Annotated in this window: 47 protein-coding genes and 2 tRNA genes (1 of these 49 cut by a window edge); 20 read left to right on the top strand and 29 right to left on the bottom strand. The window is 71.1% G+C overall.

Going from position 1 to position 57,016, the window contains the following annotated elements:
* The 4 genes from ACZ6D7_RS02935 to ACZ6D7_RS02920 form a co-directional block, all read right to left on the bottom strand.
* Positions 1–650 carry the 5' portion of a helix-turn-helix domain-containing protein gene (locus ACZ6D7_RS02935; RefSeq protein ID WP_469482713.1) on the bottom strand. It extends 199 nt beyond the left edge of the window, so 650 of the gene's 849 nt are visible here — the first part of the coding sequence; the start codon lies at positions 648–650; the stop codon falls past the left edge of the window.
* Positions 647–1,387, bottom strand: coding sequence for a DUF6879 family protein (locus ACZ6D7_RS02930; protein ID WP_469482711.1), 741 nt, complete (start codon positions 1,385–1,387; stop codon positions 647–649). The genes ACZ6D7_RS02935 and ACZ6D7_RS02930 overlap by 4 nt, the downstream gene beginning before the upstream one ends.
* Positions 1,388–1,665: 278 nt before the next feature.
* Positions 1,666–1,845, bottom strand: coding sequence for a DUF397 domain-containing protein (locus ACZ6D7_RS02925; protein ID WP_469483008.1), 180 nt, complete (start codon positions 1,843–1,845; stop codon positions 1,666–1,668).
* A gap of 32 nt (positions 1,846–1,877) precedes the next feature.
* Positions 1,878–2,726, bottom strand: a complete 849-nt coding sequence (locus ACZ6D7_RS02920) for a helix-turn-helix domain-containing protein (protein ID WP_469482709.1) — start codon at positions 2,724–2,726, stop codon at positions 1,878–1,880.
* 215 nt (positions 2,727–2,941) lie between these two features.
* Between ACZ6D7_RS02920 and ACZ6D7_RS02915 the strand changes: the two genes are divergently transcribed.
* Positions 2,942–3,622, top strand: a complete 681-nt coding sequence (locus tag ACZ6D7_RS02915; RefSeq protein ID WP_469482707.1) for an ATP-binding protein — start codon at positions 2,942–2,944, stop codon at positions 3,620–3,622.
* Between the two features lie 117 nt (positions 3,623–3,739).
* On the opposite strand, the gene drmB is transcribed toward ACZ6D7_RS02915, so the two are convergent.
* From drmB to ACZ6D7_RS02890, 5 genes are all read right to left on the bottom strand, one after another.
* A complete protein-coding gene (gene drmB / locus ACZ6D7_RS02910; RefSeq protein ID WP_469482705.1) occupies positions 3,740–5,614 on the bottom strand; it encodes a DrmB family protein in 1,875 nt (624 codons plus the stop codon).
* Entirely contained in the window at positions 5,611–8,862 is a 3,252-nt protein-coding gene (locus tag ACZ6D7_RS02905; protein WP_469482703.1) for a helicase-related protein, read from the bottom strand. Before ACZ6D7_RS02905 ends, drmB begins: the two co-directional genes overlap by 4 nt.
* Positions 8,859–10,763 carry a UvrD-helicase domain-containing protein gene (locus ACZ6D7_RS02900; protein ID WP_469482701.1) on the bottom strand — a complete coding sequence of 635 codons (1,905 nt, stop codon included), beginning with the start codon at positions 10,761–10,763 and terminating at the stop codon, positions 8,859–8,861. Before ACZ6D7_RS02900 ends, ACZ6D7_RS02905 begins: the two co-directional genes overlap by 4 nt.
* On the bottom strand, positions 10,760–15,511 hold the full coding sequence (locus ACZ6D7_RS02895; protein WP_469482698.1) for a DEAD/DEAH box helicase: 4,752 nt from the start codon (positions 15,509–15,511) through the stop codon (positions 10,760–10,762). Before ACZ6D7_RS02895 ends, ACZ6D7_RS02900 begins: the two co-directional genes overlap by 4 nt.
* A gap of 155 nt (positions 15,512–15,666) precedes the next feature.
* On the bottom strand, positions 15,667–15,873 hold the full coding sequence (locus ACZ6D7_RS02890; protein ID WP_469482695.1) for a hypothetical protein: 207 nt from the start codon (positions 15,871–15,873) through the stop codon (positions 15,667–15,669).
* Between the two features lie 428 nt (positions 15,874–16,301).
* Here ACZ6D7_RS02890 and ACZ6D7_RS02885 point away from each other — a divergent pair, with 428 nt between their 5' ends.
* The 3 genes from ACZ6D7_RS02885 to ACZ6D7_RS02875 are packed head-to-tail and all read left to right on the top strand — an operon-like array spanning position 16,302 to position 20,314.
* Positions 16,302–18,440, top strand: a complete 2,139-nt coding sequence (locus ACZ6D7_RS02885; RefSeq protein ID WP_469482693.1) for a helix-turn-helix transcriptional regulator — start codon at positions 16,302–16,304, stop codon at positions 18,438–18,440.
* Between the two features lie 3 nt (positions 18,441–18,443).
* Positions 18,444–19,439 carry a hypothetical protein gene (locus ACZ6D7_RS02880; protein WP_469482691.1) on the top strand — a complete coding sequence of 332 codons (996 nt, stop codon included), beginning with the start codon at positions 18,444–18,446 and terminating at the stop codon, positions 19,437–19,439.
* Entirely contained in the window at positions 19,436–20,314 is an 879-nt protein-coding gene (locus tag ACZ6D7_RS02875; RefSeq protein ID WP_469482689.1) for a DUF6339 family protein, read from the top strand. The genes ACZ6D7_RS02880 and ACZ6D7_RS02875 overlap by 4 nt, the downstream gene beginning before the upstream one ends.
* Before the next feature lie 10 nt (positions 20,315–20,324).
* Here the strand turns inward: ACZ6D7_RS02875 and ACZ6D7_RS02870 are convergent, their stop codons facing one another.
* The 8 genes from ACZ6D7_RS02870 to ACZ6D7_RS02835 form a co-directional block, all read right to left on the bottom strand.
* A complete protein-coding gene (locus ACZ6D7_RS02870; RefSeq protein WP_469482687.1) occupies positions 20,325–21,887 on the bottom strand; it encodes a DNA cytosine methyltransferase in 1,563 nt (520 codons plus the stop codon).
* A gap of 45 nt (positions 21,888–21,932) precedes the next feature.
* Entirely contained in the window at positions 21,933–22,919 is a 987-nt protein-coding gene (locus ACZ6D7_RS02865) for a DNA cytosine methyltransferase (protein ID WP_469482685.1), read from the bottom strand.
* Positions 22,916–23,329: a very short patch repair endonuclease gene (locus ACZ6D7_RS02860; RefSeq protein ID WP_469483006.1), complete on the bottom strand. Its 414-nt coding sequence runs from the start codon at positions 23,327–23,329 to the stop codon at positions 22,916–22,918. The genes ACZ6D7_RS02865 and ACZ6D7_RS02860 overlap by 4 nt, the downstream gene beginning before the upstream one ends.
* A 54-nt stretch (positions 23,330–23,383) precedes the next feature.
* The gene (locus ACZ6D7_RS02855; RefSeq protein WP_469482683.1) at positions 23,384–26,326 is read right to left on the bottom strand and encodes a Z1 domain-containing protein; all 2,943 of its coding nucleotides are present in this window, start codon (positions 26,324–26,326) and stop codon (positions 23,384–23,386) included.
* A 51-nt stretch (positions 26,327–26,377) separates the two neighbouring features.
* Entirely contained in the window at positions 26,378–27,931 is a 1,554-nt protein-coding gene (locus ACZ6D7_RS02850) for an ATP-binding protein (protein WP_469482681.1), read from the bottom strand.
* Positions 27,932–28,160: 229 nt separating this feature from the next.
* Entirely contained in the window at positions 28,161–28,580 is a 420-nt protein-coding gene (locus tag ACZ6D7_RS02845) for a DUF3592 domain-containing protein (RefSeq protein WP_469482679.1), read from the bottom strand.
* A 30-nt stretch (positions 28,581–28,610) separates the two neighbouring features.
* The gene (locus ACZ6D7_RS02840; RefSeq protein ID WP_469482677.1) at positions 28,611–29,630 is read right to left on the bottom strand and encodes a hypothetical protein; all 1,020 of its coding nucleotides are present in this window, start codon (positions 29,628–29,630) and stop codon (positions 28,611–28,613) included.
* Between the two features lie 74 nt (positions 29,631–29,704).
* On the bottom strand, positions 29,705–31,177 hold the full coding sequence (locus tag ACZ6D7_RS02835) for a glycoside hydrolase (RefSeq protein WP_469482675.1): 1,473 nt from the start codon (positions 31,175–31,177) through the stop codon (positions 29,705–29,707).
* Positions 31,178–31,390: 213 nt separating this feature from the next.
* Here ACZ6D7_RS02835 and ACZ6D7_RS02830 point away from each other — a divergent pair, with 213 nt between their 5' ends.
* The gene (locus ACZ6D7_RS02830; protein ID WP_469482673.1) at positions 31,391–32,206 is read left to right on the top strand and encodes a class E sortase; all 816 of its coding nucleotides are present in this window, start codon (positions 31,391–31,393) and stop codon (positions 32,204–32,206) included.
* A 25-nt stretch (positions 32,207–32,231) separates the two neighbouring features.
* Here ACZ6D7_RS02830 and ACZ6D7_RS02825 read toward each other — a convergent pair whose 3' ends face one another.
* Both ACZ6D7_RS02825 and ACZ6D7_RS02820 read right to left on the bottom strand, forming a co-directional pair.
* Complete coding sequence (locus tag ACZ6D7_RS02825; RefSeq protein ID WP_469482672.1) at positions 32,232–33,032, bottom strand: DUF817 domain-containing protein; 801 nt, start codon at positions 33,030–33,032, stop codon at positions 32,232–32,234.
* Positions 33,033–33,360: 328 nt separating this feature from the next.
* Positions 33,361–34,752: an MFS transporter gene (locus tag ACZ6D7_RS02820; protein ID WP_469482670.1), complete on the bottom strand. Its 1,392-nt coding sequence runs from the start codon at positions 34,750–34,752 to the stop codon at positions 33,361–33,363.
* A 70-nt stretch (positions 34,753–34,822) separates the two neighbouring features.
* Between ACZ6D7_RS02820 and ACZ6D7_RS02815 the strand changes: the two genes are divergently transcribed.
* The 4 genes from ACZ6D7_RS02815 to ACZ6D7_RS02800 all read left to right on the top strand — a co-directional run bounded on the left by ACZ6D7_RS02815 (position 34,823) and on the right by ACZ6D7_RS02800 (position 37,600).
* Positions 34,823–35,350 carry a winged helix-turn-helix transcriptional regulator gene (locus ACZ6D7_RS02815; protein ID WP_469482668.1) on the top strand — a complete coding sequence of 176 codons (528 nt, stop codon included), beginning with the start codon at positions 34,823–34,825 and terminating at the stop codon, positions 35,348–35,350.
* Positions 35,351–35,453: 103 nt separating this feature from the next.
* Complete coding sequence (locus tag ACZ6D7_RS02810; RefSeq protein WP_469482666.1) at positions 35,454–35,801, top strand: DUF6412 domain-containing protein; 348 nt, start codon at positions 35,454–35,456, stop codon at positions 35,799–35,801.
* 107 nt (positions 35,802–35,908) lie between these two features.
* A complete protein-coding gene (locus ACZ6D7_RS02805; protein ID WP_469482664.1) occupies positions 35,909–36,613 on the top strand; it encodes a YidC/Oxa1 family membrane protein insertase in 705 nt (234 codons plus the stop codon).
* A gap of 129 nt (positions 36,614–36,742) precedes the next feature.
* The gene (locus tag ACZ6D7_RS02800; RefSeq protein ID WP_469482662.1) at positions 36,743–37,600 is read left to right on the top strand and encodes a fumarylacetoacetate hydrolase family protein; all 858 of its coding nucleotides are present in this window, start codon (positions 36,743–36,745) and stop codon (positions 37,598–37,600) included.
* 483 nt (positions 37,601–38,083) lie between these two features.
* Here ACZ6D7_RS02800 and ACZ6D7_RS02795 read toward each other — a convergent pair whose 3' ends face one another.
* A complete protein-coding gene (locus ACZ6D7_RS02795) occupies positions 38,084–38,593 on the bottom strand; it encodes a heme-degrading domain-containing protein (protein WP_469482660.1) in 510 nt (169 codons plus the stop codon).
* Entirely contained in the window at positions 38,593–39,663 is a 1,071-nt protein-coding gene (locus ACZ6D7_RS02790) for a Gfo/Idh/MocA family protein (RefSeq protein WP_469482658.1), read from the bottom strand. The genes ACZ6D7_RS02795 and ACZ6D7_RS02790 overlap by 1 nt, the downstream gene beginning before the upstream one ends.
* Positions 39,664–39,721: 58 nt before the next feature.
* Here ACZ6D7_RS02790 and ACZ6D7_RS02785 point away from each other — a divergent pair, with 58 nt between their 5' ends.
* The 5 genes from ACZ6D7_RS02785 to ACZ6D7_RS02765 all read left to right on the top strand — a co-directional run bounded on the left by ACZ6D7_RS02785 (position 39,722) and on the right by ACZ6D7_RS02765 (position 44,451).
* Complete coding sequence (locus ACZ6D7_RS02785; RefSeq protein WP_469482657.1) at positions 39,722–40,828, top strand: ROK family transcriptional regulator; 1,107 nt, start codon at positions 39,722–39,724, stop codon at positions 40,826–40,828.
* Between the two features lie 278 nt (positions 40,829–41,106).
* Positions 41,107–42,132: a hypothetical protein gene (locus ACZ6D7_RS02780; RefSeq protein ID WP_469482655.1), complete on the top strand. Its 1,026-nt coding sequence runs from the start codon at positions 41,107–41,109 to the stop codon at positions 42,130–42,132.
* Between the two features lie 118 nt (positions 42,133–42,250).
* Positions 42,251–43,030: an HAD-IIA family hydrolase gene (locus ACZ6D7_RS02775; RefSeq protein ID WP_469482653.1), complete on the top strand. Its 780-nt coding sequence runs from the start codon at positions 42,251–42,253 to the stop codon at positions 43,028–43,030.
* Positions 43,031–43,197: 167 nt separating this feature from the next.
* Complete coding sequence (locus ACZ6D7_RS02770; RefSeq protein WP_469482651.1) at positions 43,198–43,785, top strand: hypothetical protein; 588 nt, start codon at positions 43,198–43,200, stop codon at positions 43,783–43,785.
* 3 nt (positions 43,786–43,788) lie between these two features.
* Positions 43,789–44,451 (top strand): class F sortase, encoded by a 663-nt coding sequence (locus tag ACZ6D7_RS02765; RefSeq protein ID WP_469482649.1) that lies wholly within the window; start codon positions 43,789–43,791, stop codon positions 44,449–44,451.
* A gap of 278 nt (positions 44,452–44,729) precedes the next feature.
* Here the strand turns inward: ACZ6D7_RS02765 and ACZ6D7_RS02760 are convergent.
* Positions 44,730–44,803: transfer RNA gene (locus ACZ6D7_RS02760), tRNA-Lys, on the bottom strand.
* Between the two features lie 185 nt (positions 44,804–44,988).
* On the opposite strand from ACZ6D7_RS02760, the gene ACZ6D7_RS02755 reads away from it, so the two are divergent.
* The 5 genes from ACZ6D7_RS02755 to ACZ6D7_RS02735 all read left to right on the top strand — a co-directional run bounded on the left by ACZ6D7_RS02755 (position 44,989) and on the right by ACZ6D7_RS02735 (position 51,202).
* Positions 44,989–46,437, top strand: coding sequence for a peptidoglycan-binding protein (locus tag ACZ6D7_RS02755; RefSeq protein ID WP_469482647.1), 1,449 nt, complete (start codon positions 44,989–44,991; stop codon positions 46,435–46,437).
* A 602-nt stretch (positions 46,438–47,039) separates the two neighbouring features.
* Complete coding sequence (locus ACZ6D7_RS02750; RefSeq protein WP_469483004.1) at positions 47,040–48,089, top strand: SPFH domain-containing protein; 1,050 nt, start codon at positions 47,040–47,042, stop codon at positions 48,087–48,089.
* 146 nt (positions 48,090–48,235) lie between these two features.
* A complete protein-coding gene (locus tag ACZ6D7_RS02745) occupies positions 48,236–48,841 on the top strand; it encodes a lytic polysaccharide monooxygenase auxiliary activity family 9 protein (RefSeq protein ID WP_469482645.1) in 606 nt (201 codons plus the stop codon).
* Positions 48,842–49,027: 186 nt separating this feature from the next.
* A complete protein-coding gene (locus ACZ6D7_RS02740) occupies positions 49,028–49,495 on the top strand; it encodes a DUF3592 domain-containing protein (RefSeq protein ID WP_469482643.1) in 468 nt (155 codons plus the stop codon).
* A gap of 63 nt (positions 49,496–49,558) precedes the next feature.
* Complete coding sequence (locus tag ACZ6D7_RS02735; protein WP_469482641.1) at positions 49,559–51,202, top strand: AMP-binding protein; 1,644 nt, start codon at positions 49,559–49,561, stop codon at positions 51,200–51,202.
* Here ACZ6D7_RS02735 and ACZ6D7_RS02730 read toward each other — a convergent pair.
* The 7 genes from ACZ6D7_RS02730 to ACZ6D7_RS02700 form a co-directional block, all read right to left on the bottom strand.
* Positions 51,168–51,241 (bottom strand) — tRNA-Lys (locus tag ACZ6D7_RS02730). The two genes, ACZ6D7_RS02735 and ACZ6D7_RS02730, sit on opposite strands and share 35 nt — an antisense overlap.
* A gap of 89 nt (positions 51,242–51,330) precedes the next feature.
* Positions 51,331–52,083 (bottom strand): IclR family transcriptional regulator, encoded by a 753-nt coding sequence (locus ACZ6D7_RS02725; protein WP_469482639.1) that lies wholly within the window; start codon positions 52,081–52,083, stop codon positions 51,331–51,333.
* A gap of 295 nt (positions 52,084–52,378) precedes the next feature.
* Positions 52,379–53,110 carry an ectoine/hydroxyectoine ABC transporter ATP-binding protein EhuA gene (gene ehuA, locus ACZ6D7_RS02720; protein WP_469482637.1) on the bottom strand — a complete coding sequence of 244 codons (732 nt, stop codon included), beginning with the start codon at positions 53,108–53,110 and terminating at the stop codon, positions 52,379–52,381.
* Entirely contained in the window at positions 53,100–53,750 is a 651-nt protein-coding gene (gene ehuD / locus ACZ6D7_RS02715) for an ectoine/hydroxyectoine ABC transporter permease subunit EhuD (RefSeq protein WP_469482635.1), read from the bottom strand. Before ehuD ends, ehuA begins: the two co-directional genes overlap by 11 nt.
* Complete coding sequence (gene ehuC, locus ACZ6D7_RS02710; protein ID WP_469482633.1) at positions 53,747–54,391, bottom strand: ectoine/hydroxyectoine ABC transporter permease subunit EhuC; 645 nt, start codon at positions 54,389–54,391, stop codon at positions 53,747–53,749. Before ehuC ends, ehuD begins: the two co-directional genes overlap by 4 nt.
* Positions 54,388–55,302, bottom strand: a complete 915-nt coding sequence (ehuB, locus tag ACZ6D7_RS02705) for an ectoine/hydroxyectoine ABC transporter substrate-binding protein EhuB (protein ID WP_469482631.1) — start codon at positions 55,300–55,302, stop codon at positions 54,388–54,390. The genes ehuC and ehuB overlap by 4 nt, the downstream gene beginning before the upstream one ends.
* Positions 55,303–55,369: 67 nt before the next feature.
* Positions 55,370–56,320 carry a D-2-hydroxyacid dehydrogenase gene (locus ACZ6D7_RS02700; protein WP_469482628.1) on the bottom strand — a complete coding sequence of 317 codons (951 nt, stop codon included), beginning with the start codon at positions 56,318–56,320 and terminating at the stop codon, positions 55,370–55,372.
* A 162-nt stretch (positions 56,321–56,482) separates the two neighbouring features.
* Here ACZ6D7_RS02700 and ACZ6D7_RS02695 point away from each other — a divergent pair.
* On the top strand, positions 56,483–57,016 hold a 534-nt coding region (locus ACZ6D7_RS02695; protein WP_469482627.1), incomplete at its 3' end, for an aspartate racemase/maleate isomerase family protein.

The raw sequence follows: 57,016 nt of genomic DNA, 5'->3' as shown, positions 1-57,016 counted from the left end.
CGACGCAACTGTGCGCCGAACGGCAGGATGCCCAGCTCGATCCGGTGTCGGCCCACCAGGTTGTACAGCCGGTCCAGTTGCTCGGCCATCACGTCCGCGGGACACGACCGGTGGTACAGAGCGGCCTCGCACACCAGGAACCGGAACGTCTTCTCGGGGTCGTACAACGCCTCTTGGCGACGCATCCGGGCCTCGACGGCGTCCTCGGTGGTCGGCGTGATACCCCGGAACTCCGCGTTGGCGTCGAAGATGACGCGGGCGTACTCCGGCGTCTGGAACAGCCCCGGAACGCGCGACACTTCGAGCCCGCGGATCGCCTTCGTCGCCTCGGTCTGGCGTACGGCGATTTCCTGGCGGCCTCGGTGTCCCCCGGCCAACTGCCGCCGCCAGGAGCGGTGCCGTTGCTTCATCTCCAGCCCGGCCCGCAGCCCTTGAAGCTCGGCCTCGACATCCGGCCGCCCGCAGGCCCGCGCCCACGCGGTCAGGTCGCCCGCGGTCGGAGTCTGCTTGCCGTTCTGCAGCCGGGAGACTTTCGACGGCTGGCAGCCGAGCTTCGCGGCAAGACCCCTGCCCTCCAGACCGGCCTCGGTGCGCAGCTCGCGCAACCGCGCGCCGAGGGCTTCTCTGGCGGTCTGGTAGTCCGTACTCACACGGTGGAACGTACCCGCCTGGCGAAGTCTTCGGTACGGACCGCATCGTGCCAGGCGGCGTCCCGGGCCTGGCAGGCGGCGAGGACTTCGGCCGGGTCCTCGGTCACGTACACACCGAGGGTCGTGTCCTCGTCGTCGAAAGCGAAGCGGGCGAGGATCTTCGAGTCGAAGAGCCAGAAGTCGTAGTCCGGCAGCCGCAGTTCCCGGGCCTGGGCGCGGGTCAGATTACGGATGTCCTCGCCTGCCGCGACGTTGCTGGACGCACTCGCCAGGAGGAACTCCTGCCCCTGCGTGATCGGCTCGTCCACCAGCCGCACACGCTCGAACCGCTTCCCCTGCGCCGTCTGCGCCCGGACGTTCTCCCGCCAGGAGTTGTCCGGGTCGCGAGCGATGTCCTCGCCCGCGAGGAACCGGGCCCACTTGGGGCTGTTGCGGTCGGAGGCGTATCCCCGGCGCGTCTCCAGGCGCCAGGCGGTGTGCTTGAAGTCGTGGAAGAGGCCGGAGACGGCGGCGAACGACTGGAGCTGTGGTGCGTCGCTCCTCGGCGCGAAGCGGGTCAGCAGACTGCGTGGCACGCGGACGAAGGTCTCGGACTCCTTGACATCCCGCAGCTGGACGAGATGCCCCGGGTCGGTCTCCCGCTCCCCCTGGACGAGAATCTCGTCCGTGCCCTCGATCTCGTACAGGGTGGGGCAGTCTCCGTCGTCGCTGGTCGTGCCGATGAACCTGAGCGTCATGCTCACCCTCCGTCTGCGGTCGTCGGAGATCCAGGATGCGTGTCCGGACCCGGGTGCGGCCGAGGATTGCAACGGATTGCGCATCTGGTGCGCCCGCCCGGGATTGCGCGCAAGTAGTCGGGGGAAGGGCGCTTCGAGGTCATACCGACTCGGCGAGGACGTTCTCCAGAGCAGGGACTGAGATTCTGGCCATCGACGACGTGTGAACACCGAACCTGCCGCGGTGACTCGGGCACCCGGATGGAGTGGTGACGACGGAGTGAGTCTGATCCGCTTCGTCACTCTGCGGAGGCGGAATGCTTCACGCAGCGTATGAAAGAGAGCCAGGTCTCGTTTCCGAACGCCACCACAGGTCCTCCCGACGTCTTCGAGTCTCGCACCAGGGCGCCGTCATCGGTCAGCGCGCACTGGACGCATTCCCCTCCCGCACCATTGCTGTACGACGACGTGAACCACACCGGACGGCCGTCCTCGCTGGGCGCTGCAATGCTCACGTTGCGTATTCCTTCAGGGCCGTTTCGATCAACTGGGCCGAACGTCGAGGACTCAGGGCCGCGGCCCGCAGACCGTCGAACGCCCGGGTGTACTCCCGTACATGATGCTCGCCTTCCAGGTAGACGGCATCGGTGATGCCGTCCCGATAGACGAGATCGGGATCCTCCGGGGCGGGAAAGCCCAACATGGTGAATGAGCCCGTGGCGGGATAGGTGCCCGAGTCGAAGGGGAGGACCTGCAGGGTCACGGTCGGCAACCGGGCGGTGTCCAGGATGCGTTCGAGCTGCTCGCGCATCAGCGCGCGGTTCCCGATGACGTTGCGCAGAGCGCCTTCGTTCACGATGAACCAGGCTTCGGGGGCGTCGGGGCGGCTCAGCATCGCCTGCCGCTCCATGCGCACGCGTACGGCCCTTTCGATGTCCGCGGCGGACAAGTGCGCACCGGTCGTGTGGAGCTCGGAGGCGTACTCGGGGGTCTGCATGAGGCCGGGCACCAGTTCGCACTGGTACTGGCGGAAGGTGGACACGTCCTGTTCCAGGCCGATGTAGATGTTGAACCACTCCGGAACTCCGGCACCGTGGACCTGCCACCATCCCCGCACCTTGGCCTGCCGGGCCAGCGACTTGAGGAACTCGCGCAGTTCGTCGCTGGTGTCGTAGAACCGGCACAGGGCGTCGATGTCCGAGGGCTGCACCCGGCCGCTGCCCGTCTCCATGCGATTGACCTTCGAGCCGCTCCAGTCGAGTGCCTCGCCGACCTGGGCACACGTGAACCTGCTCTGCTCGCGGAGCTTCTTCAGCTCGATCGAGAGCCGGCGCCGGCGTGCCGTCGGTGATCCGGCCATATCAACCCCGTTTCGAATAGCGGACGTTCAGTCTCGCGCCAAGGGGTGTGCTTGCCAATCACTCGGACGTGGGAATCTCGCTGTGCACATTGCACGAAGGGATTTGTCGGCTGCACTCTGACGGAACGCAACTCATCGTGATATCTCGTGACGCACAGTGGCTCACGGGGGTGTCGACGGCGACGAGAGGGGATTCCGTGGGTCGAGAGGCGTGCATGGCGCGCAGGGCGTGGGACCTTCCGTTCACGGCCGAGCCGACGGAGGTTGCTGCCCTGCGTCGAGCCATGCGGCTGCACCTGGGCATCTGGGGCCTGCACGAAGTCGCCGACGAAGCCCAACTCTGCGTCAGCGAGTTGGCGTCCAACGTCATCAGGCACGTAGGCCCCGGGACCCCGGCCACACTCGCGGTCTCGATGAACGGACTGTCTCTGCGCATCGAAGTCCACGACCCCGACACGCGCGCACTGCCCACTCTCCTCGACGCGAACGCCGACTCCGAGGCCGGGCGGGGCATGGCCCTCGTCGATGCGGTCGCTGTCCGGTGGGGCGTCCAACTCCGCCTCGACCGGAAGGTCACCTGGTGTGAGCTGGCAACGAGTCTCACGTCGCCGAACGGCCATGTGGAGGGCCCCGGCGTGCGGCGGGCCGAGGCGTTGTTGGAGTTCTACGCGGGTGCGAAACCGTCCCTCCGGCCCGGCCCGGGACAACTGGGGAGGACCGTGGCCGAGGAGTCGGTGATCACGGTCATCACGGACTTCCTTCACTGGCTTCGTGCGCATGGCTGCGACGTGGGCGAGGCCCTGGATCGTGCTCGGACCCGCTACGACGCCGAACTGGACAGCCACGGCCGACGGCTTGCCTCACAGGACGAGCCCCTGAGGGAGGAAGCCCGCTGAGGCGTCCTCGTGCGTGGTGAGCAGGAGTGCATCGTGCAGGCCACCCGGCACCCTGCCGTGGGAGGGGGTACCAGGTGGCCTGCATCAGTGCGACAAGCCACTGCTGCCGGCCGGATGTCAGTCGGCCAATATGTCCGCGAAGAAGCCCAGGTGAGGATCTTCCGGGGTGCCGACGAGCAGCGCGCGGTCCAACAGGATGTTGTTGTGCTCGCAACTCGTCTCGGGGAGCATCACGCAGGCGTGGCAGGCGGCGAGGTTCGTCCCGCCGGCGCCGGACACACCGGTCTCCATGCAGAGCGGATCGGAGGAGCACCACTCGGCACGGCGCACGGCCGAACGGACCGTGAGGTCCAGGAGTTCCGGTTCACCCTGGGCGACGAGACCGCCGAGGCTGCCCGCCGAATCACTCGTCGCCGTGTAGATCAGCACCCCGGCCATGTCGTCGGCGGCGTAAAGACGCTCACGCAGGGCCGCGGCAGGGTACCCGGCGTCCAGGCTCCATTCGTCGATGAGGACGTGCGCCAGTGTGTGCAGCAGCACCATGCGGGGGGTGGCGGGGGAGGGGACGGCCTGGCGTCCCTCGCCCGCCCTCTCCTGCAGCACGCGCTGGTGGGCGGCGCACATGCGCTCGGCCCGGGCCGCCACAGCCACGGACTTCTCCCAGGTGTCGAGCCGGTCCTCGTCCAGGCGGAGGAACACCCCTTCGCCGTGGACCTCCATGGCCGGGAGCCACAGCAGAGGACGCTCGGGGTCACCTTCGGAGAGCGGCATCTCCCGCGACTCGGTGGAGGAGTCGGGGTCGGCGAGCCGGGTGAAAGCCTTCAGGGCACGCACCTCCCGCAGCTTCTTGACCAGCATCGGGCCGGTGATGCCGAGCGGGTCGAGCACCCCCGTGTCGCCCGACGGGGTCTCGCAGATGAACTGCTCGTCGCGGGTGTGCTCGCTCTCGTCGTTGCCCGAGCGCAGACGCTCGTACTCCTTGTTGCGCAGGGCGCGATAGCGGTGGTCGAAGGTGGATCCCGTCTCGCCGTCGGGGTCCTCCTCGCGCTCGGCGTCGAGCAGCGCCATCACCTCGTCCAGCGGGACAGGGCACTTCCCCTTGAAGACACCCTTGAGGTAGATCTCGACGTGCTCGCGCCTCTCGTACTCGCGGAGCGCGTCCCAGTGCTCCGCGAGCGGATCCGCGCGACCGTTGCTCCACGGCGGGATGGAGAGCGCCGACTTGAGCACCGGCTGCCATACGGCGGACGAACCACGCTGCAGTGTGCGCAGGAGGAGTCCGCAGTCCTCGGTGGGGGCGGACGTGCCCAGCCACGGCCGGGTGCCTCGACACGTGAGCCCGAGATCCTTCAGCGCGTTCCTGCGGAACGAGCCCTCCATCGAGACCTCGGGGGCCTTTCCACAGGTGCAGGAGACGACGATCGAACGCAGCGAGGAGGTGCGCCCCGACGAACGCATCCTGAGCTTTCCGCCGCACTGCCCGACGGCGGTGGTCCCGCGCTCGGAGGAGCGGTGCACCCACTGCCAGTACGGGAACTCGCCGAGATGCCCCGCCTCGCAGGCGACGACGAAACGGGAGGGGACGAGGTCGACCTCGCACGTGCCGCAGACGCTTCGTCCTTCCGGCGGGTTGAAGTCGCGGTGCCGCTGGAGTTCGGTGCACTCCGGGCAGGAGTGCATCAAGGGGAACCGCCGGACCCGCAGACCGTCCTTGCTGTCGTCGTCGGATGCGGGAGGCAGCCGGAAGTAGCGGACGCCGAGCAGGCGGGCCAGACGCCGTTCATGGATCCGCGGGGCCTCGTCCGCTCTCCAGCTGTCCTCGGCGTGGTCGAGGCCGGACACGACGAAGGACTCGTGGTCGACGGCGATGAGTGACCCGACGCCGTACGTGGTGATGGCCTGGGCGCGGCGGACCGCACCCCGGCGGGGCAGGTTGTGGGCGGGCGTGCCGCCCTTGGTCGTGCGGCGCCGGCGGGCGGGGGGCGGGGTCATCGGGTTCCCTCCATGAACAGGGCGGACTCGGCGTCGACGTCGCGCAGGCTCCACAACGTGGAGTACGCCTCGGTGTCCTCGGACTCGTCGTCGAACGACTTGAGGAGCGAGGGGGCACGATTGCCCCGTCGGGGTTCGAAGAGCAGGCCGCTGTGGAGTTCGGCCTCCTGATACCACCAGTCGACGAACTCGTCGAAGGCGCGGGACACGGCGCCGGTCTCCTCCGGGGTGACCACGCGGACGCGACGCAGCAGGATCTCCTTGACCTCGTCCCGGAGAACGTCCTCGTACGACGCGACTTTGCCGGCGCCGTCGTTGGGGCGAGCAGCGGGGATCATGATGCGGGCCAGGGCCACGATCACCGCGTGGAGGCCGCGATCGCGGGCGCGGGCGGAGAACGGCGTGACGGAGGTGGACTCGACTTCACGGTAGAGGGCCGAATGGAAGTGCTGGAAGCTCTCGTAGTGCGAACGGTCGCGGGAGCGAGCGGAGTTGAGCATGACCGCCACCAGGCCCGGGTGGGCGCGACCCACGCGACTGGTGGCCTGGATGTACTCGGCCGTGGTCTGCGGCTGACCCATCACGGCCATGAGACCCAGCCGGTCCACGTCCACGCCCACCGCGATCATGTTGGTGGCCAGCAGCACGTCCACGGCGTCCTCGTCGGGGTGCTTCTTCTCGATGCCCTTGAGGCGGGTCGGGATCTCGCTGGCGTCGACCCGGCTCGTCAGCTCCGAGTAGTTGGCGACCGAGCGGACCGTCGTCTGCTCACGATCGGCGAGCAGTTCCAGGTAGGCCACCACGTCGTCGTGCACCTGGAGTTCGGCCGCCGAGAGCAGCCGAAGGCTGTTGAAGTAGCCGACCAGGCTCCAGTAGGCGTCGCGCACCTCGTCCACGGTGTCCGCGTTCTTGGCCCGGTGCAGCAGCGTGGCGTACGTGCGGATCAGCAGCGTGGACTGGCTGGTCCCGGGGGCCAGCAGGCCGACATAGCGGCGGCTCGCCTTCTCCGCGCGGGGCGTCTCCACGGCGAACCAGGAGTCGCGGGCGTCCAGGCCGGCGGGCGGGAACTGGCGCACCCGGCGGGCGAAGAGATGGCGGCCCTGCTCGGCGGCGCGGCGGATGGTCGCTGTGGAGGCGATCACCTTGGGTCGGTCGGCGAGCGCGTCCACGGCGGTCTCGTAAAGGCCGGTCAGAGTGCCCAACGGTCCCGAGATCAGGTGGAGTTCGTCCTGGACGATCAACTCCGGTGGCGGGGTGCCGTCATGCGGGTCGTCGAGGTTGAACAGGGATGCGGTCGCCGGGCGCCACGGCATCGAGGCGAACTTGTCGACGGTGGCGATCACCAGCGTCGGCCGAGCGTCGTACACCGCCTCGTCGATCAGGTGGACGGGCAGACCCTCGGCGAAGTCGCAGTCCGCGCCGGGGCACCGGACGTACATGCGCTTGGCCTCCTCGTCGGCGTCGTAGTCACGTGCGTCGAGGCGGGTTCCGCACCAGGGGCAGGCGTGCAGCTGGACGGGGTTCTCGGTGGCGAGGCGCTTGTCGAGGTTCTTGCGCAGCTCGTCCAGCTTCTCGCCCGCCTCGGCCAATGTGTTGGGGGTGGCCGAACGTCCCACCCACATGCCGACGGAGAACTCCTCGTCGCCCAGCTCGGGCGTCCGGCGCCGTAGCTGCTCCATGGCACAGAGCAGGATCGCGGCGCGCTCGAACTGCTGGAGCGTGAGCAGCCGCAGCGTGTAGCGCATGAGAACGGTGACACCGCCGCCGTCCGCGCCCTTGCGGATGCGCCGCAGGAACGACGTGAGGGCGATCAGCCCGAGATAGGCCTCCGTCTTGCCACCGCCGGTGGGGAACCACAGCAGGTCGGAGAGCTTCCGGTCCTCGTGGTCGGGGTCGTCGATGCCGGCCAGGCAGAGCAGCACGAACGCGATCTGGAAGGGGCGCCAGCGACCGGAGGTCGGGTCCGGGGAGCCGACGCGTCCGCCCTTGACCCAAGCGCTGCGGGCGCGCTGCTCGGCCATGGCGTGGTTGGCGAGGCGGAACGCCCGCATCAGGTCGGGCTTGGCCCGCAGCAGGTCGATGCCCGCACGGATGCGTCCCAGCGCCTCGCGGCAGGCTTTCACCTGGTCCCGCGCGGACCTCTCGTGGTGTCCGCCGGTCAGAGCTTCCGCCTCGGCCGTCTTGCGCTCGATCCACCGCTCGTAGCCCGTGGCGAGATCCTCCAGAGCGGCCAGGACGTCGGTGTCGGACTTCTCCGCCAGGCCCAGCATGGACAGCGCCGAGCTGTCGATCTCCGGGTTGGAGTCGGTGAGCAGCACCTCCACGGACGGCACGAACTGGCTGCGCACCTCGATGACGGCGGCGGTCTCGGTCTCGGTCACGCCGATCGGCGACGGCGTCCAGTCCCACTCCGCCGAGCAGCCGTGTCCCACGGCGAAGGTCGGGGCGTGACGGTGCAGCAGCCGACTCGTGGCGATCTCCGGGTCGTGGGCGGCGGCCGGGGCGGGACGCTCGACGAACGCGGTGGAGCCGTCGGCAGCCCGTACCGTGAGCCCGCACTGGAACAAGGAGAAGGCGTCCTGGAGGTCCCACTTGCCGACCCTCTCCGAGTTGATCAGCGTCACCGTGATCGTGACCGTTCGGGTGGCCGGGTCGGGGCGCCGGACGATCACATGCAGGACGACCCCGGTGTGCAGCTCCCTCTTGGTACTGCCGGGCGTGGTGACGTCGATCGGGTGGTCCTGAAGGTCCAGTTCCACACGCCGCCAGTGTTCCTGCTGGTCGGAGGTGGTGCGGGCCTCGGCGCGGCGAGGCTCGACCGGATGTCCGTCCGCGTCGGTGGGCCGATAGACGGCCGCACGCGCCGAGACCACGACCGTGTCGCTTATGGTCGGGGCGACCGCGAAGGTCAGACCCATCGAGGAGGGTCGGCGGTCACCCGCCCTGCCGATGTCCTGCACGGTGCCGGACCCCTCGACGTCTTCGCGGGCGAGCAGCGGCGCGTCGTCCAGGCCGTCCTGCTCGGCGGCCTCCTCCTTCTTCCGTTCCTCGGCACCCTCGTCCGCCGGGCGCGGGTACAGCACGCCGGTCAGGTAGCGATCGATCGGCGCGTCCTGGGTGAGCACTTCGTCCCGGTCGTCCGGCTCCGCGTCCTCGGTGGGGCCGAGGAGCTCGCGGCGGAGTCCCACCAGGAGTTCCTCGTCCCGTACCCGGTAGTGCTCGGAGTGTCGGCCCGCCACCTGCGTCATGCGCCCTGCTCCTCGTCGTTGTCGGCTCGTCGGAACCATCCGACGCCGGTGATCCTCGGGGTGATCCACACGCCCCGGTCCCCGAGGCCGGCGTTGGCCCCGGCGGCGGTGCTGCCCGTCACCGTCTGCAGGATGTCGACCCGCGGCCCGTGGATCTCGTCCGGCCACCAGGGGTCCCACGTCCTGTTCACCTTCTGCACCTGGAACAGCTCCTCGCGGAACCGTCGCGACGCCTCCCCGATCTCCCGCCCGTCGTGCAGCAGGGCGTACGGCGGGCTCTGCGTCTCACCCATGGGCAGGTCGTGGCGCTTGCGCAGCACCACGGACTCTCCGGGACCCACCCGTTCCAGGAGGTACGCCTGAGTGGCCGCGGCGTCGCCGTCGTGGCCCGGAGGATCGTCCTGGCACACGTCAGCCGCCTCGACGACGACGCCGTACCGGTCGTAGGACCGCCACCCTCCGATGTAGCGACGGCCGTCGCCGCGCTTTCCCGCCCGCCTGAACTGCGGCAGTTCGGGCGGCGCCATGTGGTACAGGTCCTGGCGGGCACGCGTCATCGCCACGTACAGGGCGCGCGCCTCGGCGGGGAGGTCCAGCTCGTCCTTGTGGCGCTTGTGGAGTTCCGCGACGGTCGGCGGGGTCAGAACGATCACCCGGTCGAACTCCAGGCCCTTGGCCCGGTGGACGGTCGAGACGACGATCCGGGCGGTCTCCGGGTCGGCCGCCTCGTCGGGGAACCTGCCTTCGGCGACCGCGCGGCGCAGTCGGTCCAGGTCGAGCACGCCCCGCCCGGACCCACGGGCCACCCGCCGCAGGGTGGTCCACAGAGCTGCCGGGTCGGGCTCGTACGGCAGGGCGATCTCCCCGAGCAGGGAGCGGAACCGGTCCTCGGCGAGACCGGTGGCCTCCGTGCGGCGCAGCAACTCGGCCACCCAGTACGGCACCGGACGGTCTTCGAGCGGACGTCTCAGCCGGTGTTCGACGCCGTGCGCGTGCAGCAGTTCGGAGACCACGAGAGCCTCCCTGTTGTCGCGGGTGAGGACGGCGCAGGTGTCGGAGAGGTCCCGCAGGCCGTTCAGGGTGAACTCGTCGGTGAGGTCGCCCATGCCGTTCGCCGGGGCCAGAAGGAGGTCGCGCAGTTCGTCGTAGAGCGATCCCGCCTCGTCCGGGTCGGTGAGCTGTTGGAGGCGGGGGCCGTGCGCCAGCGCGATCCGGGCCTCCGTGGTGGTGGCCCGGAAGTTCTCGGTGAGGTGCAGCTCCACCAGTTCGTCGGGGTACGAGAAACGCAGCCAGTCGAAGAACCTGCCGGTCTCGTCGGCGCGTTCGCCCGGGTCCGCGATCTGGAAGCCGTAGACGGACTGGGCCGCGTCCCCGACGACGGTGAAGCCGCAACTGTCCTGGTACCGGTCGAGCAGCGTCTCCACCAGCTCGCGGCGCGTGCCCAGCAGGTCCTGCACCTCGTCGATCACGACGTGGGCGGGTGGGACGGCGTCGCCGATCTCCAGCGCGCCCTTCTCGACGGCGTCGGTCGCGGCGGCGATCCGTTCGTCGAAGCCGGTCGCCGTCCAGTCGCCGTCAGGATGCGCCCGGTGGAGCACGGCGTACGCCCAGGCGTCGAAGGTCTGGGCGCGCACCCGCCGGGCGCGGTCGCCGTGCCGGGCGATCCGCTCACGCAGCTCGCGGGCGGCGGCTCGGGAGAAGGTGAGCACCAGGATCTCGGCGGCCTCCAACGCCTCCTCCGGGTCCTCGTGACCGCACAGCGCGTCGAGCCGGCGGACCAGGGTGTGCGTCTTCCCCGCCCCGGCTCCCGCCGTGACCAGGACACGCGCGTCCCAGGGCTGATCGACCACGGCCCGCTGCTCGTCGGTGAGCGGGGGGCTGTCCAGGTAGACGTCGGTCACTTGCGGCTCCAGAGATGTTCGAACTGGGTGAACGCGAGCTTGGTGTCGAAGTTGGCGATGTTGTCGCTGACGTTGAGGATCAGGCAGGAGTCCTTGCCGCCGTTCTTCTTGCCGCGCAGGCCCCGGCCGATCATCTGCTGGTAGACGTTGGTGCTGTAGACCGGGCGGGCGACCACCACGACACGGGTGGCGGGAGCGTCGAACCCCTGGGTCAGCACCCCGTAGTTGGTGAGGACACGGATGCGTCCCGCGCGGAAGTCCTCGATGCGTCGGCGTCGGTCCTGCGTGCTGGTCGTCGAGTCCACGGCGGCGGCGGACACTCCCCGGTCGTTCAGCAGGGCGGCCAGGTAGTTGGCGTGGTCCACGGAGGTGGCGAAGAGCAGGGTCGGCCAGTCCCCGGGGAGGCCGGCCACCTCGTCGACGATCCGACGGCTGCGCGCGTGGTCCTCCGCGAGGCGCTGCTCGGCGGAGCGGGAGAGCATGGCCATGCGCTCGGCCTGTGCTTTCTCGTCGCGGGTCAGCTCGATGCTGCCGCCCTCGAGGGTGCGGTGCTCCACCTGCGCGAGCATCCCCCATTCCTGGAGGTCCCGGTACGGATCGCCGGACGGGAAGACACCCTCGTCGAGGCGCCGCCGGCCGAAGCGGCCGGCCAGCCGCTTGGTCTCCTCCTCGTTGGTGTTGCGGTACGGGGTGGCGGTCAGACCGAGCAGATGACGACGGGTCTCGTACTGGGTGAGCCCCAACTTTCCCAGGATGTCGGTGTATCGCGGGGAGATCGCCGTGTGGGCCTCGTCCACGATCACCAGAGAGGCCTCCAGCAGCCACTCGTACTGCTCGGCACCCAGGCACCGCTCCAGCTTGGCGTCCGTGGCCACAACCAGATGCGGGTGTCCCTCGACGTCGCCGACCTCGTTGCCGCTCCACAGCCGGCTGATGGTGAGGGGCCGCTCCGCCCCCACCTTGCTCCACACGAACTTCCAGCTCTGCACGGCCTGTTCGCACAGCTCCTCGGTCTGCGCGATCCACAGCAGAGGTCCGTGCAGCTCGCCGACCCGCTTCACCCAGCGGATCACGGCCTCGGCGGTGACGCGCGTCTTGCCGGCGCCGGTGGGCAGGGACAGCATCGCGCGCTGCGGGGCCAGTCGGTCGAGCAACGTGGTGATGTTGCGGACCAGGTCCTCCTGGTACCCGTGGAGCCCGGGGAAGTCCCGCGGACCGTCGATCGTCTCGAAAACGGGCGGCGACGGCGTCCGGGAGCCGGCGAAGGTCACCGGCAGTCCGAGGCTCGACACGAAGGCGATGGCGGCCGACGCTCCTCCGTATCCGACCGGGGCGTGGGGGAACCTGGCCTGGATGTCCCGGGCGTGGTGGTGGAGCACCCTGTCGCCGCGTGCGTTGAAGGCCATCTGCGCGATCCGGTGCCCGGACGGCTCCTCGCCGCCGGTCGCCTCCAGTTCGGCCTCCATCAGCCCCTCGGGGAGACCGGACCGCAGGGCCTCCGCACCGATCAGCAGCTCGATCTTGGTGACCACGTCCTCGGCGTCGCGCACGGCCTTCAGGGCGGCCTTCGTCGCGCTGTCCCGAGCCATCTGCTCCTGACGTTCCAGGACGGCCCTGCAGCCGGTGGGGCCCAGTCCGAGTTCCAGCTCACGGTCGATCAGGCGGAGCATCGGCTCGGGCTCCAGGGGGACGCGGACCTTGACCGTGGTGCCCTGACGCACCGCGTCCAGGGGGCGGGTCTTCGCGGCGTTCGGGGTCCTGGTCACCTCTTCCAGCTCCGTGCACCGCTGCACCACGGCATTCCGGTTGCCGCTGTTCAGCCGCTGGCGCAGTGCGGGGTACAGCTCCACGAGCGGGACCGGGTCGCCGTCCGGGACCTCGCGGGTCTCCCGGGTGATGGCCTCGGCGTAGCGCTTCATGCTCCACTTCTCGACCATCAGGTCGGCGTCCTCGGCGGTCGCCACGAGCAGGGCGGGAAGCTGTTCCGCGCGCAGTGCCCGGTACTCGGTCGCACCGACGGCGACGGTGATCTCGTCGTCGGGTCGGGTGCCCCAGGTGTCGCCGATCCGGCAGCGGGTCAGCGCGTCCTCGGGGAAGTCCGCTCCGAACCGGGTGAGCATCACGTAGGTGTTGCCGACGAAGGCGTCGTCCTCGCTCCGGGTCACCTCCGAGAGGAGAGTCTCCCAGTGCGTTGCCGGGACCTCGTCGACCGTGACGGGCAGGCGCAGCTTGCGCGCCTTCTCGGCGGAGATGTCGGCGACCGGCAGCACGTCGCGGTAGGCGGCGAGCTGGGGGCCGACCGCCTCGCCCAGCGGCTTGAGGCCCTGGGAGGTGGAGACCGTTCCGTACTTCCTGAGCATCCAGCGGATCGGCGACATCACGGCCTGCCGGGTGCTCGACTGCGCGCCGATCTGGCGGGTCCAGTTGTCCACCACGGCGTCGTCCGGCAGCGCTTTCAGGAAGGCCGCTCGGGACTCCTCGGAGAGCGACCGGAAGAGGCGCAGCGGGCCACCGATCGCGGAACCCTCCACCTTCATGCGGTTGAGGGCAGGACGGGGAGCCCTCTGGTCCAGGCTCCGCAGATAGGCCGCGTGGACCGCTTCCCGGTACTCCTCGAACCAGCTCTCGCCCTCCGGGCGAACCGAGGTCGACGGCCGCTCCCGCAGACCGATCTCCCGGAAGAAGGCGAGGTCGTCGGAGTGGAAACCCATGTCGACGGCGATGGCCGGGTCGCGTCCCGCGTCGACCACCGCGCCCGGCAGCATGCAGTCGCGCACCGGGCGGAACTTCCCGTCCGCGGTCCGCACGCGCAGGGTCGCGCCGACGTCCGCCACGTGCTGGAGCACGGTGTGGGTCAGCCGGCGCCCGCCGGCCTGACGGAACAGGTCCCAGAAACGTGCCCATTCGGCGTTCCCGTAGCCGTCGAACCCCTGGTCGAGAACGCTGATGAACCGGCCCTCGACGTCCGCCTCGCGGATGCCGAGCAGGTTGAGGGCCGAGGCGAGTCCCGGGTCCCGGGCGATCTCGCCGACCACGTACACCAGGGACTCCCGCAGCCCGTCCTCGTCGGCCCGGCGGAAGACCTGACCGGGGACGGGGGGGACGAGGCCGTGCTCCTCCGTGAGCACGATCTTCGCCTTGCGGGCCTCTTCGGTGTATGGCGACCGGGCCTCGACCATGTCGGCGAGGATGCGGATCGCGGTCGCGGACGCCTCGGCGGTGCCGCACTCGACGAGGGCCTCCAGCCAGGTGCGCACGTCGGACCGCTTGTGCCCGGCCGCACCGAGGATGTGCTCGACCTTTCCCGAACGCAGCGTGTCCACCTCGGCGTTCGGGTGCAGCCAGTCCGACGGGCGGCCGGGTGTCTCGTGCCACATCCGCAACCAGCCGGCGTGCCGGTCCTTGTCGAGACGCGGCGGGACGCGCAGCTCGGTCGGGACGCGCAGCACGCCCTCCTGGTCGGGGAGAGACGGACGGACGGCGGTCCGCTCCCAGATCTCCCGGGTCAGGAACTCGTCCGCCCAGCTGATCGCCTCCTTCACACGGCCGGGCAGCAGCGGGAGGTACGCGGCGGGGTCCTCGGCGGGGGCCAGGCCTGGCAGGGAGTCGACCACCAGCGAGGCCGAGACCTTCACCATCTCCTCGTTGAACGCGGAGGAGTCGAGCAGGTTCTGACGGTCCTCGTTGGTCTTCCAGGCACCGTTGAGGATGCCGCTCAGGGACATCTCGTACTTGGTGGGGAAGAAGGACCAGAAGCGCCCACGCCCCCGCGACTGGGGACTGACGTGGAGCCCGGTCTTCTCGTCCTTCTCCAGCGCGGGCACCGCCCATGCGAGGCCCAGCGCGAGTCGGTCGTGCAGTTCGCCTGCGTCGGCCCGGGCCGCGGGACCAGGCTCGTGCGTGGTGGAGAACACCCGCCAGCGGGCACTGACGGTCGGCCTTCCCGTCCGCTCCTCCACCACGATGTGCAGGTTCCCGGACTGCTCGGCGGTCAGCACACGACCGACGGCCGGACGGGGCCGACGGTCCTCGAGGACGACCTTCGCCACGTGCGGGGAGAGGAGCTGGAAGCCGAGCGGGAACTCTTCGCGGGTGGATCCGGCAGTCGTCCGCCCGCCGTGCATGTCCAGCGCCAACTTGCCGGCGGCGCCGGGGAGCAGTGGCAGGCGGACGACGGTGGTGGCCCAGTCGAGCAACTCGTCGAGGACGGGGTCCTGGGCGCGCTCGGCGGACGCGTCGAGAGGACGGGCCATCCGCAGCACCGGTGCCTCGAACGGATCGCCCAGGTGTTCCAGGACGCCGGGGACCGACCGGATCTTCTCCAGCGCCCATTCGCGGTCGAATCCGAAGTCACCGGTTCTGCTGAAGAACTGCGGAGTGTCGGTGACGACCAGAACAGATTTCACTCCCACGCCGAATCGGCCGATCTGACCGCCTCGCTTGCGCGACATGCTCATTCGGAGAATGGTTTCCGCACCCATGGGAGTGACGGGGGACCCCTCGTTGGCGCAGTAGAGGTGCGTCTCGGTGAGAACGACGTGAACGCTCCCTCCGGGCTCGTTCGCGATCTCGTCGGCCGCGTTCTGCACGAGTTCGAAGAGCTGGCGGTCGCCGTATCCGCCCTGAGTGATGCGCCGCTCACCGTTGGCATGCTCGGGAATGAGGCCGGGGTCGACCTCGTACGTCTGCAGGACGCGAGAGGACTGTTCGATGACGGTGCGGATGACCGATGATGAGGAATCGGACATTGCTTCTTCACGGCTCCTGCGATAGACGGCATGACGAAACAGGTACGAGAGGGGTCGGGCGTGGAGCGGCCCGAGCTTGTGCGACCTGGGCAGATGTGGTTCGGCGACCCCGTGACCTCGCCGATCGCGCGTCGAGGGACATCGCCCGTCGCGGGTCAGTCGTCGTGGAGGTCGGTGGGTCCAGGACGGTGGTCGAAGAGCTCGTCGAATTCCTCGATCGTCATACCGAACGAGTCGAGAATCTGCTTTCTCTCCGTTTCGGAACAGGCTAAATGGAGCTGTAAGCGAACCGAGTTGATCTCGCGCATCGAATGAGGGGCGCAGTGGTGCGGAGGTTCCGTCTCGTCGGGAGGGGCTTCCATGGATTCGCGTCCTTAGGTACTTTTCGAGGATCCCCGCACCACAAGCACGTTCGGGGGTGTGAAAATGCAACAGGGCACAACTCACCCGTTGTCACACGGGAGTTCCCGAGTGAGGCGGACACTTTCCGCTGCCGTGATCCTAGGGTGCGTCACCCGTTCGGTCTACCCCAATTCCCGCCCGGGTTACCGGAGTTGACCTCTCCGATTTGCGTTGCGGTTTACGTCCGAGAACTTCCCGTCCCCCCTCCCGGCCGCCGCCGAACCGGCAATCTGGAGACAACTCCCGAATCGGGCCGATCGGGCAGGGTGGGCAGGTGTCGGAGAGGTCGATCGGGGCTTGTCAAGAGTCAGTTGACGTCTGTCCTCGCGTCAAATTAGCCTGTCCATGACTGTGGCACAACGACATACGGCAGAGAGTGGGAGGCCCCATGGAGGTCGGTGAGGAGTTCGGGCCCTGGTTGTCCCGTCAGTTGAGGCTGGCGAACAAGACGCAGGCGGAGCTGGCGGAGGAACTGGGGCTGACCCGCGCCGCCGTCTCGGCGTGGATCACCAAGCGCTCTGTCCCGCGCCCCACCGTCATGGGTGAGATCGCCAAGGCGCTCGGAACCGACCTGGGCACCGTGCACACCCGTACCACCGACACGCAGGCCGGCCTGCCGGTCACCTGGTACCACCGGCCCGGGTACCAGGACGGAGGACGCGACGGCGGAAACGCCGCGGCCTTCGCCTTCGACGCCGACGTCCAGGTCCTCGCGCGCGAGACCTGCCAGAACAGCCTCGACGAGCGCCTCGTGGAGAACGGACGACCCGTCCGGGTGCGCTACACCCTCCACGAACTCACCGGCGAGAAGCTGGAGGCGTTCCGCGCCGCCGTCCTCTGGGACGAACTCCTCCCCCACTACTCGGCCGTCTCCGAGTCCGCCGCCGATCAGAAGGTCGGCCGCGTCGTGGACGCAGGCGTGCGCGACATGTTCGAGAAGGGTCGACTGATCCTCCTCCGGATCGACGACTACAACGCCTCCGGCCTCACCGGCGACGACTACGGCGACGGCAAGTTCGCGGCCGTCGTCCGCAGGCAGTTGGAGAGCCTCAAGTCAGGGCGAGGCGCGGGCGGTTCCTACGGACTCGGCAAGGCGACGCTCTGGGCCACCAGCGCGCTGGGCATGGTGCTCATCAACTCCACGCTCTCCGTCCCGCACGAGGGGCGCACCGAGCGCCGCGTCATCGGACGGCTTGAGCTGCCGTGGCGTTCCGTCGGCGGCACCCCGTACGCGGGTCCCGCCTGGCTGGGCCGCCCCGACCCCGAGACGCACAACGCGGAGGTGGTCCGCTCCTGGTGGGCCGACGAGGAGACGGTCGAGCGCCTCCATCTCACCCGCGACAACGACGAGCCGGGCACGTCCTTCCTCATCGTCGGCGCCCACGACGTGGCGAGTCTCGAACAGGGCGGAACGGACGCCGACGACGAGGACGGAGGCGCGGACGCCGGGATCCGGGACATTCGCGTCATGCATCGACGTCTTGTCGAGGCCCTGGGCCGGGACTTCTGGGCGGCCATGACCGGAGGCGGCAGCAGGCTTCCGCTGTTGGAGACCTCGGTGCGCACGTATCGCAACGGTGAGATCGTCGTGGAGGAGGAGACGGTCGACCCCCTGGACACCCAGCCCTCGCGCAGCCGGGCACTGCGCGCGTTCTACGAAGGGACGACCGTGGACCGGCTCACCGAGGCCGGCCAGGTGGCCCTCCGCACCGTTCCGCTACGGCTCCCCCTGTCCGGCGGACGCTCGGGCACCCTCGGCACGCACCAGGGAGTGCTCCTGGTCACAGAGGCCGAGGACAGGGACGGGGTGCCGAACCAGGTCCACTCGCTGCGCGGCAACCGGATGACCATCAAGAAGTCGACCGTCCACGGTCTGCCTCTGGGAGTCACCCAGTTCCAGGCCGTGCTCCTGGTGGGCCACGCAGCGGGGGAGTCGGCTCCCTTCGCAGGGGAGGCCGAGGAGTTTCTGCGGGCCGCCGAGCCCCCCGAGCACGACCGATGGGGCCAGACCGAGGAGTTGACCCTCCGCTGGTCTCACAGCGCCCACAACCGGATCTCCCGACTCACCACTGAGGTCAACTCAGCCGTCAGGGAGCTGGTGGTCCGGCCGAAGCGCCCCGGCGCCGAGGAGAGTGCCAAGCTGCGCAAGAAACTCACCGTCCCGCGCAGGACCGCCGCACCCAAGCGCGGAACCGGGCCGGCCGTGCCGGAACTGGTCGAGCTGGACGCCGAGATCGGCGAGGACAGGGAGTGGCGGATCACCGCGGAGGTGAAACTTCCACGCGCCGACGAACTGCCCGCGATGACCCCTGTGGTCCTCCTCGACGTCCGCTCGGGCGGCAGGCCCAGACTCGACTGGGCCGAACTCGTCGCCGTGGAGGGCTGCGAGGTGGAGGGCGGCGTGCTGCACTTCGAGCAAGGCGCCCGCAAGGCGGTGTTCCGTGGGGCCACCGATCCGACCAGCCATCCGGTCCGCACCGAACTCACGCGACTCGCGCTCGAACTCCGTGCCGGTTCAGGGGAGTGAGGCATGAAGTTCTATCCGTACAAGCGACTCAACCGCCCGGTCGGTCTGAGGGTGACCTCGGTCTCGCTCAGGCTGCCCGACCGCACCCGTGACCACTTGGACACCTCTGCTTTCTCGACGCCGCAGAGGACCGTCGCCTTGGGCGTGGCGCAGCACGAGGACTGGCTGTCCGCCAGGATCGGGCTGTCCGCAACCCTGCCCCCCGGCGCCACCGACCCCGACGCCCCGTGGAGCGATCTACGGGTCCTCGCGGTGCTCACCGACGGCGACACCAACGTCCGCACCACGGTCGAACTCCGCCAGGACGCCCCGGACAGCAAGGAGTGGTCCGGCGCGATCGAGGTGCGCCGCGACGACCACGTCGGCCGTGCCGATCTGGCGGTCCACGCGGTCGCCACCGTGGACGGTGTGCAGGGCCGGGCGATCACCGAGACCGACACCGACTGGACGATCGACACGACCGCCGAGGAACCGCTCGGCGGACTCCGCCTCGACGTGAAGCAGACGAGCTTCACCAAGAGCGCGCGGGAGTGGTTGCGTCCCTACGCCGACGCCCCCTGGGTCGTCGACGCCTCGGGCCGGCTCCCGCTGGTGATGGTCAACACCGACGTCGAGGGGCTCTCCGACCTTCTCGGCGGCGAGACCGGCGGGATGGAGAACAAGGTCCACGAGCTGCTGCTCTCACAGATGGCCACCGACGTGTGGACGGCCGTCTTCCACAGTGCGGTCGGTGATCTGGAGGTCGAGCCCGACGGCTCGCCCGTGTTCCCCACCGACTGGAGGGGGGAGGTGCTGCGGGAGATGCTCCCCGACGTGGTGCCCGGCCTCCGTGCCGAGGACGCGTTGCGCCAGGTTCACCGGCGGCGGACCGGCGACGCGGGATGGGTGGAACTCCAGACCCGCGTCCACTACGCCGCCGTGCGTCGTGCCGGTGCGCGTCAGTCGCTCGCCAACGTCCTGCGCGCGCTTCAGCAGATCAACCGAGAGGACCGGCCGTGATCGAGCAGCCGCACCACCGTCCCGAGCGACTCGGACTGCTCTCCGCCACGGCCGCCGACCCCTTCCTCACCGAGGATCTGCTCCGGGGGATCCAGGGGCATGGGGGCGTGGACCTGGCGAAGGTCGTCGAGCCCCTCCCGGAGGAGGACCCCCGCTGGCGGGCGGAGCCCCTCCGGGAACTGATCGACGACGCATTGCACCAGTTCAAGGAGAACCGGACGGAGGCCGACGCCTGGTTGGCCCCCCGTCTGCACGCGGCTCTCCGCCTGACCCGGAGGGAAGCCGCCGACCGGCGGATCTGGAACCACCTCGCGCTCGGTGTCGCCCCGGACTACGTGGTGTGGCGGCATATCTCCGCGCCTTCGGCGAAGACTCCTGAGCCTCGTGTCGACCCGGCCCGTTTCAAGGGCGCCCCCGACCGGCAGTGCTTCTCACGGCTGTGGTGGGCGGCCGAACTGTTCCGCAACGGCGGGGACTACGCCCCGGTGGTGGTCGCCTGCTCCAATCAGGATCTGATCCACACCGTGATGCGGTCGGACCTGGTCGACCACCGTCCCACGGCCCAGGCGTTGGTCCGTGTCCTCCGGAGCGGCATCGCCACCACCGGCCGCGAGGTCAACGGCCTCATGGCCGCGATCAACACGGCCGGTGCCACCCTGGTCTACGACGCGATGGCCGCCGACGAGTGGCGGGATCCCGAAGATCTGCGCCGCTGGATCGACGAGGCCGAGACGGCTCCCCCCGTGCCCCGCCACGAGTTGCCGACGGGGCCGGAGGAGGAGCCCGTTCCCGAGGAGTCCGTGGAGACGCTCACCAAGTATTTCGCCGACCTCTTCGAGACGGCGCCGGTCCGAGGGCGGGCGCCGCAGGGGTGAGCCGGAGGGGTCACCTGCCGGTGAGTGGGTGACCCTCCAGGTCCTCCCGCCGGCGGATCCTCGCCGGCTCGCTCGGGGGACGCCAGTTCTCGAGCTTCGCCACGGCCTGCTCCAGCCTGGCGTCGGCCTCCTTCTCGCTCAGCTCCGGTTCGAGCACATGCCGGAGCACGTGCAGTGCGAGCCGGGGCGGCACCGCGTTGCCGATCTGCTGGGACCGGTCGCGGCCCCGCCAGGGGTAGGCCACGGGGAAAGTCTGGAGCACCCCGGCCTCGGCGAGTTCGAAACGGCCGAACCGGGGGAGGTCCGTGTCCGTGCCCTTGTGCACGAGCCGATTGCGGGACACCTTCCCGGTCACCGTCGACGACGGGTCGTCGTGGTCACGGCGTCCTCGCGCGCCCGGGTCGCCGCCTGTCCCATAGTTCGAGACGACGGTGAAGGCGGGGCGGTCCGGCAGGTCCAGGTCCGGAACGATCTCCCGCGCGATGTCCCGGGCCTTCTTCAGAGCGGCCTCCATGGACACCCAGGAGTCCTTCGGCCCCTTCCTCCTGCCCACGCTCTTCTCGTCGACCTCCCAGAGCCTGGCGTCCACGCGATCCGCGTCGCTGGAGGCGGCGGGAGCACCGCCCGGCCGGTACCGCTCGTGGGGCTCGTCCAGCTCCGGGATGTCGATCTCGCCGAGCCTGGCCATGAGCACGGCACGCCTGCGGGTCTGCGGGACGCCGAACGCCTCGGTGTGCATCATCTGCGTCCTGGTCCGGTAGCCGAGGGTGTCCAGCACCTTCTCGTACTCCACCCACACCGGCATCACGGCCGGCACCTGTTCCAGCACGACGGCCTCGTAGGGCACGAGCCCCGGGCGTCGGCTCCGTTCGATCACCCACCACAACGGTTGGAGGACGAGCCCCGTCCGTTCGTCGCCCAGTTCCTCCAACCTGACCCGGTGCGCGTCGAGGGACTTCTCCAGGGAGACGAGGCCGTCGAAGAGGCTCTTGAGGTCGGCGTCCCGGCGGGCGAGGCCGAGAGGCGCCTCCAGCGTCTTCAGAGCGATCTCGATCTCCTCGGTCGAGCAGCCGTGCTCGGCGAGGCTCTTCCTGGCCGCCTTGCGGGTGACCGAGCGGACCGCCTCGACCTCACGCTTCAGGGCTTTGACCGTGTCCGCCTCGGTCGCCTTGAGTCGCAGTTCTTCGGAGATCCCGCTCCAGGTACGGTCGACCTCACGCCAAGGCGTCTCCTTCGAGCGCACGGCGTCGTGCAGCCGCGCGATGTACTTCAGCACCTCGTCCAGGGCCCTGCGGCCGGCCCCGTGTCCGGCGACGGTGAACGTCTGGCAGGGCGGCCCGCCCGTCAGCACCTGGGCGTGCGGGAAGTCGGCGGCGCGGTAATCCCTCACGTCACCGGCGAACGTGTCCATCCCCGCCGCCGCACGGGTCTCACAGGCGTTGTCGTCCCATTCGATGCCGGTGACCCGGTGACCGAGGACATCCGCCGCCACATCCAGCCCTCCAGGCCCTGCGAACAGGTCCACGATGCGAAAAACCGCAGGTGAGGAGGGTGGGTGCGTGACGTGGCTCATGGGCGAGAAGTCTAGCCGGCCGGCAGGTGTGCCATCGCCCACCGGCTACTCCCGGCCCGAGGACCGCAGCGCGGTCGCGATCGCCTCGCCGAGTGCCCTGCCGACCGGCGGAGGGGTGGCATGGCCGATCTGTCGATATCGGGCGGTCTTCTGGCCCGTGATCCGCCACTCCGGGGGGAAGGCCTGGACGACGGCGGCCTGGTCCACCGTGAGCTTCGGCATCTGCGCCACGTCGTCCGAGCGGGGCCACGCGTAGTCCGCTCCCGGCACCTCGTCGGCGAACGCGTTCCCGTTGATCCCCATCCGCGCCCAGGCACGCTTCGTGCCGGTGGGGCCGACGTCGGCACCGCCCCGGTTGTCGGAGCCGCCGACGAGGGTCGGCGCCACGGCGCTCGCCTGATCCGCCCAGGCGTCGGCCTCCGGCCAACCCCGTGCCGCCATCGAGCCGCGCAGCGCCTGGCCGACCGAGACGTGCTCGCCCACAGTCGGCTCCGGCGGGGCGAAGGCACCGAACCAGGGCTTCTTGAGCGCCACCAGGACACCCTGTTCGCGGTCCTGTGGCACACCGAAGTCCGCGGCGTTCAGCACGAACCAGCGCAATCGGTAGCCGAGGTGGTCCAGTTCCTCCGCGACGAACCGGCGCACCTCCGCGTAGTCGGGCGAGTCGACGAGCGCCGGGAGATTCTCCAGCAGCAGGGCGCGCGGCTGGACCGCGTGGACCAGATAGATCGTGGCCGTGAGCAGCCGCAGTTCCGGCTCGCTGTCCGACCGTCCCACCGCGGCCGAGGACTTCACCCGGGGCAGGCCCGCCGAGAGCAGATCGACGTCCAGGGTCTCCGGGTGCTCTTCCGGGAGGAAGTCGATCAGGTCCTCGCAGACGACCTTCCAGTCCGGTCGATTGGCCAGAAGCGTCTCGCACGCCTGAGGCTTGTTGTCGAGCAGGAGCACCGGCGAGAAACCCGCGCTCTCCAGCCCCGACGCGAGGCCGCCCGCCCCCGCGCAGACGTCCACGAATCCCAGTCGGTCAGTCATTCGCTCCCCCGTCCGCCCCTTCGGCCGCCCTGCTCTCGTGTCTCCCGGACCACCGCCGCACGTACCGCTGTCGCGACCTCTTCCGCCGGCACGTGCTCCCAGAACCGCAGCACCGTCCACCCCTCCGCGACCAGGTGCTCCGTCGTCTCCCGATCGCGGGCCATGTTCCGGTCCAGCTTCTGCCGCCACCAGTCCGCGTTGGCCTTCGGATGCGTGGCGTGCTGAGGACACCCGTGCCAGAAACAGCCGTCGATGAGGACCGCGATCTTGGCCCGGGTGAAGGCCACGTCGATCCGTCGCCGGGGCATGCCCGGCACGGGATACTCCACGCGATAGCGCAGCCCGGCCGCATGCAGCAGGCGCCGTACGGCCAGCTCGACCCCGGTGTCCTTGCTCGCCTGTCTGCTCATGCGGGCCGAGACGGCGAGAGAGGAAGGCTTCACGCTGTTCACTGTCGTCGAGCCTCACGAACCCATGTCGTCACGGTTGATGATCGCCGCTTCCGCCCTGGTCGAGTCGATCGCGCGGAACCGCACCAGGGGACGGTCGCCCCGTGCCGTCGACGGCGGGGCGACGAAGGCGAAGGCCATGACGAGGTCACGCGGATCGATCGACCCGTCGGACACGATCCGGGGTTCGGATTCCACCACGGGATAGAGCACCAGCGCACCCCGGCGGGGGCGGACGTTCTGCTCGACGGCTGCGTTTCCGGTCAGGTTCGAGGCTCCCGCCAGACGCTTCGCCGCCGCGACGTGCTTGGGGTCTCGGATCGCGCCGAACAGAGGGCCGCGGCGGCGTGTGCGGCGCGCCACGGAGAAGGGGCCGTGCCCCAGTATGCGCGCTTCGTTCCGGCGAGCGGACGTCTGCATCGGAGCGATCACGATCCAGTCATCGATCGTGCCACCATCCCGACCGGCGTCCAGCAGGAACTCCAGGTGGGGTGAGAACTGCGCCGGGACGGACCAGCGCAGGTCGCACAGCACCTGGAGCAGTTCCTCGTGCGACACCGTGCCGACCCGGGCGTCGTACCGTGGGCCGCCGTCCAGACCGAGCGAGACGGGAGCGGAGGACAGTGCTCCGAGGACCGGCGCCCAGCACTCCGTGTTGTGACGCAGGGAGTCGGGGTCATCGGGGTAGGCGGTGGGTTCTTCCCAGACCCCCGGCGACCGCACTTCCACCAGCTCCGCGTTGAACATCTTGTTCCGAGCCGACGGCTTCACCCACGGCAGATGCTGGGCCACCAGCGGCGGGATCTGGGCGGGCGTGACCTGGGGTCGGCCGTCCACCAAGGGGGCGTAGCGGGCCAGCTCGGCGCGGAAGAGTTCCTCGTCGCGGCAGATCGCCTCGAAGGCCTCGTACAGATCGACCGTCTTCGCGGCGCGGCTCCTGCCGAGCTTCTCCTCACGGCCGATGTACAGCCGCACCAGGTCACGGTAGCCGGGTCGGAAGCCGAACCAACGGCCCATCTGCATCAACGTGTCCGCCTGCTGCGTCGTACGGCGGTAGTACGTGATCGTCAGGCCCTCGACGGTGAAACCGCGGGACAGCTTGGTGCCGCCGACCAGGATCTTCCAGACCTTCGGGGTGCGGTCGAAGTCGAGGTCGGGCTGGGAGTAGTCGCGCTCGCTCGCACCGTTGACCACGATGACGGGGGTGCCGCCCTTGTTGATGCGGTGGTGGGCCTCGTAGACGTAGCGCTTGAGCTCGGCGTACGTCGCGGGAGCGGGCAAGGAGTCTTCGGCGTGGGTACGGAAGTCCTTCTCGAAGAGGGACTCCAGGCGTGTGTGGCCCTCGGTGCCCGCGTAGGCGGCGTTGTGCCACATGGTTTCGATGCGCCGCGCGAGCGCGTCGTGTTCGGCCATGCGGACCGATTCGTGCACCAGCATCGTGTGATGCCGGAACGGGTGGGAGGGGACGCCTTCGTCCTCACGGTAGAGCTTCAGCGCGCCCGTGAGGACGAAGGCGTCCAGGGCCTCCTGAAGGCGGTCGTCCGTCGAGTCCTGGATCCCTCGGACATGTCTCCTCTCGGCCTCGCCCTCACCGCCGTCGACGACGTCCAGGTCATGGAAGTCCTGGACTCCCATGTACCCGGCGGGGCGAGGCAGCGAGATCAGGAAGTCGCGGGGGAAGATGTCCGCGTCGTCCCCCGGATCGATGAACACGTTGGCGAACGGGGTGGCCGTGTAGCCGACGTACTGGGCGCGCGGCAGGAGCGTGAGCAGCTGGGAGAGCAGCCCGTTGATGGCGGTGCGCTCGGTCCTGCCCTGCTCCCACTTCTTCGGGTCCAGGGTGTTGACGGAGGCCTGGTCGGACTCGTCGTCGATGATCAGAGCAGGCAGCTCCCCGAGGAGCCCGTGGATCTGCTTGAGGTCTTTGACCAGCTTGGTCAGGACGGACTTGTTCTTCTTGACCACCAGAACGCGGGCGGCCGTGTGGTGCAGGTTCGCCGGGTCGTGCAGGGGGCGGGTGGGCTCGCGCTTCTCGAACTCCAGGGCGCGGATTCCCTGGGCCAGGCTCTTGTAGTCGTTGTCGCGTGTCGTCAGCCGCTCGACGTCGAACGCGCCGAGCGTGGACGGGCGAGCGCCATGGCTGACGAAGTCGGGCCAGTCCCCGTCGTCACCGACATAGTCCACGCCGACGAGCGAGTCCACGTCCGTGACGTCCGCGCCGCGCAGGATGTTCTCCTGCCCGATCAGCTCCATGTCGAGGCGGCGCTGGGTCTGGGCGCGCAGCAGGTTGAGGGTGCCGCCCAGCACGATGACGAGCCGGTAGCCGGCATCGACGGCCTTGGCGGTGACGCCGGTGAAATTGGCCGTCTTGCCGGACTGCACGTAGCCGACGACCAGGCCCTTCGCCTGCCGGGCGGACGGCTGCTCGGGGTCGCTGAGGCGTTCGACGACCGCTCGGCTCGCCTCGTCCAGACTCGCTATCGCCGCGTCCGGCCAGCCCTTGGCCCGGAGCTTGCGCTCGTAGGCCCGCCAGTAGAACGAGCGTGCCGCCGCTCGCTCAGGGGTGTACCAGGGCGAGAACTCTCGCGTGATCACCGTGGGTCCGGGGATCTTCGCCACGGGCACCGCGGCGTCCAGTGCCTTGCGCAGGTCGCTCCCGAGGCGGAGCCGGTCGTAGACGGCCGTCCGCCGTTCGTCGGTGCGGGCTGCGGCGCCGGGTGACCACTGCGGTTCCTCGGCGAAGTCCCAGGCCGTCAGATGACGGCTCCACAGGGCCCGGAGGCCCTCGTCGCCGTCGACCAGACAGGCGTGGAACAGCTCCTCGCCGAGGTCGGCGTCCGGGTGGTCCTCGTCGGCGGCGAGGGCGGCCCAGCGGGCGAAATGCCGGGGGACGCTCCCCATGCCCGCCAGTGCGGAGGTGTGGATCTCGAGAAGCGTGGTGGCAGGGGCGACGCTCATGGGAAGTCCTTGGTAGCGGATCGGAGACGAAGCGGAGCAGCGGCGGTGCCGTCAGTACAGCCCTTGCTCCCGGCGGGCGCGCTGCGCCTCCACCGAGGCCAGGAGGATGGTGTTCCAGTAGTCCACGCGGTCCTGGCGGCCCCGCTCCCAGCGTCCGAGGCCGAAGAAGTCCTCCAGCAGCAGGTACAGCAGGGTCTTTGTGACCGGGGCGTCGTTGGCTCCGCCGCGCCGCCCGTCGCTGAAGTCCTCACGGAAGGCCTTGTTGAGGATCACGGCGTTGTTCTCTCGGTCCAGGCTGAAGAACCTGTCCGAGGGCACCGTCCCCCATCTGAACGTGATGGGCTCCTCGCCGGGCTTCTCGGGCAGCTCCTCCTTGACGACCCGCTTCACCTTCGGGTCCATGCCCTTTCCGGGGGGAGTGACGGGCTTGCGCACGATCTCGGTGCGCTTGGCTCCGTCCCTGTACGCGGTCTGGGCGTCGTCCAGGTAGCTGCGGAAGGTGTGCCCCCCGCTGTCCACGGCCTTCTCGACGCCGAGCGTGAAGGCGGGAGTCACCGTGATGGTCTCCTTCTTCACGTCGAGGCTGAGAACGCTGTTCTCGTGGGAAGGGAGGTCGACGGCGACCCGGGCCAGAACCAGGTGGCCTTCCGGGTTCCGCAGGCCGTTCCAGCCTCCGGCCTGCACGAGACGGTCGTTGCGGTAGAAGTAGAAGCCCTGCCGGTCGGTGAGCGCGCCGATCTGGCGGAAGCCGGCCTGCTTGGACTTGGCGGGCCAGATGTGAGCGGTCAGGCTCACCTCCCCCAGGCCTTCCACAGGTGCCGTGTACTGCCGGGGATAGCCCGCCTTGCCCGGCACCTTGTACCCGAACGGATCCAGGGCCTCCACCGCGATGTGGTCGACCTCCTCGCCGAAGCCCCGTTCGCCACTGCTCACGTCCCACACGGCGATGTCCAGCTGGAGACCCCGCTGGAGGAACCGGTGGAGGTAGAGCCCGAGATGGGTTTCGAGCCGGTAGATCGCCTTGGAGAGGAACTGGTCGCTCTGGCCGCGCGCGACCGTCTCGAAGGCGCGTACGCCGTCCCAGCGGATGATGGTGCCGTGCCATTCGATGACACCGTCGTAGCGGTCGACGAGGTCCTGCGCGTAGCGGTGGTTGACGGTGTCACAGCGGAAGCTGTCCTCGATGCCTTCGGCTGTGAGACGCCGCCCTGCGGCACGGCTGCGCTTCGTTCGGCTGACCACGGTGAGCGAGGAGGCATGCGACAGGGAGGCCGCTTTCAGACCCGTGCCGTACATGCCGAGAGCGTCGGTGCCGTAGTCGCGTCGGCGCCCCACGGTCATCGCCGCGTCCAGGCCTTCTTCGTCCATGCCCTTGCCGTTGTCGATGATCAGCAGGGTGAGGATCCGGTCGGCATCACGCAGGAAGTGCACGACGATCTTGTCGGCGCCGGCGTCGATGGAGTTGTCGATGAGGTCGGCGACAGCGACCTCGAAGCCGTATCCCTGATTGGTCAGTGCCCTGCCGTAGCCGGCATCCGGCGGGAGATGCGTGCTGCCGGTCGTGGGGACGTCGTACTGCCAATCGGCGCCGGACTCGTAGGGCATGCTTCCTCAAATGCACAGGTCAGGGGCAGCTTGATAAGTAGCAGCCCCTTACACACAACAGACGGAGAATGTGACGGTACTGCAAAGGTTGGACATAGAGGGAGACGGATGCCGAACGGGGGCGGTAAGTCCCTTATCTGACAACGGCTTTGGCCAAGGATGTTCCTCTCATGTCCCTTTTTGTCTTCATCCGTGCGCGGGCCGGTCCGGTGCTCGCACCGCCCTGCGCTCACACCAGGCCCCACACCCCCAACCCCACCCCGAACAAGCACAGGGCCACCCCGCACACCAGATAGGTGTAGGGGCTGAACGACGCCTGGGTCCGCACGACGACCACGCGCCGGGGGTCGTCGGGGTCGTAGCGGACGATCACCTCGTGGCCGGCCCGCAGGACGTGCCGGTCCGCGTTGAGGGGGGTCCGGCGGTAGGTCTGGTCGTGCGGGCCCGCCCGGTAGCGGACCTGGGCCGGGTGTACCGTGTCCCCCTCGCGGCGTGGGCCCCGGGCCACCTCGCCCCGCGTGCGCGTCCCGCGGACGCCGAGCCGGCGCAGGCCCTCGCGGCCCCGAAGGGCGCCCCGGATGACCCGCGCGCCGTAGGCCGCCCAGCCCACGGCGAAGATCAGGGCGAACGTCAGCCAGGGCTGGGTCACTGTGACCCACCCGGCGTGATGTGGCCGACGCTACGCCTCCGTGGTCCCGTGGCACCCCTCATAAGCAACCCCCGACCCACACCAACAACCGACCCCCCTCTGCGGCGGCCAAGCCACCGCCCGCCCCCGGGCCGCCAGTGTCGTCGCGTACTGCGGCAGCAGGTTCGTGTCGTCCGGGGACGCGGCCTCCGAGGCGGCGAAGGCCTCGTAGGACGGGACCGTGCCCGTCACGATGCCGAGGTTCGCGGTGCCGGAGGCGGCGAGCTCGCGCAGGGACGCCTCTATCGTCGCCAGGTGCTCCTCGTGGGAGGGGTATTCAGCGCCCAGCGAGGGATACGCGGCGACCAGTTCCGTCAGTTCCCCCGCCGGCCAGTGCAGGACCGCCACCGGGAAGGGGCGGGAGAGGGCCTCGCGGTAGGTGCCCAGTTCGGCGCGGAGGCGGGAGATCTCCGCCGCCAGCTCCGCCGGGTTGTCCGAGCCGAGGGACCACACGCGCTTCGGGTCGTGGAGTTCGTCCAGGGACACCGGGGAGGAGTGGAGGGCGTCCGCCACCACGTCCCATTCGTCGTGGACCGCGCCCAGCATCCGCCGTACCCGGTGGCGGCCGAAGAGGAGCGGGTGCGTGGCGTAGGGGGGCTCCGGGGCGTCCGTCAGGAGCAGCCGTACCCCCTCCGTGAACGTCTTCTCCGCCTGCTCCAGCTCGTCGTGGGACTCCAGTGCCTCCGCGACGATCACCCAGGGGGCCGGGTCGCGCGGGGCGGCCGCGCGGATGCCGTCGATGATCGCGCGGGCCTCGGCCTCGTGGCCGTACTCCCAGAGGTTCGAGGCCTTCAGGGCGCGGACCAGGTGGGGGGTGTCCAGGCTCTCCGCGGAGGACAGGAGGCGGTCGTAGAGCGCGGTCGCGCCGGCGCGGTCGCCGGCCAGTTCCCGGTGGGCCGCGGCCTGCAGCAGCAGGGCTTCCGCGTCCTCCGGATACAGGCCGGCGGTCCGCTCCAGGCGTGCCGCCTCGGCGGTGTGGTCGACGTTTTCGGCAGGCGTGTCGGGGCGCATGGACGACACCGTACTGCCCGTCGGTGACAAAGGAGAGATACGTGCAGGCCAGGGCCGACGGGAGGGCGAAGGCCCTACACCGTCACCCCGTCCACCTGGATCGTCTGCACCGACTTCGCCGCGAACGGCACGCTCACCGTCTTGCCGCTCAGGACGGTGTCCGAGTACGCCTTGTACTGGTCGCCGCCCGTGGTGACCGTGTTCCAGCGCGGGACGAGGCCGTTCGTGCCGCCCGTCACCGTCGTGAAGCCGGACAGGTCGAAGGTCAGGGTCTGGGCCGAGGGCGACGTGTTCGCGGCCACGATCACCAGCCGCTTCGCCGTCCGGTCGAGCGCCGCCACCGCGTGGCTCACGCCCGTGTCCAGAATCGTCATCCCGGGGCGGATGTGGCGGCTGAACTGCGCCATGACGTAGTACTTCGTCTGCACCGCGCCCGCCTGGAGCGTGCTCGCGTCGTACGCGATCATCGCCCAGGCCGCCGTCGGGTCCATGACCTGCCAGTAGACCCAGGCCGTGGGGTGCAGCCAGCGGAAGTCGTAGAGCAGGTTGCTTGCCATGGTCATGCCGGTGCCGTCGTTGTCGCCCGTCTCCGAGTTCCACAGCTTCTTTCCGGACGTCGTCACCACGTCCGTGTAGAGCAGGTCGCGGCGGCCGCCCGAGCCCTGGTAGCCGTGGACGTTGACCTGGTTCACGTACCCCTTCGTGGTGGAGGAGAAGGAGTTCCAGGTCGTACGGGCGAGGTCGTAGCTCGTCTCGTCCGACGCCGAGATCCGCGTCGACGTCAGGCCCCGCTTGTCCAGCTCGCTGCGCATGTACGGCAGGACGGCCGACTGGACCGCCGCGTCCATGTGGCAGCCCTCCTGGGTGCCCGTCGCCGTCCACCAGGACGACGAGGGCTCGTTGAAGGGGTCGACCGTCGCGAAGTTCACGCCCCAGTTGTTCTTGGCGTAGAGCGCGACGGCGGCCAGATGGGACGCGTGCTGGCGGTAGTTCCAGGACTGGAGGTTGTTGCCGCCGCCGGAGGCGCCGGAGGGGTTGTGGTTCAGGCACATCCACCACATGGGGGAGTTGGCGAACAGTTCGGTGGTCGCGCCCCTCGCCACCGCCTTCAGCAGCATCGCGCGCTGGGTCGCGTCCGCCGTCCACTTCCATGCCGAGGACGTGGGGTCCTCGTTGTTCCAGTCCTGCCAGTAGCCCTCGATCTGCTTGTACGCGGGGATGTTCGGGGAGGCGACCATGCTCTCGCCGCCCACGGTGTTCCAGCTGCATCCGCCGAGGTTGTAGCGGGCGATGTTCAGGCCGAGGCCGGGGAGTGTCGTGCCGTTGTACGTCACCGAGTTCGTCGTGAAGAAGATGTCGGCGAAGTCGTTGCGGGTGCCGAAGACGTTGGCCCACCAGGCGAGCGAGGTGCCCCAGCCCTCCCAGGTGCCGTACGTCGTGGAGGGGCTGACGGCGATCGTCGCGTCCGCGCGGGCGGTGCCCGTCGCGAGTGCGGTTCCGAAGAGCGCGCCGCCGGTTGCGGCCAGCAGTGTCCTGCGTCGGATCATGACTACTCCGCTCCGAGTCGTGGCCGGTCCCGTTCGGCCGAAACGAAGCATCGGGCGTGGCGCGTGGGGTTGTCGAGGGTTCTGACAGCCCTTTCTCAAACCTATGAACGAAGCCGGTGGCGGGGTTCGAGGGGGCGAACACCCAGGTCGTGTACGGGAGTCGGGGACGTACGGGTATGGAGACCTCGTCCCGCGCCCCTTATGGTGCCCCGCGTGCGGATTCCCCTCGTACAGCACAGCACCCGGCGACGGCGCGCCCGGATCCGTCGGGTGCTCTGGACCGGTGCCGAACTCCTCGTCACCGCAGGGCTGTTGGTCCTGCTCCTCGTCGCCCACCAGCTGTGGTGGACCAACCGGCAGGCCAAGGAGGGCGCCGAACGGAGGGTGGAGGCCCTGGAGCGGGAGTGGGGGGAACTCGACTCCGGCGGCGGCCTCGACTCCGGTGACGCCACCGAGTCCGGCTCCGGCGCATCCGGGAACCTTTCAGACCCCGGGTCCGACCCCGCCGGCGCCCAGCCCGGCGGCACCGGCACCGGCACCGGCACCGGCGCTGGCACCGCCACAGCGCCCCGCACCTCCGCCGCGTACGCCATCCTGACCGTCCCCCGCCTCGGCCTGCGCGTCCCGGTCGCCGAGGGCACCGGCAAGCAGAAGGTCCTCAACAAGGGGTACGCCGGTCACTACAGCCACACCCAACAGCCGGGCCAGGCGGGCAACTTCGCCCTCGCCGGGCACCGGAACACCCACGGCGAGCCCTTCCGGTACCTCAACCGCCTGAAGAAGGGCGACAAGATCGAGGTGGAGACCAGGGACGCGCGCTACACGTACACCGTCGACGCGGTCCTCCCGCGGACCTCGCCCCGCGACTCGGGTGTCATCCAGCCGGTTCCCCGCTCCCTGACCAGGCCGTCGTACGGCTACGACGTCCCCGGCCGCTACCTCACGCTCACCACCTGCACGCCGGAGTACACCTCCCGGTACCGGCTGGTGGTGTGGGGGAAGCTGTCCGCCACACGGCCTCGGGGGTAGACGTGGGCGGCCGGCCCGCGCGCGCCTATCCGGTCTCGGAGGCGGCCGTGGTGCGGCGGGCGCCGCAGATCACGAAGGTGACGCTGATCAGCAGGGCCCAGGAGACCCACTTGGACACGGAGACCGGCTCCCAGCCGTTCAGCTGGTACGGGTAGGTCCAGCCCCCGAGATAGGTGGCGATGTTCTCGGCCACCCAGAGGAAGAAGCCGATCAGCGCGAACGCGAGCGCCAGCGGCATACGGTGGCGCAGCTCGCCGACCGTGAAGTACCCCCAGGTTCCCGCCGTCGCGACCAGCAGCAGCGCGCCGAGCGGCAGCCGCAGGTCCGGCAGCCAGTGGTGGCTGAGGAAGTTGACGTAGAGGCCGACGGCCAGCGCGGCGGTGGCGCGCGGGCGGTAGCCGGTCAGGGAGAGGTCGAGCAGCCGCCAGGAGCGGCAGACGTAACTGCCGACGGCCGCGTACATGAAGCCGCCGTACAGCGGTACTCCCGCGATCTTGGCCAGGCCCGGCTCGGGGTAGATCCAGGAGCCGACGTGCACCTTCACCACCTCGAAGGCGAGCCCCAGCACATGGCAGGCGGCCACGACGGCGACCTCCCGCCGCGTCTCCCAGCCCAGCAGGTAGCCGACGGCGGTGAGCAGGACGCCGTAGACCAGCAGCAGGTCGTAGCGGGCCACCGGCAGGGGCGGGAGCAGCTTCGACACGGCCATCCCGCCGAACAGCGCGACGGCGAACGCGCAGCAGCGCGCCTGCACCCAGCCGAAGCGTGCGAGCTGCCGGACGAGCAGTCCGGCGCGCTCCGTGATCCCGAGCGTGCACATGTACATGTGGATGGAGAGCGTCCGGACGGTGATCGCGGTTGCGGCCTCATGGCACGCGTGACGGATCCCGCAGCGGCCGCAACAACGCCCGGACGGCCTCCGCCGCGCTCGGCGTGGTCAGCGCGAGCACGGGATCCGGTGTCCCGGAGGGCACTCTGGTCCAGTCCAGACCCGGAAGACGGCGCCGCCGTCCGGTCCGCCCGTGTCGAAGCCGTCCGGTCCGCCCGTGTCGAAGGAGACGCATCCGCCGAGTTCGTTCACGGCGTCCCGGCCGCCGGGCAGCCGGACCGGGGGTCCGTCGGCGATCTAGGGCCTGTCCGACGGAGGCCCCGGCTCACCGTCGGACGCCCCGGACCCCCACCACTCCCACGGCCCCGGCCACGGCCAGCACCGCCGACACCACCATCGCCACGTCGGCCCCCTGGGCGAGGCCGCCCGACCCCGTCGCGAGGGCGATCGTGAGGGCCACGCCCGCGCAGGAGCCCACGTACCGCAGGGTCTGCTGCGCCCCCGAACCCATGGCCGCCCGCGCCGCCGGTACCGACTCCACCGCGAGCAGCGGCAGCGCGGCGTTCAGCAGGCCGCTGCCGATGCCGGCGACGACGAAGCCGGGCAGCATGCGCTGCCAGGAGCCGGCGTCCACCGCGCCCAGGAGGGCGAGGACGCCCGCCGCGTGGAGGGCGAAGCCGAGGGCGAGCTGGGCGCGGGGCGGGACGCGGCCGGCGAGGCGGCGGGCCTGGAGGGCGACGACGAAGGAGAGGCCGGACCAGAGGAGGAACAGCCAGGCCGTGTCCATGGGGGACAGGCCGAGCGTGCGCTGGAGCACCGTCGGCAGGAAGCTGAACAGGCCGATCACCGCGAGCCCCGTCACCAGTCCGCCGATCGAGGACGCCAGGAAGTCGGGCCGGCGCAGCAGCGCGAGGTCGATCATCGGGGTGGCCGTTCTGCGCTCCACGGCCGCGAAGGCGGCCAGCAGGGCGATCGCCGCGACGAGGAGCAGTCCGACCGGCGCCCGCAGCCAGCCGTCCCGGCCCAGGGTGAGTGCCGCGATCAGGGCGACCGTCGCCGCCCCGAAGGTCGCCGCGCCGAGCAGGTCGGGCCGGCCGCCGCGCGGTGAGCGGGACTCCGCCAGGACGCGCGGCGCGAGGGCCGCGACCAGCAGGGTGGCGACGCCCAGCACGGCGTACACCAGCCGCCAGTCGGGCAGGGCGCCGCTGAGCACCGGGCTCACCGCGATGCCGCCGCTGACGAACGCGCCCCACACCCCGGTCGCCCGCAGCCGGCCGCGCGGAGTGGGGAAGGCGTGCACGAGCAGGCCCAGGCTGCTGGCGAGCAGGGCCGCGCTGGACGCGCCCTGCGCGACCCGGGCCAGGGTGAACTGCCAGGTCGTCGTCGCGAACCCGCCGAGCAGGGTGGTGAGGGCGAGGGCGAGCGTGCCCCACACGAAGACCCGGCGGCGGCCGTGGTCGTCGGCCAGGCTGCCGGCCACCAGCAGGACGGCGGCCAGGCCCAGCGGGGTGCCGTTGAGCAGCCAGGCCTGGGCGGACAGCGGGGTGTGCAGCTCGGCGGCGGTGTCGGCGAGCGTGACCATCGGCGCGGTGTACGTCATCAGAGCGAGGGCGGTGGCGGCGCTCGTCACGGCGAGGGTGGCGCCGGGGCGGACGACCGGCGGGGCCGCCACCGCACGCGGCTCGGGCGTGAAAGTTCGTTCAGTGAACCTACTCATGCCGAGAAACGGTAGCACCATAGGTTCGATGATTGAACCGACCACGGTGAAAGTGGTTACAGTGGACCGCATGGCACTCGGCAAGGACTACGCGACACAGGAGTGCTCGATCGCCCGGGCACTGGAGGTCGTCGGCGAACGCTGGACCCTGCTCGTCGTACGCGACGCGCTCTACGGCGTCCGGCGCTACAACGACTTCCTCGTCCACCTCGGCATCCCGCGCGCCGTCCTGGCCGCCCGCCTCCAGGCGCTCACCGCCGAGGGCATCCTGGAGAAGCGCCGCTACCAGCAGTCCCCGCCGCGCGACGAGTACGTCGTCACCGACCGCGGCATCGCCCTGTGGCCCACCCTGCGCTCGCTCGGCCTGTGGGGCCGGGAGCACTTCGGCGAGGCCAAGCTGCGGATCTTCCGGCATGTCGGCTGCGGCACCGAACTCGGCCCGTACGGCGAGTGCCCCGCCTGTGGAACCATCGTGCCCGTCCCGGACGTCCTCATGGTGCCGGGCCCGGGGCTCGACCCCGACCCGGCCGATCCGGTCAGCCGCGCCCTGCTGCGGCCCAAGCGCCTCCTGGAACCGATCGAGACCGGTCAGGTATAACCGGCGAAGGAACAAAGTCCGGAGAAGCCCGGAGAGAGTCCGGAGAAGGTCCGGCAGGAACAGTCCGGCAGGAACAGTCCGGCAGGAACGGGAAGGAGACGAGGTGCCGCACAGCCGGTTCTCCACGCGCTGGTTCTCCACGCCCCGGTTCTCCACGCGCCGCGCCGCCCCGCCCCTCCTTCTCCTCCTCGTCCTCGACGTCCTGCTCCTGGACTCCGGCAGCCTCTCCGCCGCCGTAGCCCTCGCCGCCACCGCCGCGGCCTCCTCCGCCCTCGCGGTCTGCTCCCTCGTCGCCGCGCGCAGCGCCCCCGCCGTACCGCCCACCCGGGTGCGGACGGCCATCAGGGACCGCGCCCGCCGTACGGCCTTCCTGCCGCAACGCGACCCGGACGCCTCCGGCCGGCCCCGCCCCCGGGCGCCCGGCCACGCCCTCGCGACGACCACCGCGTAGGGCCTCATTCCCGACACCGTGACCCCGCGCGGGTCGTCCTGCCGCCATGCCCGGAACACCCCGGCACCCATCCCGGCACGACGAGACCCCCGGAGGGCTCCTCACCCATGTCCGTCTTCGCTGACCTGGTCGACCACCTCGCCGACCTGCTCCACCCGCTGTTCGGCGCGTCCGCCGCGGCCGCCGCGATCGTCCTGTTCACCGCGCTCGTACGCCTCCTCGTCCACCCCCTCTCCCGGGCGGCCGCCCGCGGCCAGAAGGCCCGTACGGCGTTGCAGCCGAGGATCGCCGAGCTGCGCAAGAAGCACGCCAAGCACCCCGAGCGGCTCCAGAAGGCCGTACTGGAACTGCACGCCGAGGAAAAGGTGTCACCGCTGTCCGGCTGTCTGCCCAGCCTGTTCCAGCTCCCCGCGTTCTTCGTGCTCTACCACCTCTTCTCCAGCTCCTCGATCGGCGGCGCGAGGAACGAGCTGCTCGACCACCGGCTGTTCGCCGCGCCCCTCGGCGACCGCTGGACCGACGCGCTCGCCGGGGACGGGCTGTTCGGCGGCGCCGGGCTCGTCTACCTCGTGCTCTTCGCCCTGGTCGCCGCCGTCGCCTCCTTCAACTACGCGCGCGCCAAGCGGACGCCGATGCCGCTGCCCGAGAGCGGCGGCCAGGACGTGCCCGGTGTCGCCGCCCTCACCAAGGTCATGCCGTTCATGTCGTTCTTCACGCTGATCACCGTGGCCGTCGTCCCGCTGGCCGCCGCGCTGTACGTCGTCACCAGCACGACCTGGACCGCCGTCGAGCGCGCGGCCCTCTACCGGTGACGGTCCTGTACAGACGGTCCAGTACGTGAACCGGGTCTTGCGGAGTGTCCGCCCAGCTTGGAGGATCGACCAGTCCTCCGATGGCTGCACCCGTCGGCGGGCGCCCCGCGATCTAGGGAGACTGTGATCATGAAGCTGCTGCGAGTCGGTACGGCGGGAGCGGAGCGGCCGGCGCTGCTCGACGGCGACGGCAACCTGCGGGATCTGTCGGGTGTCGTGGACGACATCGACGGCGCGCTGCTCGCGGACGACGTGGCGCTGCGCCGGGTCCGCTCGGCCGGGGAGTCCGGTGAGCTGCCAGTGCTCGACCCGGCCGGGCTGCGGATCGGCCCGCCGCTGGGGCGGATCGGCAAGATCGTGTGCATCGGGCTGAACTACCACGACCACGCCCGGGAGACCGGGGCCGAGCCGCCCGCCGAGCCCGTCATCTTCTTCAAGGCGGCGGACACGGTCGTCGGGCCGCACGACACCGTGCTGGTCCCGCGCGGGTCCGTCAAGACCGACTGGGAGGTGGAGCTGGCGGTCGTCGTCGGGCGCACGGCCCGCTATCTGGAGTCGGCCGAGGCGGCGCTCGCCCATGTCGCCGGGTACGCCGTCGCGCACGACGTGTCCGAGCGGGAGTTCCAGATCGAGCGGGGCGGGACCTGGGACAAGGGGAAGAACTGCGAGACGTTCAACCCGCTGGGGCCGTGGCTGGTGACGGCGGACGAGGTCGCCGACCCGCAGGACCTCTCCCTCAGGCTCTGGGTCAACGGTGAGCTGAAGCAGGACGGGACGACGGCGGAGCAGATCTTCCCGGTCGGGGAAGTCGTCCGGTACGTCAGCCAGTTCATGACGCTGTATCCCGGGGACGTCATCAACACCGGGACGCCGGCCGGGGTGGCGCTGGGGGCGCCGGAGCCGAAGCCCTTCCTGCGGGCGGGGGATGTGGTGGAGCTGGAGATCGCGGGACTCGGGCGTCAGCGGCAGGAGTTCAAGGACGCGTAGGCGCTCCGCTACGGGGGCGGGGGACTGCGGTGGTGGCTGGTCGGCTGCGGGTCGTCCGTGGCCGGTGGTCGCGCGGTTCCCCGCGCCCCTGGGGGGTGCGTCAGGGGCAGGAGTTTGAGGACGCGTGGGCGTTCTGCTTCGGGGGCGGGGGACTGTGGTGGTGGCTGGTCGGCTGTGGGTCGTCCGTGGCCGGTGGTCGCGCAGTTCCCCGCGCCCCTGGGGGGTGCGTCAGGGGCAGGAGTTTGAGGACGCGTGGGCGTTCTGCTTCGGGGGCGGGGGACTGTGGTGGTGGCTGGTCGGCTGTGGGTCGTCCGTGGCCGGTGGTCGCGCAGTTCCCCGCGCCCCTGGAGGCGCGTCAGCGGCAGGAGTTCAAGGACGTGCAGACGCTCCGCTTCGGGGGCGGGGGACTGCGGTGGTGGCTGGTCCGCTGCGGGCCGTCCGTGGCCGGTGGTCGCGCAGTTCCCCGCGCCCCTGAAGGGCGCGTCAGTCCAGGTACTTCTCCAGGAACTGCTCCAGCGCCTCCACCACGAACCGGTGGTCGTCCAGCTGCGGCAGCCCCGACACCGTCACCGCGCCCACGACCCCGACGCCCTCCACGGTGATCGGGAACGAACCCCCATGGGCCGCGTACGTGTCGGGGTCCAGGCGGGAGGACTCCTCGAACGTCGTGCCCTTCGCGCGGGCGCGGGAGCCCACCAGGTAGGAGGAGGCGCCGAAGCGCTCCACCACCTTGCGCTTGCGGGCGATCCACGCGTCGTTGTCGGGGGCGGAACCCGGCAGCGCCGCGTGGAAGAGCTGCTGGCCGGCGCGGTGGATGTCGATGGCGACCGGCGCCTGCCGCTCCCGCGCCAGCTCCACGAGGAGTGAGCCGAGCGCCCACGCGTCGTCGAAGGTGAACTGGCGGAAGACCAGCCGCCGTTCCTGTGCCTGGAGCTCCTCCAGGGTCGGGGTGATCTCCGGGGTGAACTTCGGGGTCAGCTCGTGGGTGCCCATTACAGCGTCACCACCACTCCGTCTCGTGCCGAACGGCGGGCCGCCTCCAGGACATCGAGGGCGGCGGCCGCCTCGAGGGCGGTCACCGGGTTCGGGCCGCCGTCGATCAGTGCCTTGGCCACCGCAGCGTAGTAGGCCGGGTAGTCGCCGGGGAGGGTCTGAACGGGCGTTCCGCCGCCGGTCAGCGGGGATTCGCCGGCGCCGAGGCGGCCCCACAGCTCCTCCGGTTCCGTGCCCCAGCCGGGACCCGGGCGCTCGCCCTCGCGCAGGGCCGCCTCCTGGGGGTCGAGGCCGTACTTCACGAAGCCGGCCTTCGAGCCGAGCACCCGGAAGCGCGGGCCGAGCTGAGCCGTCGTCGCGGAGGCGTAGAGATGGGAGCGGACGCCGTTCGCGTGCGTGACCGCGATGAAGGTGTCGTCGTCGGTCTCCGCGCCGGGCCGGCGCACGTCCGCCTCGGCGTACACCGAGACGGCCGGGCCGAACAGCACCAGCGCCTGGTCGACGAGGTGACTGCCGAGGTCGTACAGCAGACCTCCGATCTCTGCCGGGTCGCCGGACTCGCGCCAGCCGCCCTTCGGCTGCGGCCGCCACCGCTCGAAGCGGGACTCGAAGCGCAGTACGTCGCCCAGCTCGCCGTCGGCGACGAGCCGGCGCAGGGTCAGGAAGTCGTTGTCCCAGCGGCGGTTCTGGAAGACGGAGAGGAGCAGGCCGCGCTCCTCGGCGAGGGCCGCCAGCTCACGGGCCTCGGCGGCGGTGCCGGCGATCGGCTTGTCGACGACGACCGGCAGGCCGGCCTTCAGGGCGGCGGTCGCCAGCGGGACGTGCGTCCGGTTCGGGGAGGCGATGACGAGCAGGTCCAGCTCGTCATCACCGCGGGCGAGGAGGTCGTCGGTTCCGCCGGTGACGCGTACGTCCGGGAACTCGGCGCGGGCCTGTTCCTGCCGCTCGGGGTTCGAGGTGACCACCGTGTCGAGGGCGAGGCCCTCGGTGGCGGCGATCAGCGGGGCGTGGAAGACGGAGCCGGCGAGGCCGTAGCCGACCAGGCCCACGCGGAGGGGAGTACCAGTCATGGCATCCACTTTCGCAACGCTGTTGCCAAAGTGCAAGCAGGGGAGAGAAAATGAGGGCGTGAACAGGACGAACGGGGGCGGCCGCCCGACCGGTGCGAACCTGCCGGCCCTGCGCAGCCACAACGCCGCGCTGGTGCTGGACCTGCTGCGCTCGGCCGGTCCGGACGGCATCAGCCGCCTCGAACTCGCCGAACGCACCCGGCTGACCCCGCAGGCCGTCAGCAAGATCACCGCACGGCTGCGGGAGGAGGGGTTCGCCGCGGAGGCGGGCCATCGCGCGTCCACCGGCGGCAAGCCGCGCACGGTCCTCAGGCTGGTCCCCGAGGCCGGACACGCGGTCGGGGTCCACCTCGACCGGGACGAACTGCGGGCGGTGCTGGCCGACCTCGACGGAACCGTGGTCGGGGAGCGGCGCGTGCCGCTGGACCTGGGAGCCGGCGCGGAGGCGGTGCTGGCGGCGGTCGTACGGGAGGCCGGGACGCTGGGCCGGGCGGCGGGCGCCTCCCTCCTCGGCGTCGGCGTGGCCCTGCCCGGCCCTCTCGACCACACCCACGGCGTGCTGCACCGGGTCACCGGTTTCCCCGCGTGGGACGGCTTCCCGCTGCGGGACGCCCTCGCCGCCCGGCTCGGCGTGCCCGTCGTCGTCGACAAGGACACCAACGCCGCCGCCCTCGGCCTCGCCGTCGCCGGCGAGCGCGGCTCCTTCGCCTACCTCCACCTCGGTACGGGCCTCGGCGCCGGACTGGTGCTGGGCGGGAGCGTGCACCGGGGGGCCAGGACCGGGGCCGGGGAGTTCGGCCACCAGGTCATCCAGCTGGACGGGCCGCCCTGCCCGTGCGGGAACCGGGGCTGCGTCGAGGCGCTGTGCCTGGCGGCCATGGACCGGGGGGACGTCGGCGAGGCGGCCCGGGTGCTCGGCGAGGGCGCCGCGAACCTGGCCGGGCTGCTCGACATCGACCTCGTGCTGCTCGGCGGCCGCACCATCGTGGCCGCCCCCGAACCCTTCGTCCAGGGGGTCGCCGCAGTCCTCACCGCGCGCGCCCACCGCGAGGGCGCCCAGGAGGGCCCGGTACCCGTACGGCTCGCCGCCGCGGGGGCGAGCGGGGTCGCGGAGGGCGCCGCGCACCTGCTGCTGGGGCCGGTGTTCGGACGGGGGGACGGCTGAGGCGGGGCGGGCCTGTGGTGAGGGGGTCACGCCTGTGGTGAGGGGGGGCGGCGGTACGGCCGGGGACCTCGGGGATACGCCCGGGGACCTCGGGGATACGCCCGGGGACCTCGGGGATACGCCCGGTGTGCGGCCGGCGTGACGGTTGGCCGTTCGGCCCGCGATGCTTCCCGCCGTACGGCCCGAGCGACGGCCGCTACGCCGATCGGGCGGAATCATATGGTCATACGGCGTGGCGTCGCCCCGTCGCGCACCCGCTCCCACAGGCTCATGTGTCCATGCGACTGTGCACGCCCGTCCCCCTCTGCCTTGCCGCAGCCGCCGTCCTCCTCACCGCGCCCACCACGGCCGGCGCGGCCGACGGCGCCGGTCCCCGCTGCGCCGGCGCGGACAACGGCGCCTTCCCCCTCACCACCCGCCTCCACGGCGGCCCCGGCGCCTACCGGGCCGGCGGCGGCTACGGCACCTGGTACCTCGACCTCACCAACACCACCCGGGGCACCTGTACCGGCATCCACCCGGTCGTCGTCCTGGTCGACGACCACCGCGAGCTGAAGCCCTCCCAGCCCCACCTGGAGTTCTACGCCGACGGCCGCCCCCACCCCGTCCGCTTCGAACTCACGGACGAGGACGAACTGGTCGGCGCCTTCACGGACGGCCCCGAGGCGTCCGCCGACGGCACTCCCGGCCTCCCCGACTTCCCCGGCTTCACCGTCGGCCCCGGCCGGACCCTCACCGTCCGGCTGCGCCTCGCGCTCACCTCCGACACCGCGCCCAACGACATCACCGCCAACGCGGCCGTCGTCCAGCGGCACGGCGACGACGGCGAGTGGGTCGGGCAGTCGAACGACTACCGCTTCGCGGTCGACACGGGCGCGGATCGCGGATCCGACCCTCACCAGGACACCGGATCCGACCCCGAATCCGACCCCGGATCCGACCCCGAATCCGACCCCGAATCCGACCTCGGGTCCGGCACCGCATCCGCACCCGACGAGGATTCCGCCTCCGATCCCGCCCCTGACACCTCGGCCCCTGACACCTCGGCCCCCGACACCTCGGCCTCCGACACCTCGGCCTCCGCCCTGCCACCACCCGGCCTCACCCCCACGCCGACCGGGACGCCCGGCAAGCGGACGACCGGGACGCCCGAGCCCACCGGCACGGCCCCTACGACCGGCATCGCCGAGGAACTCGCCAGCACCGGTCCCCTCTCCACTGCCGCGCTCGCCGTGCTCGCCGCGGCCGCCGCCGTCCTCCTCGCCGCGGGCGCGGTCCTCGCCCGGATCCGCCGACGCCGCTGAGGCCCCCAGCCCCAGCAGGTGGACGCCCCGAATCGGGGCATTCCCTCAAGATCGGGCCTGTGGCTAGTCTGGAGCCGACGCCCCACCGCGTACATGCGTACGGCAGGAGATCCCGCACATGGCAGACCGCAGGCCCATCGAGTCGTGGCTCACCGACATGGACGGTGTGCTCATCCACGAGGGCGTCCCGATCCCCGGCGCCGACGCCTTCCTGAAGAAGCTGCGCGACTCGGGCAAGCCGTTCCTGGTGCTCACCAACAACTCGATCTACACCCCGCGCGACCTGCACGCCCGGCTCCGCCGCATGGGCCTGGACGTGCCGATCGACAACATCTGGACCTCGGCGCTGGCCACCGCCCAGTTCCTGGACGACCAGCGGCCCGGTGGCACGGCGTACGTCATCGGCGAGGCCGGTCTGACCACCGCGCTGCACGACATCGGCTACATCCTCACCGATCACGAGCCGGACTACGTCGTCCTCGGCGAGACCCGCACGTACTCCTTCGAGGCCATGACCAAGGCGGTCCGGCTGATCAACGACGGTGCCCGGTTCATCTGCACCAACCCGGACGAGACCGGCCCCTCCACCGAGGGCCCGCTCCCGGCCACCGGGGCCGTCGCCGCGCTGATCACCAAGGCGACCGGCAAGCAGCCGTACTTCGCGGGCAAGCCCAACCCGCTGATGATGCGCACCGGGCTGAACACCATCGGAGCCCACTCCGAGACCAGCGCGATGATCGGTGACCGCATGGACACCGACGTCCTCGCGGGCATGGAGGCCGGCATGCAGACGTTCCTGGTGCTCACCGGCCTGACCCGGCCCGAGCAGGTGGAGAACTTCCCGTACCGCCCGTCGAAGGTCGTCGACTCGATCGCGGACCTCGTGGACCGCGTCTGAGGCGGATTCCATCTGAGATCGACCGCACCCGAGGCGGACCCCATGCGAGACGGCCGGATCCGAAACCCGTCGTGACCGCGACATAACCCGTACGGAGTAGTGGAACCCCGCTTGAGGATGCGCGGTGGGTCCTCCCGGGGGAACCTCCAGAGAGCTGGAGGTTCACGATGAGTTCACTGAAGGTAACCCTGTGTGCGGGTGCCGCGGCCCTTGCCGCGGTGCTCATCCCGACGGCGTCCGCGATGGGGGAGGGCGACGGCGGCAGAAGCGTCACGCTGACGCCCTCGGCCCCGGTCGCCGGCGCCGAGGTCGCCCTGCGGGTCACCGGCTGCGCGGGCAGCACGGCCACCGCGGTGTCGGAGGCGTTCGTCGCGGACGCCCGTCTCGTCGGCGCCGGCGGCACGCTCGTCGGCGAGACCCAGGTCCGCTCCTCGATGGAGGCCGGCACCTACGACGTGAAGATCACCTGCGTCGACTTCCAGGTGAAGGGCCGGATCGAGGTCGTCGCGCCGCAGCGGTTGATCGACCAGCGGTCGATCGACCCGGCGCTGCCGTACGAGCCGACGTCCCCCACCACCCCGATCGCCCCCGTGCACGCGGGCGGCGGCGGCACCGCACCGCTCGCCGCCGGCGAGACGCGGGCGGCGGACGGCCCCGGGGCCGCCCAGGCGGTCACCGGACTGGTCCTGGCGGGCGTCGCCGCAGCCGTCGTCACGTTCCGGAGCGTCCGCCGCCGGAGCCGCAGGGCGGGCTGAGCCGTGTCCGACGACCGCGAACGCTCCTCCGGTCGCCTCCTCACCTGCGTGGCCTGGGCCCTGCTGCTGTTCGGGCTGTGGCTGTGGGGGCGGGAGGTGACCGACGGACAGCAGGGCGGCTCCGCTCCGACCACGGGTGACGTGGCCGCGGTGGGCCGCCCGGGCGACGCCGAGCTGCCGCCCGCCGCGACGCCGCTGGCGCAGGCGCTGCCGCAGCGCATCGACATACCCGAGCTGGGCGTCCAGGCGCCGGTGGTCGCCCGCGGTCTGGACACCCGGGGCGGGATCGACCCGCCGCCCTACGACCAGGCGGGCGTCGTCGGCTGGTACGCGGCCGGCGCGAAACCCGGCGCGCCGGGCACCGCGCTGATGGTCGGGCACGTCGACACCGAGACCAGGCCCGCCGTGTTCTACAAGCTCAGCACCATGCGGGCCGGCGAGACGATCCGGGTGGCCCGCGACGACGGGAAGATCGCCGAGTTCACCGTGGACGGCGTCGAGGTCGTCCAGCGCGACCGCTTCGACGCCGAGCAGGCCTACGGAACGCGCCGGCCGGGCCGTGCCGAGCTGCGGCTGATCACCTGCGGCGGCACCTTCGACCGGGCCAGCCGCAGCTATACGGCGAACGTGATCGTGTCGGCGTATCTGACGGGTACCGGGGTGTGACCGCCGGTACTGGTTGCGGACCTGGACCTGGACCTGGACCTGGACCCGGACCCGGTCCCGGTGCCGGAACCGTTCGTGCCCTTCCCTGACCTGGCCCGGGCGGCGGCCCGCTCCCTCGAAACCGCCGACCGGGCCGGTCCTCGACCGCGCGCGCAGGGCTGCGGGAGTAGCCCGGCGACCGGCGCGGGAGGCTGTGATGCGAACTGTAGAACGGGCGTAGCCCTGTTGGACAGCATGCGAAAGGCCCCTCGCTTCCGCGAGGGGCCTTTCACCGTCTGTGCGCCGCCAGGGACTCGAACCCCGGACCCGCTGATTAAGAGTCAGCTGCTCTAACCAACTGAGCTAGCGGCGCCTGCTGACGCCGACAACTCTACATGACCTCCGGGGGTGCCCCCGACCACCGGAGCGGGCGGCCGGGCGGCGCGGGCGGCGGCGTACATCATTCGGACCGTCAGCATGCGCGCCGCGAAGACAGTTGAGAAACTGACGAAGGTGCGCAGCCGCGGACATTTCCATCTGGAGTGTGAGGGGAATCGCATGGATACTCCGGTATTCGAAGAATTCGATCCCGCGAGTGACTGCGACTGCCCCGGATGCGTCCACTGGCGACGGGTGGGGACCCGTGCCGGGACGGGCCCGATCGTCGGTCACCCGGCCGCCCACCGCACCCTCGTCGTCGCCACGGCGACCGCGGCGGCCCTCGGCGCCGGTCACGCCGTAGCCGCCCTCGCCGCCCCGCACACACCCGCCCGGCCCGGTGTTCCCGCAGGTGAAGAGCCCGAGACCCCGCAGGGGACCAAGGCCCCGCTGCACGGCCCGAGCGGGCGGCCGGCCCGACCGGCGGGGCCGGTGACGACGCCCGCGACGACCCGGGCGGAGATCATCCGGCGGGCCAAGGAATGGGTCGCGGCGCGGGTGCCGTACAGCATGACGACGTATTGGTCCGACGGTTACCGGCAGGACTGTTCCGGGTTCGTCTCGATGGCCTGGAGCCTGCCCGGGAACGAGTGGACGGGCAGCCTCGGACCGTACGGAACGCGTATTTCCAAGGAGGAACTCCAGCCCGGCGACATTCTGCTGTTCCACAATCCGGACGACCCGCAGAAAGGCTCGCACGTCGTCCTTTTCGGCGGCTGGACGGACTACACCCACACCCACTACATCGCCTACGAGCAGACCCGCCCGACCGCCCGCCGTCAGGCCACGCCGTACGCCTACTGGAGCGATTCCGACCGCTACGTTCCCTACCGCTACAAGGGGATCACGGCCGTCGGCAGCGCCACGAACGGGGCGGCGGGGGCCGGTGCGGGGACGGCCACGACTACGGGTGGTGCGGTTGTGGTCGCGGCTACGCATGCGGGTGCGGGTGCGGGTGTCGCGACGCCGTATCCCGGACCGGCGTACTTCGGCCCGGGCGCCGACAACGCGTACGTCACCCGGCTCGGCCGGCTCCTCGTCGGGCGTGGCGGCGCACGCTTCTACGCCACGGGGCCCGGCCCGCGCTGGTCGGACGCCGACCTGCGGGCCACCCAGGCGTTCCAGCAGGCGCAGGGGTGGCGGGGCGCCGACGCCGACGGGGTGCCGGGGCCGCGGACCTGGTCCCTGCTGGTCACCGGTGAGGGCAAGGACATCCCGGCGGCGCAGCCGCCCACGACCGGTACCGGGTCGGGGGCCGGGACCAGTACGGGTTCCGGGGGTGTGCCGGGGGCCGGTGGCCTGCCCGCCTCCTCCCCGGTGCCGGGCGTCGTTCCCGCCTACCCGGGCAGGGCCCTGTTCCGGCCCGGCGCGCAGAACGCGTACGTCACCCAGTTGGGGAGGCAGCTGGTGAAGAAAGGGTTCGGCAGGTCCTATGCGACGGGTCCGGGGCCGCGCTGGGGCGAGGCGGACCGGCGTGCCGTCGAGGCGTTCCAGCGCGCCCAGGGCTGGCGGGGCGGCGCGGCGGACGGCTACCCGGGACCGGAGACCTGGCGGCGCCTCTTCTCCTGAACAACCCGACACACGGGTACACCGGGCCACGGTACGGGCACGGGCACGGCACCTCGTTCACTTCACCGCCATGGCGTATCTGGCGCGGAGGCTGGAGGCACGCAATGAACACGACCACCTCACACATCCCCGAGCCGGAGGGAACGGCGGGACACCCGGACGGTCCCGACACGGCGGACGGCACGACCGGAGCCCCGGCCCCGGCCCGGGCGTCCGGAGAAACGGCGGAGCGGCCACCCCAGCCCGAGACGACCGACGGCCTCGCCCCACCCGCCACCGAGGAGAAGCATCCCGCTCCGCCGGGCACGCCGACCGGTTCGCCCGCCGGCGAGGCGACGAGGCCAGGCCAGGTGAGCACCCCTCTCACGACCGCCGAGCACCCCGCCCCGGAACCCGCCCCGGAAGCCTCGTCCACCGGCGTCCCGTTCGGGCCCGCCGCGGTGGGCACACCCCTCGCGACCGCTGAGCCTCACACCCCCGTCTCCGCTCCGGTGGAACTGTCCGCCCCGGCAGAACCGTCCGCCCCGGCGGAGCCGCCTGCCCCGCCGGAACCGTCCACCCCGTCCCGTGAAGTCCCCCCCTCCCGCCCCACCCCCCGGCTCATCCAGAACGAGGCGACCACCGAGATTCCTGTTCATCTGCTGTTCCGGGACGAGGTCGAGCCGCGGTCCGTGGCGATGGGGCCCGCCGTGGTGGGGAGCCGGGCCGGGACGGGGGAGCAGCCGAGGCTGCGGCGGCCGGGGCTCGTGCAGCATCGGCCCGTGGCGGAGGTCGACCCCGGGCTGGTGGAGCGGCGGGCCCGGGTGCTGCCCGGCGCGGTGGGGGTGCTGGCCGGGGTCTGCGGGGCGGCGGGGTGTCTGGCCACCTCGTGGTGGGCCGGGGTGCTGCCCCCGCTCGCGGTGGAGGCGCTGCGGCTCCCGGAGCTGGCCGGCGCCGGGCTCGGCCCGGTGCAGTGGGCCGCGTACACGGGCGCCGGCACCCTGGGTATGGTCGGCCTCGGCGGTCTGGCGCGCGGCCGGACCGGGCGGGCCTGGGTGCTCGGCTTGTTCGGCCGCTACCGGGGGACCGTGCGCCGCACCGGCCTGCTCTGGGTCAACCCGCTGCTGCTGCGCCGCCGGGTCGACGTCCGGCTGCGGCACTGGCGCAGTGAGCCGATGGCGGCGGCCGACGGGAGCGGGGTCGCGCTGCGGGTCGTCGCGCTGGTGGTGTGGCGGGTGCGGGACACCGCGCGGGCGACGCTCGGGGTCGAGGACCACGAGACGTATCTGCGCGAGTGCGTGGAGGCGGCGCTGGCCCGGATCCCGGTGGAGGCGCCGGGCTCGGGGCGGGGTTCGGTCGACGCGGCGGGTGAGGCCCTGACCCGGCGGGTCGCGCGGGACGCCGGCGCGATCGGCCTGGAGGTGTACGCGGTGCAGCCGCTGCGGGTGGAGTACGCCCCGGAGGTCGCGGCCGCGATGCACCGCCGCCGGATCGCCGCGCTCGACGCCCAGCACCGGGCGACCGTGCTGACCTCGGTCGTCGACTCGGTGGAGGACACGGTGACCCGGCTGACCATGCGGGGGCTCGTGGAACTCGACGACTACGAGCGCAAGGCGCTGGTGAAGGATCTGACCGTCGCCTTCTGCTCGGCACGCGGCGAGCAGGCGCCGTAGCGGGGGAGAAGGCGACGCGATCTGGGAACAGGCGCCGCAATCCCCCCGCGATTGGTATGGACATGTTCAAGGAACGGCCCTAATCTCAGACTTGGTCTAGACCTGCACGGCTCACAGAACTCCCCACGTTCTCCAGGAGCGGCAGCATGCGCACAAGGACCAAGCTCTATGCCGCCGTGCTCGGCCTCGCCACCACCGGAGCCTTCGCGCTCTCGTCCGGCGGCGCCAGCAGTCACGGCTACACCGACCTGCCCATCAGCAGGCAGAAGCTCTGCCAGAACGGCACCGTCACCAACTGCGGCGACATCCAGTGGGAGCCGCAGAGCGTCGAGGGCCCCAAGGGCTTCCCGGCGTCCGGCGCGGCCGACGGACAGCTCTGTTCCGCGAACAACACCCGCTTCGCCCAACTCGACCGTCCCAAGACCCCGTCGGGCGCGGCGTGGCCGGCCGCCAGGGTGACCGGTGGTCAGAGCTACACGTTCCGCTGGCAGTTCACCGCCATGCACGCCACCACCGACTTCAAGTACTACGTGACCAAACAGGGCTGGAACCAGAACCACAACCTGGCCCGCTCCGACCTCAACCTCACCCCGTTCCTGACCGTCCCCTACGGCGGTCAGCGGCCCCCGGCCACCCTGTCGCACAGCGGCACCCTGCCGTCCGGGCTCAGCGGCCGGCACATGATCCTCGCGGTGTGGACGATCGCCGACACGGTGAACGCGTTCTACGCCTGCTCGGACGTCACGTTCTGACCCCGTGCGGACAGCCCCCGTGGGCGCTGCGCCGGGCCATCCCCCGCGCGGCGTCCACGGCGGGTCCCACAACTCCCCTGGGGTGTCCGACTTCTGAGCTTCCCTTGAGACGAAGTCACAGGCGGGGCGGGTACGTTCCCCGTACGCCGGCCGTTCGGGTCCGGTACGGGCGCCTCGGGGGATTCCATGGAAGTTCTGTTCTACATCGTGCCGTCGATCATGATCGCCGGCGGGCTGTTCGGTGTGTTCACGGTGATCAACCGTTCCCGGCGGGTCAGCCAGGCTTGGAGCAGCGGCCTGACCGCCGAGGCGCGCTGCCTGCGCTCGTACACGACGACCAGTGGCGGCGGCGACACCATGGTGAGCACGACCCTGCACCACGTCTACGAGTTCACCACCCGTGACGGCCGTGCCGTCCGCTTCGAGGAGGAGGGCGGCCCGGGCACGATCCTCGAGGGTGACATCGTCACCGTCCACTACACGGCGGAACACCCCGACCGCGCCACGGCCAAGCCGCCGGCGCACGGGAGGCTCTTCGCGGAGTCGGGATGCCTGCTGCTCTTCCTCTGCCTGTTCATCGCGGTCTGCGTCGCCTTCATGGTCGGCGCCCACCTGATCTTCGCCGAGGCCGGCGACGACGCCTTCATGCCGTAGCCCTCCAGCCCTCCAGGGCACAGGTCTCCACATCTGACGATCCGTCAACTATCGTGCGCGGCCATGGAGTCCGTCGCGGAACTGGTGGCAGCGCGGTGGGGCGACCACCGTTCGGGGCTGTGGTACGAGGACCTGGTCCTCAGCCACCACGAGATCGCGGCCGGGGCCGCCGCCCGCGCGGCCCTGCTGGCCGACCTGCTGCCCGAGGAGGGGCCACCGCACCTCGGGGTGCTGCTCGACAACACCCCGGAGTTCCCGCTGTGGCTGTCCGCCGCCGCGCTCGCGGGCGCGGCGGTCGCCGGCGTCAACCCCACCCGCCGGGGCCCCGAACTGGCCCGGGACATCCTGCACACCGAATGCCGTCTCCTGGTCACCGAGCCCGCCCACCTCCCGCTCCTGCGGGGTCTCGACCTGCCCGGGGTCCGTCTGCTGACCATCGGCGGCGAGGAGTACGACGCCCTCCTCGCCCGGTACGCGGACGCCCGCCCCGACCCGTCCCGGGCCACGCCCGCCGACCGTCTCCTGCTCTACTTCACCTCCGGCTCGACCGGCGCCCCCAAGGCCGCGATCTGCACCCAGGGCCGGCTGGCCGCCGCCGGGCGCTCGCTGGCCGGGCAGTTCGCCGTCCGCCCGGACGACGTGCACTACGTGTGCATGCCGATGTTCCACGGCAACGCCGTGATCGCCGACTGGGCGCCCGCCCTCGCCGCCGGCGCCGGGGTGGCGCTGCGCCGACGGTTCTCGGCGTCCGGGTTCCTGGCGGACGTCCGGCGCTACCGGGCGACGTACTTCACCTATGTGGGCCGGGCGATCCAGTACGTCCTCGCCACCGAGCCCGGCCCGTACGACCGGGACCACGTGCTGCGGCTCGGCTTCGGGACCGAGGCGGGGGTGGTGGACGCGGCGGCCTTCGAGCGGCGGTTCGGGGTGCGACTGGTCGAGGGGTACGGCTCCTCGGAGGGCGGCGCGGCCGTGCAGTGGGCGCCGGGCACGCCGGTGGGGGCGGTGGGCCGGGCGGCACCCGGTCTCGTCGTCCTCGACCCGGAGACGGGGGCCGAGTGCCCGCCGGCCGAGTTCGACGCGGCGGGCCGGCTGCTGAACGGGGACGCGGCGATCGGGGAACTGGTGAACCGGGCGCCGAACCCCTTCGAGGGCTACTGGCGCAATCCCGCGGCGGAGGCGGAGCGCCGGCGGGACGGCTGGTACTGGACGGGCGACCTCTTCTACCGTGACCGTGCCGGCCACCTCTACTTCGCGGGCCGCGGCGACGACCGGCTCCGCGTCGACGGCGAGAACCTGGCCGCCGCGATGATCGAGAACATCCTCGCCCGGTACGAGGGGACGGCCGCCGTCGCCGTCTACGCGGTGCCGGATCCGGTCACCGGGGACCAGGTGATGGCGGCGCTCGCCGGGGACTTCGAACCGGAGGGCTTCGCGGCGTTCCTGGGCGCCCAGCCGGACCTGGGGACGAAGATGGCGCCCCGGTTCGTCCGGGTGGTGGAGCGGATGCCGGTCACGGCCACGAACAAGATCCACCGGGCGCTGCTGCGGAGGGAAGGGGTGCGGTGCGCCGATCCGGTGTGGTGGCGGCCGCCGGGGGAGCGGGCGTATCGGAGGCTGACCCGGGAGGACGCCGAAGGGCCCCTCGTTTCCACGAGAGGCCCTTCATCGGTGCGCCGCCAGGGACTCGAACCCCGGACCCGCTGATTAAGAGTCAGCTGCTCTAACCAACTGAGCTAGCGGCGCATGACTCTCGCCTTCCGCGTGACGCGGCCGGCGACAAAGAAAATACTACCTGGTCCGCGGGGGTGCTTCCGACCATGCCCGGGCCGGCCTCAGATGGCCAGGGAGAGCAGGACGGGTGTCGCGTTCCTGTTCAGGGCGTCGGCGGCCTGGCGCAGGCGGTGGGCGTGGGCGACGGGCAGGGAGAGGGCCAGGCAGCCCACCGAGGAGCCGGCGGTGATCGGGACGGCCGCGCAGACCGTGCCCACCGCGTACTCCTGGAGGTCGAGCACCGGGACCGTGGGCGGCTGGGCCTCCAGCCGGGAGAGCAGCAGCTTGTCGCTGGTGATGGTGCGCGAGGTGAGGCGGGCCATCTTGTGCCGGGACAGATGGTCGCGCCGGCCGTTGTGGTCGAGCTGGCCGAGGAGGCTCTTGCCGAGCGCGGTGGCGTGCGCGGCGGAGCGGAAGTCGAACCACTCGTTGACGGCCGGGGTGCCGGGGCCGGCGGCGTACTGGTCGATGGTGACCTCGCCGTCGACGTACCGGCTGACGTAGACGGCGGCGCCGATCGAGTCGCGCAGCCGGTCGAGGGTCTGCTGGATCTTGTCGCGCAGGGCCTGTCGGCGTCCCTCGGCGGAACCCAGGCGGGCGAGCGCGGCACCGGTGACATAGGCCCCGTCGGCGACCTGCTCGACGTAGCCCTCGCGGCGCAGCATGCGCAGCAGCGCGGTCAGCCGCTCCGCGCCGAGGCCGGTCTGGCGTGCCAGCTCGGCGTCGGTGACACCGGCGGAGTGCCGCGCCACCGTCTCCAGCACCCGCAGGGCGTCCTGGGCCGAGTGGTACGGCGCGGTCGGCTCGACCCTCATGACAACCCACCTCGCGTCGTGGTGCAGGGCATGAGCAGGCTCGGCCGGGGGTCCGGGGGGTGTCCCCCGGAACAACACAGCAGCGCCACGGTTCCCCCCTGGTCGCTTTCTGGCCGTGATTCTGGCCGTGATTCTGGCTGGCGAATCATCTCCACGATAACGGCCAAGGGGGCCGGGGGGAGGGGTTGTTGACGAGAAACCGTTCCCGCCGCCGTTCCCCGGCGGACCTCTCAACTGCGGTACCGACCCGCTGGCATATGCCAAGGTCATGACCCGTCGTCGAGAGCTGGGACTCTCACAGCACCGCGCCGAGGAACTCCCGTGTCCGCTCCTGCTCCGGATCGCCGAAGATCTTCTCCGGCGAACCCGACTCCACGATCCGCCCGGCATCGAACATCAGTACTTGATCGGATATGTCCCTGGCGAAATTCATCTCGTGGGTCACACAGAGCATCGTGATGTCGGTGCTGCGGGCGATGTCCCGGAGCAGATCCAGCACCCCCGCGACCAGCTCGGGGTCGAGCGCCGAGGTCACCTCGTCGAGCAGCAGCACCTGCGGCCGCATCGCCAGCGCCCGCGCGATCGCCACCCGCTGCTGCTGCCCGCCCGACAGCCGGGACGGCCGCGCGTCGCACTTGTCGGCCAGCCCCACGAGATCCAGCAGCTCGCGCGCCCGCGCCTCCGCCTCGTCCCTCGACAGCCCGAGCACCGTCACCGGTGCCTCGGTGAGGTTCCTGAGCACGCTCATGTTCGGGAACAGGTTGAACTGCTGGAACACCATCCCGATCTTCCGCCGGACCGCGCGGACCTGCCGCTGCGACGCCGGGAACAGCCGCTCCCCGTCCACGGTGATCGTCCCCTCGTCCGGCTCGGTGAGGGTCATCAGCATCCGCAGGATGGTCGTCTTCCCGGACCCGGACGGCCCGATGAGGGTGACGTGCTTCCCCGGCTTGACGGAGAAGTCCAGTCCGTCGAGGACCGTATGGTCCCCGAACCGCTTCGTGACGTTGGCGAACTCAACGGACAAGGCGACGCTCCAGGGTGCGCAGAAGAAGGGAGGCGAGGGAGGAGACGACGATGAAGGCCACGCCGATCACCGTGAGGGGCTCGGTGAACCGGAAGTGCTGCTGGGAGAAGAGCCGCGCCCGGCCGAGCATCTCCAGCACGGTGATCGCCATCAGCAGCGGCGTGTCCTTGAGCATCGCGATGACGTAGTTGCCGAGCGCAGGCACCACCCGGCGGACCGCCTGCGGCAGGATCACCGCACGCCAGGTCCGCGTCCTCGGCAGGTTCAGCGCGGTCGCCGCCTCCCACTGCCCGGCGGGCACCGCCTCGATACCGGCCCGGTAGACCTGCATCGTGTACGTCGAGTAGTGCAGCCCGATGGCCACGACCCCCGTGGTCATCGCGGACAGGGTCAGCCCCCACTCCGGCAGCACGTAGAAGAGGAAGAACAGCTGCACCAGCAGCGGGGTGTCCCGGACGAACTCCGTGACGATCCCCACCGGCCACCGCACCCAGCGGGTCGGCGCCCGCATCAGCAGCGCCCAGACCAGCCCCAGCGTGAACGAGATCAGCGACCCGAGGACCAGCGCCTGGAGCGTGACGGCCAGCCCGTCCCGGAACAGCGGCATGAAGTCGCGTACGGCGCCCCAGTCCCAGTTCATCGGACACCCGCCTTCAGCCGGAGCTCGAGGCCGCGCATCAGCCGGGTCAGCGCGAACGCGATCACGAAGTAGATGAGCAGCACGTATGTGTAGATCTCCGCGCTCTCCTGGAGCGCGAGGCGCACCAGGTTGCCGCTGAAGGCCAGGTCGCCCATGCCCATCACCGACACCAGGGCGGTGCCCTTGAGCAGTTCGACCAGCAGGTTCGAGAACGGCGGGATCATCTCCGGCACCGCCTGCGGCAGCAGGATCTTCCGCATCCGCTGACCGGGTGAGAAGCCGAGCGCGATCCCGCCCTCGTTCTGCGCCGGATCGACGGCGAGCAGCGCGCCGCGCACGATCTCCGCGCCGTACGCCCCGTAGGTCAGGCCGAGGGCCAGGGTGCCCGCCCACAGCGGCACCAGCTGCCAGCCGAAGGCGGGAGGCAGCACGAAGAACACCCAGAAGATCATCACGAGGGCCGAGGTCCCGCGGAACACCTCGGTGTAGAAGCCCGCGAGGAAGCGGACGGGCCACCGCCGGTGGGTGCGCGCGATCCCGGCCACGAAGGCCACGGCCGCCCCGAGCAGGGCACTGAGCACGAGGAGTTGGACGGTCGTCCAGACCCCCCTGAGGACGAGTTCCCAGAGTCCGGAGGTCATCCGCCGCACAGCTCCTTCGCGGTCAGGTCCGTCATCTCGGCCTCGGTGAACCCGAAGGGCCGCAGGATCCGGAACAGCTCGCCGCTCTTCCTGAGCTTCCGCAGCTCGGCGTTGAAGGCGTCCCGCAGCCGGGTCTCGGTGGGCCGGAACGCGAACGCGCCTCCGTCGACATGCGGTTTCCCGTCGACGAGCGGCCGGAAAGGCCGCGTCGACTCGGCCTTCGCCGACTTCCTGACCACCTCCCGGGTGGTGAGGGCGGTCCCGGCGAAGACGTCGACCCGCCCCGCCTCCACGGCGTTCAGCCCGGCGACCTGGTCCGGCACGATCAGGATGTCGTCCTCGGGATACCCCGCGTCGACGGCGTACTGGATCTCGGCGTACCCGGTGCCGGTCGCGAACCGGGCCTTCTTCGCCACGACGTCCCGGTAGTCGCGCAGCCCCTTCGGGTTGCCCTTGCGGACGATGAACGCGTCCAGCATCTGGTAGTCCGGGTCGGCGAAGATCACCTGCTCACAGCGGTCGGGATTGACGTACATCCCGGCGGCCACGACGTCGAACTGCTGGGAATTCAGCCCCGGGATGAGCGACCCGAACTCGGTGGGAACGGGCTGCACCCGGTCCACCCCGAGCCGCTTGAATATCGCCCGTCCCAGCTCCGGCGCCTCGCCGGTGAGCCGGCCGTCCCGGTCGATGTACCCGAACGGGATCTCCCCGGCGATCCCGAGCCGGACGACACCGGCCGCCCGGAGCCGGTCGAGCAGGTCGCCGCCGTCCGTGGCGGAGGCGGTGGCCACACGGGAGCAGCCCGCCGTCGCGCCCGTCGCGCCGAGCGCCGCCACCCCCGCGAGCAGCGATCGGCGGGTGGGGTGTGCGTGGGCCTGGTTTCTGGAGTGTCTGGTCGGTCGAGCCATGGCGGCGCGGCTACCCGGGTCCGGGCCGGATATGCGGGGGCGTTCTGTGAGGGGAGTGTGCGGGCCGTCAGCGGCCGGGGACGTATCCGCGCTCCTTGTCGACCACGTTCCGCAGCGGCCGGCCCGCCTCCCAGCGCTCGAACAGCTCCACGAACTGAGTGCCGAGCTCGTCGTGCCGTCCGACCGTGTCGCCGGCCATGTGAGGGGACACCAGCAGGCCCGGGACCTGCCACAACGGGCTGTCGGACGGCAGGGGTTCGGTGGCCAGGACGTCCACGGCGGCGCCCGCGATCCAGCGGCTGCGCAACGCCCGCACGAGGGCGTCCTCGTCGACCAGAGCGCCCCGGCCGACGTTCACGAAGCGCGCCGACGGCTGCATCACACCGAAGCGCCGGACGTCGAACATGCCGTACGTCTGTGCGGTGAGCGGGGCGGCCGCGATCACCCAGTCGGCGCGGGCGAGGAGCCGGTCGAGGTCCCCGGGGCCGTGGATGCCGGTGCGCGGGGCCCGGCCGACGAGCGCGGTGGTCAGGCCGAGCGCCTTGAGGACGCGTACGACCGCCCGGCCGACCGGGCCCGACCCGACGACCACGGCCCGGGTGCCGGCCACCCGCTGGGTCTCCCGGGGCCGCCACTCGCCCCGGCCCTGCGACTGCCAGGTGCGCGGCAGGTCCTTCGCCATCGCCAGCACCAGGGCGGCGACGTACTCGGCGACCGGTTCCTCGAAGATCCCGCGCGCGTTGGTCACCACCGTGTCGGACGCGGTCAGCTCCGGGCACAGCACCCGGTCCACGCCCGCGCTCGCCGTGTGCACCCAGCGCGGCCTCGGCCCCTCGCCCGGCCAGGCGGCGCGCACCGCGTCCGAGGCGGTGTCCCACACCAGCAGCACATCGGCCCGGGGCAGCCGCGCGGCGAGCGTGGCGTCGTCGGCGTGCAGCACGCGCACCCGGCCCGTGAGCCGGCCGAGGCGGGGGAGGGGATCGGCGTCGAGGACGAGGAGCGTGGGGACGACGGCCATCCGGTGCCCTTTCGTGACCGAGGGCCGACCACGCTCGCAGCCGAACCCCCCGCCGTCAACACGCCGTGCGGACCGCCGGACAGGTGACGCTGCGGGCGGTGCGCTGCGCCGGCTGGGTACCCGGGTACTGCCGGAAGAAGAGCAGCAGCAGGAAGGCTGGACATGACCGCACTCGGATTCCTCTACCCGGGCCACTCGGCCGCGGACGACTACCCCCGGATCGAGCAGCTCCTGGGCAGCGACATCCGGCTGGACCTGGCCCACACGGAGGTCGGCGAGGACACGCCCGAGCGGCTGGCCGAGGGCGTCGGGCAACTGCGGCTGGCGGGCGCGGAGGCCGTCGTGTGGGCCTGCGCGGACGAGGGGATCGCGCAGGGCTGGGAGGGCGCCCAGCGGCAGTTGCGTGCCCTGGCCAGGGCCGCCGGGATGCCGGCCTCCTCCGTCCCCTTCGCCTTCGTGCACGCGGCCCGGGAGATCGGGGCGACGCGGGTCGCGGTGGGCGTGAGCGGTCCGGACGCGGCGGCGGGCCGCTTCGCGGAGTTCCTGCGGGCGGGCGGACTGGAGGTCGTGGGCAGCGCCGGAGCGGGCGAGGAGACGGGCGCGACCGGGGAGACCGGGGAAGCCGGGAAGGCCGGGGAGACCGGGGAAGCCGGGAAGGCCGGGAAGGCCGGGGAGACCGGGGAAGCCGGGAAGGCC

The organism is Streptomyces sp. NPDC041784 (assembly GCF_055591025.1).
This window is presented reverse-complemented; position numbering and strand designations above follow the sequence as displayed.

What these genes read in the sequence shown, in the direction of transcription:
- ACZ6D7_RS02930 (WP_469482711.1), bottom strand. Translation starts at nt 1,387, where the DNA reads ATGACGCTCAGGTTCATCGGCACGACCAGCGACGACGGAGACTGCCCC.
- ACZ6D7_RS02920 (WP_469482709.1), bottom strand. Translation starts at nt 2,726, where the DNA reads ATGGCCGGATCACCGACGGCACGCCGGCGCCGGCTCTCGATCGAGCTG.
- ACZ6D7_RS02915 (WP_469482707.1), top strand. Translation starts at nt 2,942, where the DNA reads ATGGCGCGCAGGGCGTGGGACCTTCCGTTCACGGCCGAGCCGACGGAG.
- drmB (WP_469482705.1), bottom strand. Translation starts at nt 5,614, where the DNA reads ATGACCCCGCCCCCCGCCCGCCGGCGCCGCACGACCAAGGGCGGCACG.
- ACZ6D7_RS02905 (WP_469482703.1), bottom strand. Translation starts at nt 8,862, where the DNA reads ATGACGCAGGTGGCGGGCCGACACTCCGAGCACTACCGGGTACGGGAC.
- ACZ6D7_RS02895 (WP_469482698.1), bottom strand. Translation starts at nt 15,511, where the DNA reads ATGTCCGATTCCTCATCATCGGTCATCCGCACCGTCATCGAACAGTCC.
- ACZ6D7_RS02890 (WP_469482695.1), bottom strand. Translation starts at nt 15,873, where the DNA reads ATGGAAGCCCCTCCCGACGAGACGGAACCTCCGCACCACTGCGCCCCT.
- ACZ6D7_RS02885 (WP_469482693.1), top strand. Translation starts at nt 16,302, where the DNA reads ATGGAGGTCGGTGAGGAGTTCGGGCCCTGGTTGTCCCGTCAGTTGAGG.
- ACZ6D7_RS02880 (WP_469482691.1), top strand. Translation starts at nt 18,444, where the DNA reads ATGAAGTTCTATCCGTACAAGCGACTCAACCGCCCGGTCGGTCTGAGG.
- ACZ6D7_RS02870 (WP_469482687.1), bottom strand. Translation starts at nt 21,887, where the DNA reads ATGAGCCACGTCACGCACCCACCCTCCTCACCTGCGGTTTTTCGCATC.
- ACZ6D7_RS02865 (WP_469482685.1), bottom strand. Translation starts at nt 22,919, where the DNA reads ATGACTGACCGACTGGGATTCGTGGACGTCTGCGCGGGGGCGGGCGGC.
- ACZ6D7_RS02860 (WP_469483006.1), bottom strand. Translation starts at nt 23,329, where the DNA reads ATGAGCAGACAGGCGAGCAAGGACACCGGGGTCGAGCTGGCCGTACGG.
- ACZ6D7_RS02855 (WP_469482683.1), bottom strand. Translation starts at nt 26,326, where the DNA reads ATGAGCGTCGCCCCTGCCACCACGCTTCTCGAGATCCACACCTCCGCA.
- ACZ6D7_RS02850 (WP_469482681.1), bottom strand. Translation starts at nt 27,931, where the DNA reads ATGCCCTACGAGTCCGGCGCCGATTGGCAGTACGACGTCCCCACGACC.
- ACZ6D7_RS02840 (WP_469482677.1), bottom strand. Translation starts at nt 29,630, where the DNA reads ATGCGCCCCGACACGCCTGCCGAAAACGTCGACCACACCGCCGAGGCG.
- ACZ6D7_RS02835 (WP_469482675.1), bottom strand. Translation starts at nt 31,177, where the DNA reads ATGATCCGACGCAGGACACTGCTGGCCGCAACCGGCGGCGCGCTCTTC.
- ACZ6D7_RS02825 (WP_469482672.1), bottom strand. Translation starts at nt 33,032, where the DNA reads ATGTACATGTGCACGCTCGGGATCACGGAGCGCGCCGGACTGCTCGTC.
- ACZ6D7_RS02820 (WP_469482670.1), bottom strand. Translation starts at nt 34,752, where the DNA reads ATGAGTAGGTTCACTGAACGAACTTTCACGCCCGAGCCGCGTGCGGTG.
- ACZ6D7_RS02815 (WP_469482668.1), top strand. Translation starts at nt 34,823, where the DNA reads ATGGCACTCGGCAAGGACTACGCGACACAGGAGTGCTCGATCGCCCGG.
- ACZ6D7_RS02805 (WP_469482664.1), top strand. Translation starts at nt 35,909, where the DNA reads ATGTCCGTCTTCGCTGACCTGGTCGACCACCTCGCCGACCTGCTCCAC.
- ACZ6D7_RS02800 (WP_469482662.1), top strand. Translation starts at nt 36,743, where the DNA reads ATGAAGCTGCTGCGAGTCGGTACGGCGGGAGCGGAGCGGCCGGCGCTG.
- ACZ6D7_RS02795 (WP_469482660.1), bottom strand. Translation starts at nt 38,593, where the DNA reads ATGGGCACCCACGAGCTGACCCCGAAGTTCACCCCGGAGATCACCCCG.
- ACZ6D7_RS02790 (WP_469482658.1), bottom strand. Translation starts at nt 39,663, where the DNA reads ATGACTGGTACTCCCCTCCGCGTGGGCCTGGTCGGCTACGGCCTCGCC.
- ACZ6D7_RS02780 (WP_469482655.1), top strand. Translation starts at nt 41,107, where the DNA reads ATGCGACTGTGCACGCCCGTCCCCCTCTGCCTTGCCGCAGCCGCCGTC.
- ACZ6D7_RS02775 (WP_469482653.1), top strand. Translation starts at nt 42,251, where the DNA reads ATGGCAGACCGCAGGCCCATCGAGTCGTGGCTCACCGACATGGACGGT.
- ACZ6D7_RS02770 (WP_469482651.1), top strand. Translation starts at nt 43,198, where the DNA reads ATGAGTTCACTGAAGGTAACCCTGTGTGCGGGTGCCGCGGCCCTTGCC.
- ACZ6D7_RS02755 (WP_469482647.1), top strand. Translation starts at nt 44,989, where the DNA reads ATGGATACTCCGGTATTCGAAGAATTCGATCCCGCGAGTGACTGCGAC.
- ACZ6D7_RS02745 (WP_469482645.1), top strand. Translation starts at nt 48,236, where the DNA reads ATGCGCACAAGGACCAAGCTCTATGCCGCCGTGCTCGGCCTCGCCACC.
- ACZ6D7_RS02740 (WP_469482643.1), top strand. Translation starts at nt 49,028, where the DNA reads ATGGAAGTTCTGTTCTACATCGTGCCGTCGATCATGATCGCCGGCGGG.
- ACZ6D7_RS02735 (WP_469482641.1), top strand. Translation starts at nt 49,559, where the DNA reads ATGGAGTCCGTCGCGGAACTGGTGGCAGCGCGGTGGGGCGACCACCGT.
- ACZ6D7_RS02725 (WP_469482639.1), bottom strand. Translation starts at nt 52,083, where the DNA reads ATGAGGGTCGAGCCGACCGCGCCGTACCACTCGGCCCAGGACGCCCTG.
- ehuD (WP_469482635.1), bottom strand. Translation starts at nt 53,750, where the DNA reads ATGAACTGGGACTGGGGCGCCGTACGCGACTTCATGCCGCTGTTCCGG.
- ehuC (WP_469482633.1), bottom strand. Translation starts at nt 54,391, where the DNA reads ATGACCTCCGGACTCTGGGAACTCGTCCTCAGGGGGGTCTGGACGACC.
- ehuB (WP_469482631.1), bottom strand. Translation starts at nt 55,302, where the DNA reads ATGGCTCGACCGACCAGACACTCCAGAAACCAGGCCCACGCACACCCC.
- ACZ6D7_RS02700 (WP_469482628.1), bottom strand. Translation starts at nt 56,320, where the DNA reads ATGGCCGTCGTCCCCACGCTCCTCGTCCTCGACGCCGATCCCCTCCCC.